Annotated in this window: 53 protein-coding genes (2 of these 53 only partly in view); 26 read left to right on the forward strand and 27 right to left on the reverse strand. The window is 73.7% G+C overall.

Annotated elements, in window-relative coordinates:
• On the reverse strand, nt 1-25 hold the 5' portion of the coding sequence (locus tag ACZ3HQ_RS07490) for a DUF4235 domain-containing protein (RefSeq protein ID WP_161203795.1). 293 nt of this gene lie to the left of the window's left edge; only the first 25 of its 318 coding nucleotides appear in the window; the start codon lies at nt 23-25; its stop codon lies off the left edge, out of view.
• A 69-nt stretch (nt 26-94) separates the two neighbouring features.
• Between ACZ3HQ_RS07490 and ACZ3HQ_RS07495 the strand changes: the two genes are divergently transcribed.
• Complete coding sequence (locus ACZ3HQ_RS07495; protein WP_467509058.1) at nt 95-1,162, forward strand: cation diffusion facilitator family transporter; 1,068 nt, start codon at nt 95-97, stop codon at nt 1,160-1,162.
• Between the two features lie 75 nt (nt 1,163-1,237).
• Here ACZ3HQ_RS07495 and ACZ3HQ_RS07500 read toward each other — a convergent pair whose 3' ends face one another.
• A complete protein-coding gene (locus ACZ3HQ_RS07500) occupies nt 1,238-1,687 on the reverse strand; it encodes a nitroreductase family deazaflavin-dependent oxidoreductase (RefSeq protein ID WP_467508760.1) in 450 nt (149 codons plus the stop codon).
• Between the two features lie 370 nt (nt 1,688-2,057).
• Between ACZ3HQ_RS07500 and ACZ3HQ_RS07505 the strand changes: the two genes are divergently transcribed.
• The 3 genes from ACZ3HQ_RS07505 to ACZ3HQ_RS07515 are packed head-to-tail and all read left to right on the forward strand — an operon-like array spanning nt 2,058 to nt 4,050.
• Nucleotides 2,058-3,287 carry a cytochrome P450 gene (locus ACZ3HQ_RS07505; protein ID WP_467508761.1) on the forward strand — a complete coding sequence of 410 codons (1,230 nt, stop codon included), beginning with the start codon at nt 2,058-2,060 and terminating at the stop codon, nt 3,285-3,287.
• A gap of 13 nt (nt 3,288-3,300) precedes the next feature.
• Complete coding sequence (locus tag ACZ3HQ_RS07510) at nt 3,301-3,501, forward strand: ferredoxin (RefSeq protein ID WP_135784678.1); 201 nt, start codon at nt 3,301-3,303, stop codon at nt 3,499-3,501.
• 39 nt (nt 3,502-3,540) lie between these two features.
• The gene (locus ACZ3HQ_RS07515; RefSeq protein WP_467508762.1) at nt 3,541-4,050 is read left to right on the forward strand and encodes a flavoprotein; all 510 of its coding nucleotides are present in this window, start codon (nt 3,541-3,543) and stop codon (nt 4,048-4,050) included.
• 5 nt (nt 4,051-4,055) lie between these two features.
• Here ACZ3HQ_RS07515 and ACZ3HQ_RS07520 read toward each other — a convergent pair whose 3' ends face one another.
• Complete coding sequence (locus ACZ3HQ_RS07520) at nt 4,056-4,868, reverse strand: endo alpha-1,4 polygalactosaminidase (RefSeq protein WP_467508763.1); 813 nt, start codon at nt 4,866-4,868, stop codon at nt 4,056-4,058.
• Between the two features lie 222 nt (nt 4,869-5,090).
• Here ACZ3HQ_RS07520 and ACZ3HQ_RS07525 point away from each other — a divergent pair, with 222 nt between their 5' ends.
• Entirely contained in the window at nt 5,091-6,905 is a 1,815-nt protein-coding gene (locus ACZ3HQ_RS07525; RefSeq protein WP_467508764.1) for a ricin-type beta-trefoil lectin domain protein, read from the forward strand.
• An 8-nt stretch (nt 6,906-6,913) separates the two neighbouring features.
• On the opposite strand, the gene ACZ3HQ_RS07530 is transcribed toward ACZ3HQ_RS07525, so the two are convergent.
• The 4 genes from ACZ3HQ_RS07530 to ACZ3HQ_RS07545 all read right to left on the reverse strand — a co-directional run bounded on the left by ACZ3HQ_RS07530 (nt 6,914) and on the right by ACZ3HQ_RS07545 (nt 11,053).
• Nucleotides 6,914-7,408, reverse strand: a complete 495-nt coding sequence (locus ACZ3HQ_RS07530) for a universal stress protein (protein ID WP_467508765.1) — start codon at nt 7,406-7,408, stop codon at nt 6,914-6,916.
• 31 nt (nt 7,409-7,439) lie between these two features.
• Complete coding sequence (locus tag ACZ3HQ_RS07535; RefSeq protein ID WP_467509059.1) at nt 7,440-8,693, reverse strand: arsenic transporter; 1,254 nt, start codon at nt 8,691-8,693, stop codon at nt 7,440-7,442.
• Between the two features lie 91 nt (nt 8,694-8,784).
• Nucleotides 8,785-9,489, reverse strand: coding sequence for a DUF4232 domain-containing protein (locus tag ACZ3HQ_RS07540; RefSeq protein ID WP_467508766.1), 705 nt, complete (start codon nt 9,487-9,489; stop codon nt 8,785-8,787).
• Between the two features lie 187 nt (nt 9,490-9,676).
• On the reverse strand, nt 9,677-11,053 hold the full coding sequence (locus tag ACZ3HQ_RS07545; RefSeq protein ID WP_467508767.1) for a serine/threonine-protein kinase: 1,377 nt from the start codon (nt 11,051-11,053) through the stop codon (nt 9,677-9,679).
• Nucleotides 11,054-11,114: 61 nt separating this feature from the next.
• Here ACZ3HQ_RS07545 and ACZ3HQ_RS07550 point away from each other — a divergent pair, with 61 nt between their 5' ends.
• Nucleotides 11,115-11,648, forward strand: coding sequence for an RNA polymerase sigma factor (locus ACZ3HQ_RS07550; protein ID WP_467509060.1), 534 nt, complete (start codon nt 11,115-11,117; stop codon nt 11,646-11,648).
• 28 nt (nt 11,649-11,676) lie between these two features.
• Here ACZ3HQ_RS07550 and ACZ3HQ_RS07555 read toward each other — a convergent pair whose 3' ends face one another.
• Nucleotides 11,677-13,302, reverse strand: a complete 1,626-nt coding sequence (locus ACZ3HQ_RS07555; protein WP_467508768.1) for a multicopper oxidase family protein — start codon at nt 13,300-13,302, stop codon at nt 11,677-11,679.
• A 161-nt stretch (nt 13,303-13,463) separates the two neighbouring features.
• Here ACZ3HQ_RS07555 and ACZ3HQ_RS07560 point away from each other — a divergent pair, with 161 nt between their 5' ends.
• The 3 genes from ACZ3HQ_RS07560 (at nt 13,464) to ACZ3HQ_RS07570 (ending at nt 16,055) form a co-directional block, all read left to right on the forward strand.
• The gene (locus tag ACZ3HQ_RS07560) at nt 13,464-13,706 is read left to right on the forward strand and encodes a hypothetical protein (protein ID WP_078858354.1); all 243 of its coding nucleotides are present in this window, start codon (nt 13,464-13,466) and stop codon (nt 13,704-13,706) included.
• A 6-nt stretch (nt 13,707-13,712) separates the two neighbouring features.
• Complete coding sequence (locus ACZ3HQ_RS07565; RefSeq protein ID WP_467508769.1) at nt 13,713-14,090, forward strand: toxin Doc; 378 nt, start codon at nt 13,713-13,715, stop codon at nt 14,088-14,090.
• Between the two features lie 384 nt (nt 14,091-14,474).
• Entirely contained in the window at nt 14,475-16,055 is a 1,581-nt protein-coding gene (locus tag ACZ3HQ_RS07570) for an RICIN domain-containing protein (protein WP_467508770.1), read from the forward strand.
• 58 nt (nt 16,056-16,113) lie between these two features.
• On the opposite strand, the gene ACZ3HQ_RS07575 is transcribed toward ACZ3HQ_RS07570, so the two are convergent.
• From ACZ3HQ_RS07575 to ACZ3HQ_RS07585, 3 genes are all read right to left on the reverse strand, one after another.
• Nucleotides 16,114-17,283, reverse strand: coding sequence for a lactate 2-monooxygenase (locus ACZ3HQ_RS07575; protein WP_467508771.1), 1,170 nt, complete (start codon nt 17,281-17,283; stop codon nt 16,114-16,116).
• A 128-nt stretch (nt 17,284-17,411) separates the two neighbouring features.
• Nucleotides 17,412-18,557, reverse strand: coding sequence for a tetratricopeptide repeat protein (locus ACZ3HQ_RS07580; RefSeq protein ID WP_467508772.1), 1,146 nt, complete (start codon nt 18,555-18,557; stop codon nt 17,412-17,414).
• Between the two features lie 39 nt (nt 18,558-18,596).
• The gene (locus ACZ3HQ_RS07585; RefSeq protein ID WP_467508773.1) at nt 18,597-21,893 is read right to left on the reverse strand and encodes a CHAT domain-containing protein; all 3,297 of its coding nucleotides are present in this window, start codon (nt 21,891-21,893) and stop codon (nt 18,597-18,599) included.
• A 122-nt stretch (nt 21,894-22,015) separates the two neighbouring features.
• Between ACZ3HQ_RS07585 and ACZ3HQ_RS07590 the strand changes: the two genes are divergently transcribed.
• The 3 genes from ACZ3HQ_RS07590 (at nt 22,016) to ACZ3HQ_RS07600 (ending at nt 24,182) form a co-directional block, all read left to right on the forward strand.
• Nucleotides 22,016-22,423, forward strand: a complete 408-nt coding sequence (locus ACZ3HQ_RS07590; RefSeq protein WP_467508774.1) for a hypothetical protein — start codon at nt 22,016-22,018, stop codon at nt 22,421-22,423.
• A complete protein-coding gene (locus ACZ3HQ_RS07595) occupies nt 22,420-23,328 on the forward strand; it encodes a hypothetical protein (RefSeq protein ID WP_467508775.1) in 909 nt (302 codons plus the stop codon). Before ACZ3HQ_RS07590 ends, ACZ3HQ_RS07595 begins: the two co-directional genes overlap by 4 nt.
• Before the next feature lie 431 nt (nt 23,329-23,759).
• On the forward strand, nt 23,760-24,182 hold the full coding sequence (locus tag ACZ3HQ_RS07600) for a subtilase-type protease inhibitor (RefSeq protein WP_467508776.1): 423 nt from the start codon (nt 23,760-23,762) through the stop codon (nt 24,180-24,182).
• A 188-nt stretch (nt 24,183-24,370) separates the two neighbouring features.
• On the opposite strand, the gene ACZ3HQ_RS07605 is transcribed toward ACZ3HQ_RS07600, so the two are convergent.
• From ACZ3HQ_RS07605 to ACZ3HQ_RS07620, 4 genes are all read right to left on the reverse strand, one after another.
• Complete coding sequence (locus ACZ3HQ_RS07605; protein WP_467508777.1) at nt 24,371-27,187, reverse strand: NHLP bacteriocin export ABC transporter permease/ATPase subunit; 2,817 nt, start codon at nt 27,185-27,187, stop codon at nt 24,371-24,373.
• Between the two features lies 1 nt (nt 27,188).
• Nucleotides 27,189-29,423, reverse strand: coding sequence for an NHLP family bacteriocin export ABC transporter peptidase/permease/ATPase subunit (locus tag ACZ3HQ_RS07610; RefSeq protein WP_467508778.1), 2,235 nt, complete (start codon nt 29,421-29,423; stop codon nt 27,189-27,191).
• Nucleotides 29,420-30,226 (reverse strand): hypothetical protein, encoded by an 807-nt coding sequence (locus ACZ3HQ_RS07615; protein WP_467508779.1) that lies wholly within the window; start codon nt 30,224-30,226, stop codon nt 29,420-29,422. Before ACZ3HQ_RS07615 ends, ACZ3HQ_RS07610 begins: the two co-directional genes overlap by 4 nt.
• 108 nt (nt 30,227-30,334) lie before the next feature.
• Complete coding sequence (locus ACZ3HQ_RS07620; protein ID WP_030805100.1) at nt 30,335-30,550, reverse strand: hypothetical protein; 216 nt, start codon at nt 30,548-30,550, stop codon at nt 30,335-30,337.
• Between the two features lie 653 nt (nt 30,551-31,203).
• Here ACZ3HQ_RS07620 and ACZ3HQ_RS07625 point away from each other — a divergent pair.
• A complete protein-coding gene (locus tag ACZ3HQ_RS07625; protein WP_467508780.1) occupies nt 31,204-32,586 on the forward strand; it encodes a S1 family peptidase in 1,383 nt (460 codons plus the stop codon).
• A gap of 69 nt (nt 32,587-32,655) precedes the next feature.
• Here ACZ3HQ_RS07625 and ACZ3HQ_RS07630 read toward each other — a convergent pair whose 3' ends face one another.
• Nucleotides 32,656-34,788: a SpoIIE family protein phosphatase gene (locus ACZ3HQ_RS07630; protein WP_467508781.1), complete on the reverse strand. Its 2,133-nt coding sequence runs from the start codon at nt 34,786-34,788 to the stop codon at nt 32,656-32,658.
• Nucleotides 34,789-34,993: 205 nt separating this feature from the next.
• On the opposite strand from ACZ3HQ_RS07630, the gene ACZ3HQ_RS07635 reads away from it, so the two are divergent.
• Together ACZ3HQ_RS07635 and ACZ3HQ_RS07640 are read left to right on the forward strand one after the other, a co-directional pair.
• Nucleotides 34,994-37,447 (forward strand): SpoIIE family protein phosphatase, encoded by a 2,454-nt coding sequence (locus tag ACZ3HQ_RS07635; RefSeq protein WP_467508782.1) that lies wholly within the window; start codon nt 34,994-34,996, stop codon nt 37,445-37,447.
• A 125-nt stretch (nt 37,448-37,572) separates the two neighbouring features.
• Complete coding sequence (locus ACZ3HQ_RS07640; protein WP_161190000.1) at nt 37,573-37,842, forward strand: hypothetical protein; 270 nt, start codon at nt 37,573-37,575, stop codon at nt 37,840-37,842.
• Between the two features lie 60 nt (nt 37,843-37,902).
• Here ACZ3HQ_RS07640 and ACZ3HQ_RS07645 read toward each other — a convergent pair whose 3' ends face one another.
• Nucleotides 37,903-38,487, reverse strand: coding sequence for a hydrolase (locus ACZ3HQ_RS07645; protein WP_467508783.1), 585 nt, complete (start codon nt 38,485-38,487; stop codon nt 37,903-37,905).
• A 43-nt stretch (nt 38,488-38,530) separates the two neighbouring features.
• Nucleotides 38,531-38,968 carry a MarR family winged helix-turn-helix transcriptional regulator gene (locus tag ACZ3HQ_RS07650; protein ID WP_135793273.1) on the reverse strand — a complete coding sequence of 146 codons (438 nt, stop codon included), beginning with the start codon at nt 38,966-38,968 and terminating at the stop codon, nt 38,531-38,533.
• Nucleotides 38,969-39,056: 88 nt separating this feature from the next.
• On the opposite strand from ACZ3HQ_RS07650, the gene ACZ3HQ_RS07655 reads away from it, so the two are divergent.
• The gene (locus tag ACZ3HQ_RS07655; protein WP_467508784.1) at nt 39,057-39,551 is read left to right on the forward strand and encodes a metallophosphoesterase family protein; all 495 of its coding nucleotides are present in this window, start codon (nt 39,057-39,059) and stop codon (nt 39,549-39,551) included.
• A gap of 91 nt (nt 39,552-39,642) precedes the next feature.
• Nucleotides 39,643-40,668: an alcohol dehydrogenase gene (locus tag ACZ3HQ_RS07660; protein WP_467508785.1), complete on the forward strand. Its 1,026-nt coding sequence runs from the start codon at nt 39,643-39,645 to the stop codon at nt 40,666-40,668.
• 5 nt (nt 40,669-40,673) lie between these two features.
• On the opposite strand, the gene ACZ3HQ_RS07665 is transcribed toward ACZ3HQ_RS07660, so the two are convergent.
• Nucleotides 40,674-40,859: a hypothetical protein gene (locus ACZ3HQ_RS07665; RefSeq protein ID WP_467508786.1), complete on the reverse strand. Its 186-nt coding sequence runs from the start codon at nt 40,857-40,859 to the stop codon at nt 40,674-40,676.
• Complete coding sequence (locus ACZ3HQ_RS07670; RefSeq protein ID WP_467508787.1) at nt 40,847-41,212, reverse strand: nuclear transport factor 2 family protein; 366 nt, start codon at nt 41,210-41,212, stop codon at nt 40,847-40,849. Before ACZ3HQ_RS07670 ends, ACZ3HQ_RS07665 begins: the two co-directional genes overlap by 13 nt.
• Nucleotides 41,213-41,383: 171 nt before the next feature.
• On the opposite strand from ACZ3HQ_RS07670, the gene ACZ3HQ_RS07675 reads away from it, so the two are divergent.
• The 6 genes from ACZ3HQ_RS07675 to ACZ3HQ_RS07700 all read left to right on the forward strand — a co-directional run bounded on the left by ACZ3HQ_RS07675 (nt 41,384) and on the right by ACZ3HQ_RS07700 (nt 45,631).
• A complete protein-coding gene (locus ACZ3HQ_RS07675) occupies nt 41,384-41,683 on the forward strand; it encodes a hypothetical protein (protein ID WP_467508788.1) in 300 nt (99 codons plus the stop codon).
• Nucleotides 41,684-41,855: 172 nt separating this feature from the next.
• Entirely contained in the window at nt 41,856-42,944 is a 1,089-nt protein-coding gene (locus tag ACZ3HQ_RS07680) for an S-(hydroxymethyl)mycothiol dehydrogenase (protein ID WP_467508789.1), read from the forward strand.
• On the forward strand, nt 42,944-43,573 hold the full coding sequence (locus ACZ3HQ_RS07685; RefSeq protein WP_467508790.1) for an MBL fold metallo-hydrolase: 630 nt from the start codon (nt 42,944-42,946) through the stop codon (nt 43,571-43,573). The genes ACZ3HQ_RS07680 and ACZ3HQ_RS07685 overlap by 1 nt, the downstream gene beginning before the upstream one ends.
• A 76-nt stretch (nt 43,574-43,649) precedes the next feature.
• Nucleotides 43,650-44,459 carry an SDR family NAD(P)-dependent oxidoreductase gene (locus ACZ3HQ_RS07690; protein ID WP_467508791.1) on the forward strand — a complete coding sequence of 270 codons (810 nt, stop codon included), beginning with the start codon at nt 43,650-43,652 and terminating at the stop codon, nt 44,457-44,459.
• Nucleotides 44,460-44,606: 147 nt separating this feature from the next.
• Nucleotides 44,607-45,302, forward strand: coding sequence for a L,D-transpeptidase family protein (locus tag ACZ3HQ_RS07695; RefSeq protein ID WP_467508792.1), 696 nt, complete (start codon nt 44,607-44,609; stop codon nt 45,300-45,302).
• Nucleotides 45,303-45,445: 143 nt separating this feature from the next.
• Complete coding sequence (locus ACZ3HQ_RS07700; RefSeq protein WP_086696398.1) at nt 45,446-45,631, forward strand: hypothetical protein; 186 nt, start codon at nt 45,446-45,448, stop codon at nt 45,629-45,631.
• A gap of 112 nt (nt 45,632-45,743) precedes the next feature.
• Here the strand turns inward: ACZ3HQ_RS07700 and ACZ3HQ_RS07705 are convergent, their stop codons facing one another.
• A complete protein-coding gene (locus tag ACZ3HQ_RS07705; RefSeq protein ID WP_467508793.1) occupies nt 45,744-47,117 on the reverse strand; it encodes a S1 family peptidase in 1,374 nt (457 codons plus the stop codon).
• Nucleotides 47,118-47,253: 136 nt separating this feature from the next.
• Nucleotides 47,254-48,084, reverse strand: a complete 831-nt coding sequence (locus ACZ3HQ_RS07710) for an SAM-dependent methyltransferase (RefSeq protein WP_467508794.1) — start codon at nt 48,082-48,084, stop codon at nt 47,254-47,256.
• A 141-nt stretch (nt 48,085-48,225) separates the two neighbouring features.
• Between ACZ3HQ_RS07710 and ACZ3HQ_RS07715 the strand changes: the two genes are divergently transcribed.
• Nucleotides 48,226-48,612: a PPOX class F420-dependent oxidoreductase gene (locus ACZ3HQ_RS07715; protein ID WP_467508795.1), complete on the forward strand. Its 387-nt coding sequence runs from the start codon at nt 48,226-48,228 to the stop codon at nt 48,610-48,612.
• Between the two features lie 13 nt (nt 48,613-48,625).
• Here the strand turns inward: ACZ3HQ_RS07715 and ACZ3HQ_RS07720 are convergent, their stop codons facing one another.
• Nucleotides 48,626-49,030: a Zn-ribbon domain-containing OB-fold protein gene (locus ACZ3HQ_RS07720; protein ID WP_467508796.1), complete on the reverse strand. Its 405-nt coding sequence runs from the start codon at nt 49,028-49,030 to the stop codon at nt 48,626-48,628.
• 116 nt (nt 49,031-49,146) lie between these two features.
• A complete protein-coding gene (locus ACZ3HQ_RS07725) occupies nt 49,147-49,878 on the reverse strand; it encodes a TetR family transcriptional regulator (RefSeq protein ID WP_467508797.1) in 732 nt (243 codons plus the stop codon).
• A gap of 165 nt (nt 49,879-50,043) precedes the next feature.
• On the opposite strand from ACZ3HQ_RS07725, the gene ACZ3HQ_RS07730 reads away from it, so the two are divergent.
• Nucleotides 50,044-50,895, forward strand: a complete 852-nt coding sequence (locus ACZ3HQ_RS07730) for an ATP-grasp domain-containing protein (RefSeq protein ID WP_467508798.1) — start codon at nt 50,044-50,046, stop codon at nt 50,893-50,895.
• Between the two features lie 67 nt (nt 50,896-50,962).
• A complete protein-coding gene (locus ACZ3HQ_RS07735; RefSeq protein ID WP_467508799.1) occupies nt 50,963-51,580 on the forward strand; it encodes a peptidoglycan-binding protein in 618 nt (205 codons plus the stop codon).
• Nucleotides 51,581-51,584: 4 nt separating this feature from the next.
• On the opposite strand, the gene ACZ3HQ_RS07740 is transcribed toward ACZ3HQ_RS07735, so the two are convergent.
• From ACZ3HQ_RS07740 to ACZ3HQ_RS07750, 3 genes are all read right to left on the reverse strand, one after another.
• Nucleotides 51,585-53,954, reverse strand: coding sequence for a SpoIIE family protein phosphatase (locus tag ACZ3HQ_RS07740; protein WP_467508800.1), 2,370 nt, complete (start codon nt 53,952-53,954; stop codon nt 51,585-51,587).
• 99 nt (nt 53,955-54,053) lie between these two features.
• Nucleotides 54,054-54,434, reverse strand: a complete 381-nt coding sequence (locus ACZ3HQ_RS07745) for a hypothetical protein (protein WP_031179370.1) — start codon at nt 54,432-54,434, stop codon at nt 54,054-54,056.
• A 108-nt stretch (nt 54,435-54,542) separates the two neighbouring features.
• A protein-coding gene (locus ACZ3HQ_RS07750; protein ID WP_467508801.1) for a MurR/RpiR family transcriptional regulator crosses the window boundary here: on the reverse strand, nt 54,543-55,404 show its 3' portion. 80 nt of this gene lie beyond the right edge of the window; 862 of the gene's 942 nt are visible here — the last part of the coding sequence; its start codon lies off the right edge, out of view; it ends in the stop codon at nt 54,543-54,545.

Raw genomic sequence — 55,404 nt, forward strand, 5'->3', positions numbered from 1 at the left:
TCATGTTCTTGCTCTTCTTCGCCATGTGTCACTCCTTCCTCACCGCGCCCGCATCCTCCCCGGACAGCCCCCGACCTCCCCCGTCCGGGCCCGTATGATCCTCCGGGCCGGGGGCAGTCGCCGACAGGTGAGCGCTACTTCGGAAAAGCAGCCGGACACGACGACCGGCCACAGCGACGGCCAGGAGGCCGACAACTCCGACGGACACACCCGCGTCACCGTCCTCGTGGCACTCGCCGCGAACCTGGTGATCGCGGTGGCCAAGGCCGTCGGCGGGCTCTTCGCGGGCTCGCCCGCCCTGCTGTCGGAGGCCGCGCACTCCGTGGCCGACAGTCTGAACGAGGTGTTCCTGCTGGCCGCGCTGCGCCGCAGCCGCCGCCCGCCGGACGCCCGCCATCCCTTCGGCTACGGCAAGGAACGGTTCTTCTGGTCCCTGCTCGCCGCGGTCGGCATCTTCGTCATGGGCGGCTGCTTCTCCTTCTTCCAGGGCTTCGAGGCGATCAGGAACGGCAGCGAGGAGAAGCTCAGCGGCTACATAGCCGGTCTCGTCGTGCTCGGCGTCGCCTTCGTCGCCGAGGGCATCTCCCTGATCCGGGCCGTGCGCCAGGCGCACCGGCAGGGCGAGGGCGTCGGCGACGTCCAGGACCCCGCGCTGCGCACCGTGCTCGCCGAGGACGGCACCGCGGTGCTCGGCGTGACCTTCGCCGCCATCGGCATGGTGCTGCACTTGCTCACCGGCCAGGCCGTCTGGGAGGGCTGCGCGTCGATCCTGATCGGCGCCCTGCTGGTCTACGTCGCCTACCGGCTCGGCCGCGACGCCCGCGCCCAGCTCATCGGCGAGGCCGCCGACCCCGAGCTGACCGGGCGGATACGGGAACTGCTGAGCGCCCAGCCGGAGATCGACAGCGTGGAGGCGCTGTTCACGATGAAGACCGGCATCGACTCCGCCCTCGTGGCCGCGCGCGTCGACTTGGTGCCGGGGATGGACAGCGAGGAGGTCGAGGAGGTCGCCGTCCGCATCAAGCGGTCCGTGGCCGAGATGTTCCCGGACGCGGGGGAGATCTTCCTCGACGTGACCGACCGCGACCACGCGGACCGCGACCACACCGGGCTCGCCGGACACGAAAGCCCCGCCGCGACGGGGGAGCGCGGCGGGGCCTGACCTTCGCGTGCCCCTTGGGGGACGGTTCACACCCGCCGTACGCGGAAGGCGCGTGAACCGTCCCCCGGCGGCCGTTCAGCCCGCGTCGGCCGGCTCCAGGACGAAGACCGGGATCTCCCGGTCGGTCTTCTCCTGGTACTCGGCATAGGGCGGGAAGGCCGCCACAGCCCGCTCCCACCACTGGGCCTTCTCGTCGCCCTTCACCTCGCGGGCGCGCATCTCCCGCTTCTCCGGGCCGTCCTGGAGCTCGACCGCCGGATCGGCCTTGACGTTGAAGTACCAGACCGGGTGCTTCGGCGCGCCGCCCACGGAGGCGACCACCGCGTACTTCCCGTCGTGCTCCACCCGCATCAGCGGCGTCTTGCGGAGCTTGCCGCTGCGGTTGCCGCGCGTGGTCAGGATGATCACCGGCAGCCCGGTGTCGAGCAGGGTCGTCCCCTCCGTCCCGCCGGAGCTCTCGTACAGCTCGACCTGATCGCGTACCCACTGCTCCGGGCTCGGCTCGTACTCGCCCTCAAGAGGCATGGCTTCGTCCCCTTCATCGCGTTCGTCGTGTTTCGTGCTGCCGACGGCTTCACGCCTGCGGTCCACCGCAACACCGGGGGCCGCCGGAATCATCCGTACCGCGCATCCTCTGGGCCACGCGGGTGAATAGCCGGATCTCTCGGTCCCCTCCCGGCCGGGGGTGGCCGAAAAAGGGCGTACGCGACGACACTGGGAGAACCGATGTGCGTCGGACGACCGGATTCCGGTGCCCGGACACCTCCGGCGGACGCGCTTCTTCGGCCAGATCCGACGGGTCGCCGATCTGGCCGAACTTGCCGTCGCCCCATAGGTGCCCCGGGCATCTAATGAAGATCGGTTCGAGGTACTTCTTCGTCTGCGAGGTCCATCCATGACGGAACTGACGGACACCACCGGCCCGGCGAAGGCGGCCGATCCCGTCGCCTTCCCGCAGGACCGCACCTGTCCCTACCACCCGCCCACCGGGTACGGCCCGCTGCGCGACGGCCGGCCCGTCTCCCGCGTCACCCTGTACGACGGCCGCCAGGTCTGGGCCGTCAGCGGTCACTCCGCGGCCCGCGCCCTGCTCGCCGACCCCAGGCTCTCCAGCGACCGGCGCCGCCCCGAGTTCCCCATCCCCACCGCCCGGTTCGCGGGCGTCCGGGACCGCCGCGTCGCCCTGCTGGGCCTGGACGACCCCGAGCACCAGATCCAGCGGCGGATGATGATCCCGTCCTTCACGGTCAAACGCGCCGCCGCGCTCAGGCCCGCCATCCAGGCGATCGTCGACGACCTGCTGGACGCGATGATCGAGCGGGGGCCCGGTGCCGAGCTGGTGTCGGCCTTCGCGCTGCCCGTGCCGTCCATGGTCATCTGCGACCTGCTCGGGGTGCCGTACGCCGACCACGAGTTCTTCGAGGAGCAGTCCCGCAGGCTGCTGCGCGGGCCGACCGCCGACGACAGCCAGAACGCCCGCAAGGAGCTGGAGACCTACCTCGGCGGCCTGATCGACGCCAAGGCCGGCCACCCCGAGCCGGGTAAGGGGGTCCTGGACGACCTGGTCCACAAGCAGCTCAGCGAGGGCGCCCTGGACCGGGACGAGGTCGTCTCGCTCGCCGTCATCCTGCTGGTCGCCGGGCACGAGACCACCGCCAACATGATCTCGCTGGGCACCTACACCCTGCTCCAGCACCCCGACCGGCTGGCCGAGCTGCGCGCCGACCCCGCGCTGCTGCCCGCGGCCGTCGAGGAGCTGATGCGGATGCTGTCCATCGCCGACGGCCTGCTCCGGGTGGCCCTCGACGACATCGAGATCGAGGGGGTCACCATCAGGGCCGGGGAGGGCGTGATGTTCTCCACCTCGGTGATCAACCGTGACGACTCCGTGTACGCCGACCCCGACGCCCTCGACTTCGGCCGCTCCGCCCGCCACCACGTCGCCTTCGGCTTCGGCATCCACCAGTGCCTGGGCCAGAACCTGGCGCGCGCGGAGCTGGAGATCGCCCTCGGCACCCTCTTCGCCCGGCTGCCCGGCCTGCGCCTCGCGGTCCCGGCCGAGGAGATCCCGTTCAAGCCCGGCGACACGATCCAGGGGATGCTGGAACTCCCCGTGACCTGGTAAGAGGCTTCTCGCCATGCACACCGACATCGAGATCGACAAGGACCTCTGCATCGGCGCGGGCCAGTGCACCCTGGCCGCCCCGAGCGTGTTCACCCAGGACGACGACGGCTACAGCACCCTGCTGCCCGGCGCCGAGGACGGGGCGGGCAGCCCCATGCTCCGGGAGGCCGCCCGCGCCTGCCCGGTCGGCGCGATCACCGTCACCGAGAGCTGACCGCCGCTCAGTTGTCGTATGTCCTTATAGGGTTTCCCGGTGACCGAACTCGCCGGGAAACCCTTTCTCTACGTCGTCGTCTGCGCGGCCGGGGTCGCCTCCGGCGTGGACACGCTCATCGCGGCGGCCCAGGAACGGGGCTGGGAGGTGGGTGTCATCGCCACCCCGGCCGCGATGAACGGCTTCTTCGACGCGCCCGGCACCGAGTCCCGCACCGGCCGCCCGGTCCGCTCCGCCTGGCGCTCCCCGGCCGACCCGCGCCCCTTCCCGCCGCCGGACGCGGTCGTGGTGGCTCCGGCGACCTTCAACACCGTCAACAAGTGGGCCCAGGGCATCGCCGACACCCTGGCCGTCGGCACCCTGTGCGAGGCGCTCGGGCTCGGCGTGCCCATCGCGGTGCTGCCCAGCGTGGGGGAGGCGCTGGCCGCCCACCCCGCCTACCGGGAGAGCCTGACCCGGCTGCGCGGGCTCGGCGTGCGCTTCGGCGAGGGCCGGGTGCCGGGCGGGTTCGCGTGGACACGCGGGCTGGAACTGCTGGACCGCCCCTGACGGCATCAGCCCGTCCGGCGTACGTACCCCGCCTCGCCCGGTGTGGAGACGTCCAGGTCGCGGCGGACGATGCTGAGCCGCGAGCCCCAGCCGGCCACCGCCTTGCGCATGCCCTCGTCGGTGTACTCGATGTCCAGCACCCGGTCGTCGTAGGCGCGGGCGTAGACCCCGCACTCGTCGTACTGGCCGCACTCCTCGGCCACCGCGAAGTCGAGACCGGCGCTCTCGCGCTCGTCCGCCAGCTCCGGGGTGTTCTTCTGGCCCACGGCCAGGTGGCGGGCGTGCGCGTGCCGGGTGAGCAGGCGCATGAAGGCGGTCGCGTCGGCGGGGGTGAGGAGGCGGTGGGAGCGGGTGTAGCTGTCGTAGTTGTCGGGCTCGATGGCGTCGTAGCCCTTCTCAGCGCAGCCGTCGGTCCAGCGGTTCACCCGGTCGGCGATCCGCTCCCGCCTGGCCGGGGTGCCGATGTCGAGCAGGGGCTCGTCCCAGTCCTCGTCGATGACGACCTTGCCCGTGCGGTCACGCAGCAGCAGGTCGGCCGGCCAGTCGGCCCGCTCCTGCGGCTGGACCTGGAAGGCGTTGACGTAACAGACGTTGTACAGCCCCTTCGCGGGGGAGTCGGCGCGGTCACGGGTGACGATCCGGACCCCTGCGGGCGGTGGGTAGGCGCCGCCGATCTGGTAGTCGAACCCGGCGTGTTCCGGTGGCGGTTCGGGCGCATGCGAAGCCTGGTGGTCCCCGGTGCCGCAGCCGGTGAGGAGCAGGAGGAGGGCGAGGAGAAAGGCTCGGCTCCCGCCACGCGGGCTCGTCTCGGTCGGCACCCGTTGATCCAACCGGGCGGCCCGGAGCGCGTCAACTCGGTGCCGGAGCGTGCCCTGTTTCCGGCGGGAGATCTCTTGTTCCCCCCTGTCGCCCTGTGCGAAAGTGTGCGTCGCCGCGACAGGGGCGATTGCCCTTCGCTGAACGGGAGTTGATGGCCCCGCGTCCACCGTCCTGCCGATTGGTGCGGACCTGATTCCGTGTGGATTCTGGAGGAACAGCGCGTGAAGGGCGAAGGTCCGTCGAATTCCCGTTATTCCGCCGGGCCGTTCGGTATATCCGACGGCGAACTCAGCGCGGAACTCCAGAAGTGGACGGGGTCGGCGTCCGCCCTCCACCCCGTCGGTGAACTCCTCGACCGGCACTGGGCCGCCGCCTTCGCCTACGCCCGGCTGTGCGCGGACGGGCCGCGCGCGGCCGGCATGCTGACCACGGCCGCGTTCACCCGGCTCTTCGGCGAGTCGCTGCGCCAGGCCGGGCCGTCCGCCGCCTGGCGGCCCCAACTGCTGGTCACCGTACGGCGTATCGCCGCCGAGTGGGACACCGACGGCCGCCAGGAACTCCTGCACCCCGCGCTGCGCCCCGACCCGGCGAGCGGGGAGCGCGCCGCCGCCCGGCTGCTCCCGCCGCCCGGCCGACGGCTGCTGGCCCGCGCCTTCCAGCGGCTGTCGCAGCCCTCGCGCGCCGTGCTCTGGCACACCGAGGTCGAGGGCGAACCCCTCGCCGTACCCGCCGCGCTGCTCGGGCTGGACGAGGAGAGCACGGCCGTCGAACTCGGCCGCGCCCGCGAGCGGTTGCGCGAGGAGTGCCTCCAGACGCACCGCGAACTCGCCCCCGACGCGGAGTGCGGACGCTACCTGCGGATGCTGGACGTCACCTTCCGGCGCGGCGCCGGCCTCGCCATGGACCCGGACCTGCGCGGCCACCTCGACGGCTGCGGCCACTGCGCCCGCACCGCCGACCAGCTCGCCCGCTTCCACGACGGGCTCGCCCTCGCGCTCGCCGAGGCCGTGCTCGGCTGGGGCGCCGCCGCCTACCTCGCCGCCCGCGCCGACGACAGCGCCGCACCGCCCGCACCGGTGCCGCCCCTGCCCGCCGGCGGCGAGGAGTTCGTCCCCTCACCGCCCCCCGCCGAGGCGGACCGGGCCCCTGTCGGCCGGACCGCCCACCGCGCGGCCCGGCGGGTCCGGCGCCGCAATGTCTCGCTGGCCGTCGCCACCGTCGGCGCCCTCGTCGCGCTGCCCCTGGTGCTGTGGTCGGTGCTCGGCTCCGACGACAGTCCCACCACCGCCCACGGCGCCACCCCGTCCCCGGCCCCGGACACCTCCACACCCGAGCCGCAGCCGTCCTGGGCAGGCACGGACGGCAACCGGCCCACCGTGCGGGGCAGGCTGCACAACGTGGCCTCCGGGCGCTGCGTCGGCATCGTCGGGAAGAAGCCCGTCGAGGGCGCCGAGACCGAGGTCGTCACCTGCTCCTCGGCCCCCGGCCAGCGCTGGCGGTACGAGGCGGACGGGCGGCTGCGCAGCGACGCGGCGCCCGCGCTCTGCCTGGACTCCCGCCTCGGCTACTCGGTCCGCCTCGCCCCCTGCTCGGCCACCGGCACCGACGGCCGCTTCATCCGCTACGACTTCACCCTCCAGGGCACCCTCGTGCCCCGCTGGAACCAGAACCTCGCCCTCACCCCCGCCGCCACCGACGGCTCCGGCGCGCTGGTGCTGAAGAACCGCGCCGAGACCGCCGTCCAGCGCTGGGTCGTGGACACCGCCCGCAACGACCCGCAGATGGAGGTCGTCAACTGGGACAAGGGCAGCGCGACGGCATCACCCCACCGCACCTCTGCGAGGCCGACCCCCACCGCGCACTCCGCGAGCCCGGCCCCGAGCCCGACCCCCACGCGGACCCCGACCGCCACTTCGACGCCCAGCGCGACGGCCGGCGACAACTGCTCCCCCTACCGGGACCGCTGCGGCTGGGACGGCGGGGGCGGGGGACGCCGGTACGACGGGGGCGGCGGCTACGGAGGATGGCACCGCTGAGCCGTACCTCAGCGGTGGTGCGGCGGGGGCGGCGGGATCGTGCCCAGACCGGGGGCCTGTCCGGGCCAGACCAGGAGGACCGGGCACGGGGCGTGGTCGACGACGAAACGGGCCGCCGGACCCAGACTGTGGGGGCCCAGGCGGGAGCGGTCGCCGTCGCGGGCCAGGACGAGCAGGTCCGCGCCCTCGGCCGCCGCGACCACCTCACGTTCCGGCCGGCCCGAGCGCTCCTCGCGTACACAGGGCCGGCCCAGGCGCTCGGCGGCCGCGTCCAGCAGCTCCGCCGCCGAGCCGTCACCGAGGGCCTGAAGCCGGTCACCCGGATCGGCCTCCCAGGCGCGTCCGCGCCCCATCAGCCCCGCGAACGCCCCGTGCGCCACACCGGGCACCTCCGGCCCCGACACATGCAGCAGCACCACCTCACGGGCGTGCGGGGCGTGCACGCGTACCGCGTCCACACAGGCGGGCCATGTGCCCTCGACGAGCCAGACGACCGCACGCATCCGATGTCCTCCTCGGTCCACGCCACCCCGGTCAGAAGAGCCGCAGTGCCCCCCACAGTGCCACCACCGACACCGCCAGCGCCGAGGGCACGGCGATCAGGCCGAGCCGGGTGAACTCCCCGAGGCCCACGCCCTCGTCGTGCTGGTGCACGATCCGCCGCCACAGCAGGGTGGCCAGCGAACCGGCGTAGGTGAGGTTCGGGCCGATGTTCACGCCCAGCAGCACCGCCAGCACCGCGCCCGCCCCGCCCGGCGCGGCCAGCGGCAGCAGCACCAGCACGGCCGGCAGGTTGTTGATCAGGTTGGCCAGCACGGCCGCCAGGGCGGCGATCCCCAGCAGCGCGGGCAGCCCGCTCCCGGACGGCAGCAGATGCCCGAGCACATCGGAGAGGCCGTTGTCCACGACCGCCCGCACCACCACGCCCAGCGCCAGCACGAACGCCAGGAACGGCGGCGCCGCCGCCCGCACCACGGACAGCGGGGTCGCCTGCCGCCGCGCCACGGCCCGTCCGGCCATGACCAGCGCGCCCGCCGCCGCCGCCCACGCCGGATCGACACCGAACGCCGAGGCCACCACGAACCCGGCCAGCGTGCAGGCCACGGTCACCAGCGCGAACACCGGCAGCGGCGGCTCCTCGCCGGTGTCCCGCGCGGCCGGTGCCGCCGCCGACAGGTCGCGGCGGAAGAAACGCCGGAACACCACGTACTCCACGCCGATCGCCGCCAGCCATGGCAGCGCCATCAGGGCCGCGAACCGGGTGAAGGACAGTCCGCTCGCCGCGAAGGCCAGCAGGTTCGTCAGATTGGACACCGGCAGCAGCAGTGACGCCGTGTTCGACAGATGCGTGCAGGCGTAGACGTGCGGCTTGGGGCGGACGCCGGAGCGGGCGGCCGTGGCGAACACCACCGGGGTGAGCAGCACGATCGTCGCGTCCAGGCTCAGTACGGCGGTGATCGCCGAGGCCAGCGCGAACACCGCCGTCAGCAGCCGTACCGGCCGCCCGCGCGACCAGCGGGCCATCCACGCCCCGCAGGCCCGGAACAGGCCCTCCACGTCGCAGAAGTGGGCCAGGACGAGTACCGCGGCCAGGAATCCGACCACCGGGCCCAGCCGGGCCACCTCGTCGCGGGCGTGGTCGAGGGAGATGGCGCCGGTGAGGACGGCGATCCCGGCGGCGGGCACCGCGAGCACCGCCTCCGTCCGGCCGAAGGGCCGGATCACCGCCCAGGCGAGCACGGCGACGAGCAGGACGGCCGACAGGGCCTCGGCGAGCGGGGTGTTCAGGGCGATCCTCCGGACCGGTGGTGATGTGCCCGCTCATGAAAACAGACCCCGGTGCGCCGGGCCGACGGGGACCCGGCGCCGTCGCACCCGGTCAGGCGCCCGAACCGGGGGCGAAGACGGTCAGGCGGACCGAGGAGGAGTTGCCCGAGACCGGTACCGGACCGCCCGTCCAGGTCACCTTCAGCGGGTCACGCTCGTCGGGCGGGGTGACCACCAGCGAGGCCGGCTTCTGCGACTTGGCGCCGCTGACCTGGGGGTTGGAGAAGGTCAGCCCGGCCCAGGCGCTCTGGCCGGGGCGCAGCGTGACCGTCACCGGGGAGGCCGGGGTGCGCACGGGGTCGGGGCCGAGCTGGGTGCCGGAGGCGTTCACGAAGGCCGCGCCCGGATAGCCGCGCAGGGTGCAGGTGCGGGACGACTTGTTGGTGAGGACGACGGGGAAGTTCTCCTGCCCGGCGCCCGGATCGTTGCGGCCCACGGCGGCCCGCAGCTCCGAGGTGTGGCAGCGGGTGCTCTTAGCGGTGTCGGGCTTGACGGTCTTCGTCGCCGTGTCCGGTGCCGAGCTGGGGGGCGTGGTCCCGCCGCTCTGGGTCACCGGGGAGGGGGTGTCCGCGGGGTCGGGCGAGCCGGTGGACTCGGCCGGGGCGGAGCTCTCGGTCGCGGGCGCGGCCGAGCCGGACACCGTCTTCGCCGGTGCCGCGCCCACGTCACCGTTGCCGCAGGCGGTCAGGAGGCCCAGGACGGCGGCGGAGCCCGCGAGCAGGGTCCCGCGCCGCCTGGCCGGGGATGAGTTCGCCATGTCGCACAAGCCTCCCTGTCAACCACGGCACACGGGGTCCGCGTGCCGCCGGCGCCGGATGCGCCGTCACACCTTCCGATGCGCCGTCCGGCGGAAAAGTTCGGGACGGCCGGAAAAAACTTCCGCGCCCGAAGAAGTCTCCGCTCACCGGGGCCTCCCCGCCACGCCGGACGGGGGTTCCCCCCGATCAGGTGACCCGGAGCGAGCGGAGTATGCCGTCGGTGGCGTCCGGGTCGCCGTGCTGGCGCACCTGCACGTACACCTGCGGGCCGTGCGCGCCGTGCGAGGGGCGCAGCGCGGACTCCGTGACCGAGCCCCCGCCCGCGCACCCGCTCCACACCCGGACCGTGCCCCGCCAGCCGGACCCGGTGAACGCGCGCCGGTCCGCGCCCTCGCAGCCGGGGTGCGCCAGCGCGTCCACCCGGCCGGTGACATCCCCCTCGCCCACGCCGACGAAGACCCCGTTCACCGGCCTGCCCAGGTCGGACCAGCGGGACAGGTCGTCGGCGACCACCAGCCCTGGCTCCCGCCCGCCGGAGAGCCCGAGGGCGCGCGGGTCCCACCCGGAGTCGCGCACCTCCCGGTCCCAGCCCGCGGGCACCTGGACGGCGATACGCCCGGAGGCGTCCCGTACCCGCGCCGACTCGGGGCCCCCGGCGGGCCGGTGCAGCACCAGCGCGACCGTGCCCGCGGCCGCCACCAGGGCCACCGCGACCGCCACGGCGAGGACCGCGCGCCTGCCCCGCACCGCGCCGGCCCACCCCGGCCGGGCGGGGGCCGCTGCCAGCCGCTCCAGCTCGTCGGCGAACGCCCGCGCGGACGGCCAGCGCCGCTCCCGGTCCGGCTCCAGCGCCCGCAGCACCGCCCGCTCGACCTCCGGGTCCAGGTCCGGGCGCAGGCGGCTGGGCGGCACCACCTTGCCCGGCGGGCCCGGCACGGCCTGGGTGAGCAGCTCGTAACCCACCGCGCCCAGGCTGTAGACGTCGGCGCGCTCGTCGATGCCCGCGCCCGGCTCGGCCTGCTCCGGGGGCTGGTAGCCCGCCGAACCTGCCGCGAGGGTCAGCGCCGACGCCTGCGCCAGGCTCTTGGCCAGCCCCAGGTCGGCCAGCAGCAGCCGGCGCCCGCCGTCCGGGGCGGTGCGCAGCAGCAGGTTGGTCGGCTTGATGTCCCGGTGCACGATCCCCGCCTCGTGCAGCGCCGCGGCGCCCCGCGCGGCCAGCGCCGTCAGCTCCAGCGCCTCGGGCACCGGCGGCGGGCCGCCCGTGTGCAGGTCGGCGAGGGTGCCTCCGTCGGCGTACTCCATGACGAAGTACGGCCTGCCGTCGTCCAGTTCACCGATGTCGTAGACCTGCACCACCCGGCTGGACCCGGCCTTCCGGAGCAGCCGGGCCTCGGAGAGGAAGCGCTCGCGCACATCGAGGCGGTGGGACCAGTTGTCGGCGAGCACCTTGACCGCCACCAGGGCGTCCAGTTCCTCGTCGTGGGCGAGCCACACCGTGGCGAACGCCCCGCTGCCCAGGCGCCGTTGCAGGCGGTACCGGCCGATCCGCTCCGGGGAGTGCATACGACTATCATGCCTGCCCTGAGATCGACTTCGAGGGGGAGCCGACGTGCCGGACGCCGCGATGGCCGAAGAGCTGGCCCGACTGGCGGCGGCGGGCGACCGGGCGGCTCTGGACCGGCTGCTGACCGAGCTGCGGCCGGAGGTGGTGCGCCGCTGCGGGCGCTTCCTGCCCTGCCGGGAGGACGCCGAGGAGGCCGCCCAGGACGTACTGCTCCAGGTGGCCCGGCACATCGGCGGCTTCGAGGGCCGCAGCCGCTTCAGCACCTGGCTCTACACCGTCGTCGCCAACTGCTGCCGGCAGAAGTACCGCGAGCTGAAGCGGCGGGCCGCCGAACAGCCCGCCCCCGCCGAGGTGCCGGAGCCCGCCGACCCGCGCACCACCAGCGTCATCGCGGGCTCCCGGATCGACCTGCTGGAGGCGCTGGACCGGCTGGAGCGCGAGCACCCCCACCTGGTCGCCCCGCTGGTCTACCGCGACCTGTGCCAACTGGAGTACGCCGAGGCCGCCGAACGCGCGGGCATCCCGCTGGGCACCCTGAAGTCCCGGCTGCACGAGGCCCGCAGGCTGGTCCGGCCCTGGCTGCGCGACCGGTGACCCGCCACCGGGGCGGGTCCGGGGACGCTCACTTCTTGTAGCCGAGCACCGTCATCATGCCGCTCTCCGAGTGGTACTGGTTGTGGCAGTGCAGCATCCACAGACCGGGGTTGTCGGCGTCGAAGTCGATGACCAGCTTGCGGTGCGGCAGCACCACGGCGGTGTCCTTGCGGGCGCCCACCGCGTCGAGGCCGGTCAGCGCGAAGGTGTGGCCGTGCAGATGCAGCGGGTGCCACATGTCGGTGGCGTTGATCAGCGTCATCCGCACCCGCTCCCCGGCCCGCACCGCGTGCCGTTCGCGCACGTCGTACTGCTTGTGGTCGAAGCCCCAGTCGTACTTGGCCATGGTGCCGGTGACCCTGATGCGCATCTCGCGGTCCGGCTCGCGGTGGTCCAGGGCGACGGAGTCGGCGGGCAGCAGCCGGCGCGCCGGGAGCACCTCCCGGTCCAGCTCCGGCAGCTTCACACCCGCAGGAGGAACGGTTCTGCTGCTGTCGGTACGGAGCACCGCGAGCGCCTGGCCGCTCTTGCCCTCGGCCACCGCGACCAGCGGGAACACCCCGTCCTTGGCCGTGATCAGCACGTCGTACCGCTCCGCCATGCCGACCAGCAGCGCGTCCGTCTCCCGGTGCTGGACCGGGTAGCCGTCGGTGTGGGTCACCGTCAGCTTGTGGCCGCCGAGCGCCACCCGGAAGGCGGTGTCCGAGCCCGCGTTGATGATCCGCAGCCGCACCCGCTCGCCGGGACGGCACTTGAACGAGGTCGGCGCGCCCGGCCGGCGCCCGTTGATCAGGTAGATCGGGTACGAGACGTTGCCCCCGACCCCGTCCAGGATGCGGCTCTTCGCCCCGTGCAGCATGCGGTTCGGGCCGGTGTTCTTCGGCGGGTGGGGCATCGCCGACATCGGGGGCTCGTGCGGGTGGGCGGTCGGGCGGGCCGGGTGTTCGGGGCCCATCATCGCCATGCCGCCGCCCGGCTTGAGCTGCTGCAGCACCTTCTCCGGGGTGGAACCGTCGACGCCGTCCACCCAGTCGTCGAGGACGACCACCCACTCCTTGTCGTACTTCAGCGGCTCGCGGGGGTCGTCCACCACGAGCGGCGCGTACAGGCCCCGGTCCGGCTGCATGCCGACGTGGCTGTGCAGCAGATAGGTGCCGGGGTCGGCCACGGTGAAGCGGTAGTTGAAGTCCATCCCGGACGGGATGGAGTCCTGGGTGAGGCCCGGCGCGCCGTCCATGTCGCAGCGCAGCCGGACGCCGTGCGAGTGGAGCGTGGTGGTCTCCGGCAGCCGGTTGGCGAGCGTGATGCTCAGGACGTCACCGGCCGTCGCCCGCACCAGTGGTCCGGGCAGCGCGTCCTGGTACGCCCAGGTGCGCACCGACCGGCCGCCCAGGTCCAGCGTGGTCTCGCCGGCCGTGAGCGTGAACATGCGCACCCGGCCCGACCCGCGCCGCCGCTCGGCGGCCCGGACCTCCGGACCCGAGGGTTCGACGTAACCCGCGGGCCCCGGCGGGACGAAGTTCCCCGCCGCCATCATCGTGCCGCGCGGTCCGGGCCGGGGCCGGGGGCCCGAGTCGGAGCAGGCGGCCAGGAGTCCCGCGCCCGCGGCAGCGAGCGGGACGCGGAGGAGAGTACGCCGCGAAGGTGTATGCATGAAGGAAATAAGACACTTTTTGTGCTCATATGTGATGGATCTGGAGGCGGCGCGTCTGCTGGTGTCGGCCCGGCGAGGCGTCACAGAGGCCGGGTACCGGGGCAGTGTGCGGCTGATCTGGCTCGATTTACGGGTGAGTACCCTCGCGGTACCGTGAGGGCATGCCAGCTCTCAACGTGGAGTTCAGCGAGCGCGAACTAGCGGACCTGCGGCAGATCGCCAAGGAACGCGGTACGTCGATGAAGGCCCTGGTGCGGGAGGCGGCCGCGGCGGACATCGCCCGGCACCGGGCGCTGAAGGAGGGCGCGGAGACGTTCCGGGCCTTCTTCACCGCGCACGCCGAGGAGTTCGCCGCCGCCTTCCCCGACGACGAGGCCGTACCGGCCAGGGGTGAGGCCGCCTGACCGGCGATGGCCCCCGTCATCCACATCGACGTCCCCTGGCTGCTCCAGCGTCATGAGGACGTCCTGCCCGAACAGCCGTCCGTGGACGACTTCTCCGCCTTGGTCGCCGCCGTGGCCCGGCACCGCGTCGACCCGCCCCGGCTCGGTGTCGACTCCGACCCCGCCTGGCGGGCCGCCGCCCTGCTGCACACCCTCGCCGTGCTCCGCCCGCTGCCCTCGGCCAACGCCCGCTTCGCCTGCGCCACCGCCGTCGCCTATCTGCACATCAGCGGCGCCGGCATCGACCCGCCGTACGGTGCCCTCGTCGACCTCGTCCGCGACCTGACCGACGGCCGCGCCGACGTGTACGGCGCGGCCGAACGGCTGAGGTCCTGGCGGATCTGACACCACTCCGGCGGACGGGGGAAGCCGTACGGCGATCGGCCGGGGGGTCTTCCGGGCGGGACCGCGCCCAGTCCACACCGGTGCCGCGCGGCGGGAGAAGCGTGTGCGGGCGGCCGTCGTGTGCGCGGACTTCACACGGGGCGCGCGAAACCCGCCCGACTCCGACTTCCCGGCAAACCCGGTGATGTGGGACGCGCTCCTTGTTGCGTGTGGAGAATTTGTGCGAGGGTTGACACTCCCGCGCGGGGGGTGAAGTCCGGAACCGATTCGGCAGTTGGGCCACCGGGCCGGGGGACGCCGGGGCGGAGCCGTGGGTCCCGTTCACTCCGTGCGCACCCCGGAGGACCGCTCCCACGCTCCGCACGCGCCAAAGGAAACCGCTCAGTGACCACCCCTCAGCCTCCCCTTCCCCCCTACCTGCCCGGCACGGCGGCGGGGGAGTCCGACGAGTCCACGGCCGCCCCGCTGCGCGCCGGTTCGGACCAGGAGGCGTCCCGGTCGACCGCCCTGCTGATGGCCCGGCACTGGCAGCCCGCCGCCGACTACGCCGTGATCTGCCTCGCCGGTCCCGGACCACTGGCACACATGGTCACCGCCGCCGTCTTCCACCAGGCGCTCGACCGGCTCTCCCTCGGCGAGCCCGCCGAGGCGCTGCGGCCCCGGCTGCTGGTGGCCGTACGGGACACCGTCCTCGACTGGGCGGCCGACGACCGCCTCACCGCCGCCCTGCCCGGCCTCGCCAAGCCCGCCGGGGGACGCGGGATGCGCGCCGCGAACTCCCTCACCCCGGACAGCCGCGTCCTCACCGAACGGGCCTTCCACCTGCTGCCCCGGCTGGAGCAGACTCTGCTCTGGCACACCGAGGTCGAGGCCGAGCCGGTGACCGTCCCCGCCGCGCTGCTCGGCGTGGACCCGGTGAGCGCGGCCGCCGCACTCGAACAGAGCCGGGAGAAGCTGCGCGCGGGTGTGCTGCGCGCACACCGCGAGTTGGCGCCCAGTGGGGAATGCCGCCACTACAACCGGCTGCTCGATGTGCCGCTGCGCCGGGGCGGGGACGTACTGCCCGACGTCCGGCAGCACTTGGACGCCTGCTCCTACTGCCGGTACGCCGCCGAACAGCTCGGCCAGATCGACGGCGGCGCCGGGCTGCTGCTCGCGGAGGCGGTCCTCGGCTGGGGCGCCCGCCGCTACCTCGACTCCCGGCCGGGCCGGGGTCAGGCCGCCGCCGCTCCGGGCGGGGCCCCGCGCTCCGGCGGGCGCCGGCGGGCCGGCAAGCGGGGTGCGGGGCGGCGCGGCAGCGGATGGTCGCTGCGTACCGGGGCGGGTGTCGTCTCGGCCGGGCTGCTGGCGACCGGGCTGGCCTTCGCCGTCTGGCCCGAGGCGGAGGGCGGACGCGCCCCGGTGGCCTCCGCCGGGGCCGCGCCCGCCGCCGACCCCCGTACCGCGCAGCCCTCGTCGGCCGCCTCCCCGACGCCGCCCCTGGCCGGCCGGCCGATCCGGCTGCGCAATGTGGGGGCCGCACTCTGCCTGGGCATCAAGGGCGAGCCGGAGCGCGGCGGGCTGGTGACGCTGGCCCTGTGCTCGGACGCCGTCACCCAGCAGTGGACCTACGACGCGGACGGCCTCCTGCACAGCCAGGCCGACCCCGAACTGTGCCTCGACTCCCACGCGGACGCCGCCGTCGTCATCCTCGGCACCTGCGACGACGCGGGGACCCAGCGCGGGGACGACGTACGGTACGACCTCACCGTGCGGGGCGAGCTGCTGCCCCGCTGGGACGAGACCCTCGCGCTGGCCTCGGCGGACGCGCGTCCCGGCGCCGACATCGTCGTCTCGCTCCGCGACCGCTCACCCGCCCAGCACTGGCTGGCCGACACCCCGTCGGCCACCCCCGGCTCCCTGTCGATAGCGGAGACCCCCAAGACCCCGGCCCGCCAGGCGGAGGCGCCGGACCAGGGGGCCTAGGGGGTGTCCGCAAAGTCCCGCCTGACTCGCCGGGGCCAGGCGGCCCGGGAGGAGCGCCCTAGCTGAGCCCCTCCGTCAGGACGGAGGGGTCCAGGGTGGCGGGGGAGGCGTGGCCGGAGAGGGCCAGGGTGAGGTCGAGTTCCGCGAGGATGCCGCGGATGACGTGCTCGACGCCCGCCTGTCCGTCCAGCCCGAGCCCGTACGCGTAGGGGCGGCCGAGCAGGACCGTGCGGGCGCCCAGGGCGAGGGCCTTGGCGATGTCGTCGCCGGTGCGGATGCCGCTGTCGAAGAGCACGTCGAGCCGGTCGCCGACCGCGCCGGCGATCCCCGGCAGGGCGTCGGCGGCGGCGACGGAACCGGCGACCTGACGGCCGCCGTGGTTGGAGACCACGACCCCGTCCATCCCGGCGTCGGCGGCCGCGCGGGCGTCGTCCGGGTGCAGGATGCCCTTGAGGACGATCGGGCCGTCCCAGTGCTCCCGCAGGAACGCCAGGTCCGGCCAGGTGTGCCCGGCGTCCCCGAAGAGGCCGAGGAAGCGGAGGACGGCCGCGTCCGGGTCCTCCTCCACCGGCTTGGCGAGACCCGCCCGGAAGGCGGGGTCGGTGAAGTAGTTGGCGGTGCCGACGCCGTGCAGGAACGGCAGATACGCCCGGTCCAGATCGCGCGGGCGCCAGGACAGCAGCGGGGTGTCGAGCGTGACGACCAGCACCGAGAAGCCGGCCGCTTCCGCCCGGCCCAGGAAGCTCCGGGTCACCTCGCGGTCGCTGCCCCAGTAGAGCTGGAACCAGCGCTCGGCGTCCCCCATCGACTCCGCGACGGTCTCCAGCGGTGTGCTCGACGCCGACGACAGGATGAACGGCACACCCTGCGCGGCGGCGGCCCGCGCGGCCCCACACTCCGCGTCCGGGTGCATGATCGACAGCACGCCGACCGGCGCCAGAGCCAGTGGCGCGGGCAGCGTACGGCCCAGCACCCGTACGGAGAGGGCCCGTTCCGCCACGTCCCGCAGCATGCGCGGCACGATCCGGCGGCGCTCCAGCGCGGTCCGGTTGGCGCGCTCGGTGCTGCCGTTCCCGGCGCTTCCGGCGACATACCCGACCGGTCCCGGCCCGAGCCGGTGCTCCGCCAGCTCCTCCAGCCGGGTCAGATCGGTGGGCAGCCGGGGGACCGTCCCGTCCATGCCGTTCAGATAGATCTCGTACTGAAAGTCAGCCCACCGAGCACCCACGCCGCCGCTCCCTTTCCTTGAGTGTCATGCTCAGCTCAGTGTGCCTCAGGGGGCGGGCCGGGCCGACCCGGCCCGGCGACAGGGTGGACCGGTCAGGCTGACAGTGCGGGTGGTCAAGAGGGCAACGGTCAGGTCGAGTTGTCGCGCAGCCAGGCCAGTCGTTCCGCTGTCGTGCGGGTCAGGGGGTGGTGGGGGCCGAAGACGCGGGTGTAGTCCGTGTGGCAGCGGGTGAGGAGTGTCGCGGCCTCCTGGTGGTCGCCGTTGTCGATCAGGACGTTGGCGAGGTTGTCGCGGGCGTGGAGGGTGTCGGGGTGCGACTCGCCCTTGTGGTGGAGGGTGAGGGTGAGGACCTCGCGGAGGGTGTGGGCCGCTTCGGCGTAGCGCTCGCGGGCGTGGAGGACGGCGGCGAGGTTGTTGCGGGTGGTGAGGGTGTCGGGGTGGGCCGGGCCCTTGCCGCGCTGCTGGGCGGTGAGGACCGAGCGCATCACCGCCTCCGCCTCGTCCAGACGGTCCAGTCGGCACAGCGCGGCGCCCAGGTTGGCACGGGCGGCGAGGCCGGTGTCGTCGTCCTGGAGGCCGAGGCGCTCCAGCCTGGCGACGAGTGAACGCAGTTCGCGTTCCGCCTCGGCCCAGTGGCCGGCCTTGACCAGGGCCCCGGCGTGGCTGCTCGTGGCGGAAAGGACCGCCGGGTCGTCCGGGCCCAGCAGGCGCCTGCGGCGTTCCAGCACGTCCCGGCGCAGGGCGGCCGCCTCCGGCTCACGGCGCAGGTCCTCCAGGACCAAGGCCAGGGAGGACGCGCTGTCCAGGGTGTCCGGGTGGTCGGGGCCGAGGAGTTCGGCGCGGCTGGTCCACACGCTGCGCCACACCTCCTCCGACTTGGCCAGCTCGCCCGTGACGTGCATCAGTCCGGCCAGGTCCGCGGAGGTCGTGAGGGTGTCCTCGTGGACGTAACCGAGCGTCCGGGACTGGGTGTACACCAGGGCCATCAGCCGCTCGCGCGCCTCTTCCTGGCGGCCCTCCATACGGGTGAGCACCCGGGCGTAGTCACGGAACGCCCGCAAAGTGTCCGGGTGTTCGGGGCCGAGCCGCTGGTGGGCGTTGTTGGCGCGCATGCCGTAGAACTCGTCCGGGGGCAGGCCGACGCGGCTGATCTCCTCCTCGGTGCCGTCGTCGTTGAGCATGGTGACGACCAGGTCGGCGGCCGGGGGGAGTTCCGGTCCCGGGGCCTCCCGTCCGCCGTCGTCCCGGCGTTTCCTGCGCCATCCGAGGGCCATGTCCGGACCCCTTCCTCTCGTCGTCCGGTTCCGGAGGTGCTACGCCCCGGAGTGCACATGGGCGGCCCACAGGCTGGGGCTGCCGGGGAAGGCCGTACGGCACTCCCGTACGGCGTGGTGCAGGGCGAGGGCCGCGTCCAGCTCCGCCGGTGCCGAGAGGGCGTCGCGCAGCTCCCGGTACAGCCTCCGCGTGACGCGTACCGCCACCGCGTCGTGCACCGGCCAGAGGGTGCCGATCGCGTGCGGGTACCCGGCGGTCTGGAAGGCCGAGGTGATGTGGATCGACTCGTCCGCCAGCAGCTCCGAGCCCCGCGCGGTCTCGCAGGCGGACAGTACGGCGAGCCGGGCGTCCGGCAGCTCCAGCCGTGCGATGTGACGCACCGTCAGTGGATGCTCCCGGTGGTCGTGCACGAGCAGCCGCGCCCCCGACGGGTCGTCCGGCTCGCTCACCCCGTGGCAGGCGAAGTGGACGTACGGATGAGCGGGGAGCGCCGCCATCACCCCGGCGAACGTGGCACGCGGGCCCGCGATCACCTCGGTCGGCAGCAGCGCGCTCAGCTCCCGCACCTCCCGGCGCACCCCGCCGAGCCTGCGGGCGCCGGGGGCGTCGGGCACGACCACCGCGAGCAGGCGGCCCGAGCGCGGCGGGGCCGCCGCGCGGGCGCGGGCGTAGGCCAGGGCGCGGACGGTCGGCGTGTAGGAGGAGACCGCGAGGTCCAGCACCGTACGGGAGGGGTCGCCGTGGTGGCCGGCCGCGTGCAGGGGCAGCGCGGCGAGCGGGCCGCCCGGCGACCACCACAGCCTCGGCCAGGCGCCGTCCGCCGGCGGGGCGGACAGCCCCAGCGCGTCGAGGACCGGCCCGGTGACGTGGTCCCACGTCCAGGCGAGCACCTCCGCGACCGTCTGCTGCGCGGCCTGCTCCCCGTCCGGCACGGCCGCCTCCGCGAGCGCGGTGCCGAGCCGCCGCGCCTGCTCCTCCACGGCCTCGATACCGGCGCCCGGCAGGGGGACCGGCAGCACCCGGTCCGGCAGCAGGACCAGCGCGTCGCTCCGGTACGGGCTCGCGTACGCCAGGACCACGGGCCCGCGCCCGGCACCTGCCCGTACCTCGGCGGTCGTCGGACCGCCCAGGAAGCCGCCGAAGCCCGGCAGGGTGCGGATCTGCGCGACCAGGTCCTCCCAGGAGGCCGCGAGGACATGCCGTTCGTCGGTGTCCTCCTCGGCGGGGTCCAGCGCGTCGATGAGGTCCCGCAGTTCCATGAAGCGTGCAGCGGCCACGGGGTACGCGGCACGCAGCCGCTCCAGCTCGGCGCGGGCCGCGATGGTCTGCCCGAGCAGCACCCCGCGCCCCTGCTCCAGCAGCAGTACCGCCTGGTCGAGCCGGCCCAGGTGCACCGCACACGCGGCCGCGTCCGCGGCGAGCCCCTGCACACTGGTGAGCCCGTGCTCCTGGTCGTCGCGGCTCAGCCGTCTGCCGATGCTGAACGGCAGCAGGGCGAGGGCCAGTTCGAACCCGTCGAGCGCCTGCTCCCAGCGGCCCGCGTCCGCCGCCGCGATGCCCCAGGAGTACGCGGCGCGGACGCGTTGGGCGGCGGGCAGCGCCGTGATCCCGGCGACCTGCCGGTAGGCGTCCTCCGCCGCGAGCAGCACCGCCGGGTCCTCGGTCGTCATGTGCAGGGTGCGCAGCGCGGACGCGTACGACTGGAGCCGGTTGGCGTGGGGGGCCGCGCCGGGCGCCGACGCCCACACGGACCGGCCCAGCGTGGTCACCGCCTGGTTCAGCAGCGTCGGGTCCTCGGCCGCTAGCGCTCCCGCGAGCTGGGTCAGGCCCAGGTTGTGCAGGTAGTCGGCGTGCTCCGGGGTGCCGTACGCCGTCCGCTCCACGGCCTCGGTCAGCAGGGCGACCGATTCCGCCAGGTCGGCCGGGTCACCGCCGGACTCGTACCGCTGGAAGAGGGCGTTGCCCAGGTGGTTCAGCCGCATGGCCCGCTCCGCGCCGCCGGGCGGGGTCCGGGCGAGGACCCGGCGGGCGGTCTCGACGGCCTCGGCGGCGGCGCCCGCGTCGCCGGTGCGGTCGTGCCAGGTCTGGAGGACCACGCCGAGGTTGGCGAGCTGGGTGTCGGAGTCCTTCGACGTGCGGGGGACGTCCAGTGCCTGCCGGGCCAGCCGGGCCGCCTCGCGCAGGGTCTCCAGGTCGCCCGTCTGGTGGTAGCGCTCGCGCAGGGCCAGGGCGAGGTTCGCCACCCGGCCCACATGGCCCTCCTCCTGCGGCGACGGCTCCGCGACGGCGGCCCTCAGGACGCGCACGGACTCGTCCAGCAGGGCCGCGTCGCTCGCGCGCTCGGCCAGCCGGTGCAGGGCGTTGCCCAGGCTGTTGAGCCGGTGCGGTCGGGCCGGGCTGTCCTGCGGGGTCTCCCGTACGGCCTCGTCCAGCAGGGCCACGGCTACCCGCAGCGGCTCGATGTCCTCGGTGTGCTCGGCCGCCAGCCGGAGGGCCACGCCCAGGCCGGTGAGGGCGCGCACCCGCAGGGGATGACCGCTCGGGGTCGCGGCGAGGGCCGCGTCATGGGCGGTGACCATGGCCTCGATGTCGGCCGGGGCGCCGGTGAGTTCGGCCCTCGTCCGGCAGGCCGTGGCCAGGTGCAGGAGGGCCTGCGGACGGCGGGGTGCCGGGGTGTCCGCGAGGGCCGCGCCCAGCAGGTCGACGGCCTCGCGGGCCCGGGCGGGGTCGCGGTACAGCTCGGCGGTGTGGCGCAGGCTCGCCGCCAGGTTGTTCCGTACGGTCGGCAGCTCCGGGGAGTCCTCGGGCAGCAGGGTCAGCGCGACCCGGCGCAGATGCTCCGCCTCCGCGAGGTCGGCGGTGTCGCCTGTCGCCTCGCCGCGCTCGGCCAGCAGACCGCCGAGGGTGTCGAGGATGAACGGCCGGTTGTCCCAGCCCCGCGCCGGCAGCTCGGCGGCCCGCCGCAGGGCGACGATGCCCGACTCCAAGTCGGCCGGCTCTCGGGTGAGTTCGTGGCGGTCGGCCAGCATGCGGCCCAGCAGGCGGAAGTCCTGCTCGTCCGGTGCGGGGCCCGCCGTGAGCGCCTGTCCCTCGCTGATGGACTCGTCCAGGTCCCGGCGGTCGCGGAACGCCGACCAGCGCATGACCAGGGTGCTGCGCAGTCCCGCCCGGCACTCGGTGTGTACGGGGCCGTCGGGTGGCGCCGCGCGGAGTGCCTCCCGGCAGATCCCGACCGCGCTGTCCAGCGGGCGGCGGTCACCCGTTCGATGGAACTCGTCGATGAGCGCGGCGACTTGGCGGAGCGCGTGCCCAGCGGCTCCCTGCGCGTCCGACATGACCGGCCCCCGTGTGTGACGCCATGGGCTCTGAAGACCCGGAGCCCGATTTTACCCAAGTGGTCCGCCCGCCGTCCTCGTTATGCTGAGTCGCCGGTCGGCTGGTCCAGGGAGGTACGGCGATGAGCGGGCTCGACGACGAGGGGTACGGCGGTCCGGGCCATGAACGGCTGGCGGCCCTCTGTCATCGGTTGACCGAGCGGACACCCGAACTCGGCCCCGAAGGAAGCCGGTTGATCGACCACATCACCACCGAGGTACGTGGCGGACGCTCGCCGGAGGAACTGGAGGACGCCTTCGACGAGTTGGAGGACCTCCTGCTGGCCGCCGGCCACACGGCGGGCCTCGGCTCGTACCGCACGGACACCCCGCCCGTCTATCAGCGGTTCCCCGGCGCCGGACACCCCCTGCTGCACGTCCTGGCGTGTCCGGGCGGCGGCTGCGCCCGTGTCGAGGCACCGGAGTCCGAGAGCCCGGCGCGGTGCCTGATCCTGGGGCGGCCGCTGCGGGAGATCAGGCTGCGCCCGTGACCGCTTTCCTCAACGCGCTCGGCGGCAAGCTGGCCGAACGCTGGCTCGCCCTGCTGGCCGTTCCCGGCCTGGTGTACCTCGTCGCGCTGGCCACCGCCGTCACCCTCGGCCAGCGGCACTGGCGGGACACCGGGCGGCTGGGCGAGCGCCTCGACGCCCTCGCCGCCGCGCCGGGCGCGCACAGCGCGGGCGTGCTCGTGGTGTGCGCGGTCGCGGTGCTGGCCGGGGCCGCGCTGACGGGCACCGGAGTGCAGGCGGCGGGCGCGCTGGTCGAGCGGGTCTGGCTGACGGGTCCGCGCGGCCCGCTGACGCGGTGGCTGACGGAACGCCGGGCGCGCGGATGGCGGGCCGCCGACGCCGCCTACCGTACGGCCCTGGTCGCGGCCGGCCGGGCCCGGCTGGGCGGCGCGGCCGACGCGGACGCCCTGGCGGCGGCGGCGGAGGCGCTCTACGTCCGGCGCAACGAGATCGGCCTGGTCGCGCCGCGCCATCCCTTTTGGACCGGGGACCGGGTCACCACTCCGGACCGGCGCGTGTGGCGGGCGTACCGCCTGGACCTGACCGCCGCCTGGCCACACCTCTGGCTGCTCGCCCCCGACAGCACCCGCGCCGAACTCGGCACCGCGCGCGATGCGTTGAGCGCCGCCGCCCGGCTCACGGCCTGGGGTTCGGCCTACCTGCTGCTGGCCGTGTGGTGGTGGCCCGCCGCACTGGTCGGCGCGGCCACGGTGGCGACCGGTGCCGTACGCGGCCGTACGGCGGCGGCGTCCTTCGCGGAGCTCGCGGAGGCCCTGGTCGACCTCCAGGGCGCGGAGCTGGCCCGCACCCTCGGCCTGGAGTGCGAGGGGCGCCTCACCCCGGCGACGGGGGAGGAGGTCACCCGCCTGCTGAGCAAGCCCGACTGACACCCTGCCGACGGTGCGGCCGGATCGGCACGGCGGGCCGAAGGATGTCTCGTCCACCTCCGGCCGCCCGATGGAGGGTTCGCCCGCCCGCGTGCCCCGGCGAAACCCGTGCGAACGCGAGGAATCGTGAAGGTGTCAGGGGCGGATCGTGAAAGCGGCCCCGGCGCGGGCGGGCGGAATGTTTCAGGCCGATTGCTCAAGCGGTGAGTTCCGGCCATCGGGCCGATCCGGGTGTTCGGAAAGCCCGGCGTTGAGGGGCCGACGTGTTCGAATTCCGTGACTTCGCGCCACTGATTCAATACGCAATGTTACTGAAAGTCATGGGTGGGATGTGTGTTCCGGCTGCGGACTCGGCAGAGTGGCGCTCGCCGTCGCGGCGCCCCACCGGGCAACGGGCGGCACACCCTCAATCGAGCGGAAGGATGCACACCATGCGGAACACCGCGCGCTGGGCCGCGGCCCTCGGCCTCACCGCCGCCGCCGTCTGCGGACCCCTGACCGGTTCCGCCGTAGCCGCGCCGGCCTCCCTGTACGCGCCCTCGGCACTGGTCCTCACCACCGGGCACGGCGACGGCGCGACCACGGTCACCCCGGAACGCGCCGTCACCCTGAGCTGCGCGCCCACGGCCACCGGCACCCACCCCGCGGCAGCCGCCGCCTGCGCCGAACTGCGCGGAGTGGGGGGCGACTTCACCGCCCTGAAGGTCCGCCCCGAGGTGCGCTGCACCCGGCTCTACGACCCCGTGGTCGTCACCGTCCAGGGTGTCTGGCAGGGTCAGCGGGTCGCCTACGAGCGCACGTTCGGCAACGCTTGCGCGAAGGACGCGCTCGACAGCAGCGTCTTCGCGTTCTAGACCGGGATCGCACGGGCTCCGTGCCGCAGGGTCGGTTTTCGCGACTGGGGAGTGCGGCCCCTGAGGCGGAGCGACCGGCGATCCCGTACCGGGAGGGTGTGGCGGAGTGGGGCCGCCGCCTTCCGGACCCACAGCCGCTTCCCGGCCAGGCCCGTGGGGGGCCTCGCCGGGAAGCGGCACATCCCCGCTTACGCCATCTGCCTGCGCACCAGCTCGTGCAGCCGGCCGCCGGTGTCGGCGAGCAGTTCCGCAGGCGTGCCCTGCTGGATCACCTTGCCGTCCTCCATCACCACCACCCGGTCCGCGTCCATCACGGTGGACAGCCGGTGGGCGATCACGACCCGGGTCGCGTTCAGCTTGCGGGTGGACTCGATGACCGTGCGCTGGGTGTCGTTGTCCAGGGCGCTGGTCGCCTCGTCGAAGAAGAGGATGCGCGGCCGGCGGATCAACGCCTGCGCGATCATCAGCCGTTGACGCTGACCACCGGAGACCGCACCGCTCCCGGCCACGATCGTGTGCAGCCCCATCGGCATCCGCCGCACGTCCTCCGCCAGGCCCGCAAGCTCGATCGCCGCCATGACCTCCTCCGGCGTGTACGGCTCGGTGCCGCAGACCACGTCCATGATGGAACCGTTGAACGGCTGCGCGTGCTGGAGCACCACCCCGCACTGCCGCCGCACCGCCGACTGGTCCAGCGCGCCGAGATCCTGGCCGTCGTACAGCACGCTGCCGGAGACCGGCTTGTCGAAGCCGATCAGCAGGCGCAGCAGGGTCGACTTGCCGCAGCCGCTCGGGCCGACCACCGCGACGAACTCGCCCGGCCGCACCGCGAAGGACACATCGTCCAGCACCAGCGGGCCGTCGTCCGAGTACCGGAACGACAGACGGCGGGCCTCCAGCGCGCCGGTCAGCGGACCGGGCCGGGTGCTGCCCGCCCGCACCTCCGGAGTGGCGTCCAGCACCGGGCGCAGCTCCTCGAACAGCGGCAGCGCCGCCACCGCCGACACGAAGGCGCCGGTCAACTGGGTGACCGAGGTCAGCACCATCGTCACCGCCGTGCTGAAGGTGAGGAACGACGCCGCCGACATCGAGCCCTTCGCCGGCCCCGCCAGCAGCATGAACATCACCAGCGTGCACACCGGCAGATAGACCGCGCCCAGCACCGAGCTGAGGTTCTTGATCCGGCCGACCTTCTGCTGGAGCTCCCGGCTGCGCGCGAACTCACCGGCCCAGGCGGCGTAGGCGTAGTTCTCCGCCGACGCCACCCGCAGCTTGGGCAGGCCGCGCAGGGTCTGGAACGCCTGGTTGTTCAGCTTGTTGCCGAGGGTCACCAGGCGCCGCTGCCAGCGCACCTGCCACAGCCCGAGCCCCGTGAAGACGGCGCCGATCACCAGCAGCATCGCGATCGCGGCCATCGCCATCGGCACGCTGTAGTAGAGGAGGAGGCCGACGTTCATCGCGCCGACCGTCACCGACTGCGCCACCACCGGGCCGACGCCCGCCAGCAGCCGCCGGATCGAGCTGATGCCCATCGCGGCACTCGCCAGCTCACCGGTGGACCGCCCGCTGAAGAACCGGGTCGGCAGCCGCAACAGCCGGTCCCAGACCGCCGGTTGCAGCGATCCCTCGATCCGCCCCTCCAGCCGCAGGATGGTGAGGTTCTCCAGCAGCGTGAACGCCGCCGACACCACCCCGCTGAGCATCACCGCGAGACAGACCTGAGCGATCAGGTTCTCCCGCGCCTGCGGCACGTACTCGCCGAGCACCTTGCCGGTGGCGATCGGCACCAGCGCGCCGATCGCCACCGTGACCAGGCCCGCGAGCAGAAGGTTCAGCAGGTCGTTCCGGGTGCCGCCCAGGCTGAACCGGAGCAGGCCCAGCGGGCCGAGCCGCTTCTCGGGCAGCGGCCGGTAGAACATCACCGCGCGCGGCTCGAACTCCTCCGCGTTCGCCTTCTCCACCGGCGTCTCCCGGCCGTTCGCCGGCTGGACGGCCACGTAGCCGCCGCGCCGCCACAGCAGCGCCACCGGCGCCCCGGACAACGCCCGGTGACCGACCAGCGGGCCCACGTTCTCCCGCCACCAGCGGCCTTCCAGCCGTACCGCCCGGACCCGGACCCGTGAGGCCAGCGCCACCCGCTCCACCGGGTCCAGCCGCTCGCTCTCGCCGATCCCGCGCGCCGGGTCGGCCAGCGTGATCCCGGCCGCCTGCGCGACCAGCTTGCAGGCCGCGTACCCGGCGTCCGCGTCGGCCGCGGTGGTCCGCTGCCGCGAGCGCTTGCCGATGGAGGCGAGCAACGTCTGGTCGGCCTGGGCGCGTACCGCCTCACCGGCCTTGATGCCGGCCGCCGCCCGCGTCTCGTGGGTGCGCTCTAGTTGCTCGATCCAGCGGTCCAGCGCGGTCAGCAGCCGGTACTGCTGGTCGACCAGGCTCTGCCACAGCGCCGGGTCCATCAGCAGGTCGGCCGCCGCCTCCGCCCCGTACACCGAGCCGTACTGCGCGCTGCCCGGCGGCACCTGCATCCAGAACACGTCGTCGTCCGACGGCGCCACCGACCGGTCCTCGGTGAGCGGCGCCTGGAACAGCACCGACAGGCCCCGGCCGACGCCGAGCGCGAGGGCGTACTCCAGCGGGCTGGTGGCGGGCGGGACGTACTGCGGGTTGCCGTACTCGTCGTAGGACCAGGTCTCGGTGTGCGCGCCCTGGTACAGCTCGCGCAGGTTCACCCGGTGCACCACACAGTCCCGCACCGGGCGGGCCACCAGCGTGTGCTGGGGCCCGGCGACCGGGCCGAGCAGCAGCGCGCCCGCCTCCACCCGGCCCAGGTGGTGCCAGTGGCCCTGCTCGGCGGCGTCCACCGCGAACAGGTCGAGCGCGCCGGCCGCCACCAGCCAGAGCACCTGGGGTCCCTCGAGATCCAGCCGGTTCAGCCCGGCGCAGTCGACCCGCGTACCCAGCGAGCCGAGGGCGCCCAGCACCAGATCACTGTCGTGCGTGGACGTCATCTCACCGCTCCCTGACCAGCGCCGCGTACGCGCCACCGCGCGCCACCAGCTCCTCGTGCCTGCCCCGCTCCACGACCGTGCCGTGCTGGAGCACCACGATCTCGTCGCTGTCGCGGACCGTGGACAGCCGGTGGGCGATCACCACACAGGCGCAGCCGCGGCGGCGCAGGTTGTCCATCACCGTCAGCTCCGTCTCCGCGTCCAGCGCGCTGGTCACCTCGTCCAGCACCAGGATGCTGGGGCGGCGCACCAGCGCCCGCGCGATCTCCAGCCGCTGGCGCTGGCCGCCGGAGAAGTTGCGGCCGTCCTGCTCGACCTTGCTGTGCACTCCGCCCGGCCGGCGGGCCACCACGTCGTACAGCGCCGCGTCCCGCAGCGCCTCCTCCACCGCCTCGTCCGGGATCGAGGGGTCCCACAGCGCCACGTTGTCGCGGACCGAGCCCTCGAAGAGGAACACGTCTTGGTCGACGAAGGACACCGAGGCGGCGAGCGCGCCGCGCGGGATGTCCTCCAGCCTGCGGTCGTCGATCCGGATCACGCCCTCCCACGGCGTGTACAGGCCCGAGATCAGCCGGGACACCGTCGACTTGCCGCTGCCCGAACCGCCCACCAGGGCCACCTGCTGACCCGGCCCCACCGTGAGGTCGAAGCCGGTCAGCAGCGGCTTGTCCAGCGGGCTGTAGCCGAAGGTGACGCCCTCCAGCTCGACGTGCCCGCGCAGCCTGCGGGTGGAATCGGCGCCGCCGGGACGCGCGTACAGCGGGTCGGCCTGGAAGTTCTCCACGTCCTTCAGCCGGGCCACGTCGGCCGCGAAGTCCTGGATGCGGCCCGCCACGCCGTTGAGCCGGGTGAGCGGCGCGGTGAAGCGGGCCACCAGCGCCTGGAACGCCACCAGCAGGCCGACCGAGATGTGCCCCTCGACCGCCCTGAGGCCGCCGATCCACAGGATCAGCGCGCTGTTGAAGGTGGCCAGCGTCGGCGCGACCACGCCCAGCCAGGCGCTCGGCACCCCCAGCTTCTGCTGCTCCTCCAGCGTCGCCGCGTGCTGCCCGGCCCACTTGCGGAAGTACCCGTCCTCCCCGCCGGTCGCCTTCATCGTCTCGATGAGCTGGAGCCCGGTGTACGAGGTGTTCGTCAGCCGCGCGGTGTCCGCCCGCAGCTTCGCGGTACGGGTGGCGCGCAGCCGGATCACCAGCCGCATCGCCACGATGTTCAGCAGCGCCACACCGATACCGACGAAGGTGAGCTGCGGGTCGTAGGTGTACAGCAGCACCGCGTACAGCACGACCACGATCGCGTCCACGCCCGCCGCCGCGAGGTCGCGGGCCAGGGTCTCGGCGACCTGGTCGTTGGACTGCAGGCGCTGCACCAGGTCGGCGGGGGAGCGCTGGGAGAAGAAGGTGACCGGCAGCCGCAGCAGATGGCGCAGGAAGCGGGCGCTGGACAGGGTGGAGGAGATGATCCGGCCGTGCAGCAGGTTGGCCTGCTGGAGCCAGGTCAGCACCAGGGTCAGCGCCACACAGGTCGCCATCGACGCGAACAGCACGCCGAGCAGCGAGGTCTGGCCGCCGATCAGGAACATGTCGATATAGGTACGGCTCAGGGCGGGCACCGCCGCGCCCACCGCGACCAGCAGCAGGCTCGCCAGCACCGCCGCGGGCAGGGTGCCCGCCGTGCCGCGCAGCCGGGCGGGCATCGCGCCGAGCACACCGGGCTTGCGGCCCCCCTTGGTGAAGCCGTCGCCGGGCTCCAGGACCAGCACCACACCGGTGAAGCTGCCGTCGAACTCCTCCATGGGCACGAACCGGCGGCCCTTGGCGGGGTCGTTGATGTACACCCCGCGCCGGCCGAAGCGGCGGCCCATGCCGTCGTAGACGACGTAGTGGTTGAACTCCCAGAACAGGATGGCCGGGGCGCGCACCTCGGCGAGCGCCGCGAGGTCCATCTGCATGCCCTTGGCGGTCAGTCCGTAACTCCGGGCCGCTTTCAGCAGGTTGCTCGCGCGCGAGCCGTCGCGGGAGACACCGCAGGCGATGCGGAGCTCCTCCAGCGGGACATGGCGGCCGTAGTGGCCGAGCACCATGGCGAGGGAGGCGGCGCCGCACTCGACGGCCTCCATCTGGAGCACGGTGGGCGTACGGACCGTGCCGCCACGGGGCCTGGGCACCGGGCGGCGGGGCGGAGCGGCCCGTCTGCGGCCGCGGTTCTCCTGCGCGGTCTCGGTCGGGGCGGTCACGGGAGCAGCCAATCGATCGGGCGCTGGTCGCTCAGATGGACCGCGCCGGAGGCCAGGGTCATGGAGTCGAGCGCGAACGGCGGCCCGCCGGCCGACGACCAGCGGTAACCGCTCTTCGCGGAGGACGACTTGTCGAGCGTGACGAGGACGGCGACCGGGCGGCCCTTGCTGGTGAACTGCTTGCCGAGCTGGCTGTCGCCGAGGAACGCCCCGATCGACTGCGGGGTCTGCGCCGTGCGGTCCACCGACTTCACCCTGCCGCGCAGCACGCCGTAGCGCTCGGCCGGTACGGAGGACACGGTCAGGTCGACCGTGGCGTGCGCGGGGATCGAGGCCGCGTTCTCGGCGGGCACGTACACCGTCGCGTACAGCGGGTCGGAGTCGTGCGCGATCTTCTCCACGGCGGCCACATCGGCGCCGGTCTGCACGATCTGCCCGATGGTCGCGGCCAGCGCGGTGATCCGGCCCGCGGCGACGGTACGGATCACCGAATCGCCTTGCGCGGTACGGACCTTGAGCACGGGGGCGTTCGCGGGCAGCCGCTGCCCCTGCCGGGCGAGCACACCGGTGACCTGCCCGGCCACGGGGCTCTGGAGGACGTAACTGCCCTGGCCGTGGTTGAGGATGGCCGGGGCGCTCACGGTGGAGGCGACCGAACCGGTCACCGCCCACACCGAGGCGGCCGCCATCACGACGACGGTGATGCCCAGCACGAGCCATCCCTGCGGGCGTGCCAGCCGCACCGGGAGGTCGAGATCCTCCGGCGACTGGAGCTTGGCGAGGGCCTGTTGGCGGAACTGCACGGAACTTCCCTCACCCGAGGAGAGACGACGGCACGGAAATGTTTCGGGACGCCCGAGAGTCCCGGACCCGCGAGGGGGTCCGGGACTCTCGGTGACACCGAGGTGCGGTCAGAGACCGGCGACCAGGCCGGTGACCGGGGCCGTGTTGAGGCCGGTGACACCCTCGACGGTGCCGACGGCGGTGTCCACCAGGCCGGAAACCGGGGCGATGCCGTTGACGGCGCCGGTCACGGTGGAGAGGGCGTTCACGGACAGGCCGCCGGAAACGTTGTCCAGCTCGGCGTCCGAGATCTCGACGGTCTCGACACGGGGGGTGGAGTTCATGATGGAACTTCCCTTCGTATGGGTCTTCACAAGGGGGGAGCGGCCCCCTCTGGGGACAGATGACGGCCGCGACCGCGAGGAGTTCCAGACCTTCCGGCCGCCGTCTCCGGCAGCCGTGGGGCGGTTCCTGCGATGCGATGGATCAAAGCACGCCCGTCACGCCCGCATCCACTTGCTCAGGGCTCTCACCAGCGAGTTCGGTGCAGGGTGGGGTTCATTCGTGCAGAGGCGCGCACGCTGTGAGTGGTTCTCCTTCACATTCCACGCGCATTCGACGCGCCGTCTCCACTACCGGCGGTAACGCGAATCCGGCACACCTCTCCAAAGGCGTGTCCGGGACATGCGCGCCGGTGCGCGGACCCCGCGGTCCGTGCCCTGCCTGGGTGCGGGATGTGCAGATTCCCTGAAGCGGGGATTCCGCTCCCGGTGTTGGACGCAGGGCGACTCGGCCGTGACGCGCGGTGAGCGAGTTGGCGGCGCGTCAGGAGGGGTGCCGTCGTGGCTGATTCCCCACCCGCGCAACGAAGTTGGCAATCGGGATTGAACGCACCGGGCGGGCCGCCCGTACCTGTGGCCAGCCGGCACCCCCTACGAACTGCCCGACAGCGGCAGACCCCCGCACCCAGGAGGTCGAGAAGTTGAGTCACAAGCGCATGCCCAAGAGGAAGGCCGCGATAGCGGTCGGCGGTGTCGCGGCGCTCGGAGCGGCGGCCCTGCTGCTGCCCAACGCCAACGCGTCCCAGGACAAGGACACGGCGGCGGCGGGCACCGCGAGGACCCTCAAGGCCACCGACGCGACCACGCTCGCCGCCCGGTTGAAGCAGTCCCTCGGCGGCCAGTTCGCCGGCGCCTACTACGACAGCGCCAAGCGGCAGCTCGTCGTCAACGCGGTCGGTGACGGTGCCGCCGTCGCACGTGCGAAGAGTGCGGGCGCCGTCGTACGGCAGGTGGAGAACAGCACCGCCGACCTCCAGTCCGCCGCGAAGACCCTGCGGACCAAGGCCGCCATCCCCGGTACCGCCTGGGCCGTCGACCCGCGCACCAACAAGGTGATCGTCAGCGCCGACTCCACGGTGACCGGCGCCAAGTGGGACCGGCTGGAGTCCACCGTCGACGGTCTCGGCTCCGGCACGGCCACGCTGAAGAAGACCGGCGGCACCTTCAAGACCTTCGTCTCCGGCGGCGACGCGATCTTCTCCCAGGCGCAGGGCGGCGGCGTCCGCTGCTCCCTCGGCTTCAACGTCACCGCCTCCGACGGCAGCCCCGCCTTCCTGACCGCCGGTCACTGCGGGGTCGCGGCCAAGGAGTGGTCCGACTCCCAGACCGGGCAGCCCATCGCCACCGTCGACCAGGCCACCTTCCCCGGTGAGGGCGACTTCTCCCTCGTCAAGTACGACGACCCGGCGACCCAGGCGCCCAGCGAGGTCAACGCGGGCAACGGCCAGATCGTGGCGATCACCCAGGCCGCGGAGGCCACCGTCGGCTCCACCGTGTTCCGTATGGGCTCCACCACCGGGCTGCGCAACGGGCAGGTCACCGGCCTCGACGCCACCGTGAACTTCCAGAGCGAGACCGACCCCAACGGCGTCGACACCGTCACCGGGCTCATCCAGACCGATGTGTGCGCCGAGCCCGGCGACAGCGGCGGCTCGCTGTTCACGCAGGAGGGCGCGGCGATCGGCCTGACCTCCGGCGGCAGCGGCGACTGCACCAGCGGCGGCGAGACCTTCTTCCAGCCGGTCACCGCCGCCCTCGCGGCCACGGGCGCGACCCTCGGCGACGGAGGCGCGGGCGCGGGTGCCGGTGCCGGTGACGACCAGGCGGGCGCGGGCGACCAGGCGGGCGCCGGAGACCAGGCCGGTGCGGGCGACCAGGCCGGTGGCGGTGACCAGGCGGGCGGCGACCAGATCGGCGGCCCCGCCGACGACCAGGCCGGCGCCGGTGCGGGTGCCGACGACCAGGCCGGCGCGGGTGACGACACCGGTGCCGCCCAGGAGACGGGCACCGAGCACCACCGCGGTGGCCGGCGCGGCTGAACCTCCTTCAACCGACCCGGCGGGTCCGGCCCTTCGGCGGAGGGGCCGGACCCGCCGCGCGCCGGGCGCTCACGTTCCGTCCCGCGCCCGCAGCAACAGCACCGCCACGTCGTCCACCCGGTCCCGGCCCGCCGTCCCGTGCCGGACCAGCGCGTCCGCCAGCTCCTCCAGCGGACCGTCACCCACCTCGGAGAACAGCGCGCCCAGGTCGATCAGCGCCTCCTCGATGTCCACACCGGGCGACTCCACCAGGCCGTCCGTATAAAGGGCGAGCACCGAGCCCGGCGCCAGCGTCACCTCCGTCGTCGGGTACGCCGCCTCCGAGTCGATGCCGAGCAGCGGGCCCCCGGCCAGGTCCAGCACCCGTACCCGCCCGTCCGGACGCCGGAGCAGCGGCGGCGGATGACCCGCCCGCGCCATGACGGCCCGGCCGTGCGCGGGGTCGAGGCGGAGGTAGAGGCAACTGGCGAACAACTCGGTGCCCAGGTCGATCAGGAGCCGGTTGATGCTGTCCATCACCTCGCCCGGCGCCTGCCCCACCGCGCTGTACGCGCGCACGCCGGTACGGATCTGACCCATCAGCGCCGCCGCCTTCACGTTGTGCCCCTGGACGTCGCCGATCACGGCGGACGCCTGCGGCCGGGTCGGCACCAGGTCGTAGAAGTCTCCGCCGATGTCCATGCCCCGCGTCGCCGGGAGATAGCGCGCGGCCGCCTCGATGCCGGGCGGCGGGGACAGCGAGTGCGGCAACAGCGCCTCCTGGAGCCCGTGCGCGAGGCGGTGCTTGGCGTCGTACAGCATCGTCCGCTCCAGCGCCTGGGCGATCAGCCCGCCGAGGCTGGTCAGCACCGCCCGCTCCTCGGTGGGGAAGGAGTGCGGCTCCGCGTACGCCAGGACGCACGTCCCCACCGGGCGCCCGGAGGCGACCAGCGGCAGGAAGGCCCAGGCCGCGAAGCCGTCACGGGACTCGCGGCGCACGGGGTACAGCCGTTCCAACTGCTCCAGCGACTCGAAGAACGCGGGTACTCCACTGCTCAACGCCTGGGTTCCCGGGGTCCGTTCGCTCAGCGGTATCCCGTCGAACCAACCTGCCACCCGCTCGTCCCGATAGCCGCGGTGCCCGAGCACCCGCATCCGCCCCTCCTCGGCGGCGAGCAACATCAGCGCATGACTGCCGACCGCCGGACCCACCTCGTCCGCCACCAGTTGGACCAGATCGTCCACCGCCACCGCCTCGGTCAGCGCCCCCGTCAGGCTCAGCAGCCGCGAGATCGTCACCAGCCGGTGCGGCCGCGCCCCGGCCGGTACACCGGTGCGCTCGGTGAGCGCCCGCACCCGGGTGATGCGCGCGCTCACCCCGGTGCTGCCCGGATAGAGCCGGAAGGACAGCCAGTGGCCGGGCGGCCGCAGCGCCACGAACGAGGTCGGACGGCGGCTGATCAGCGCGGCCCGGTAACGGTCCTCGTACAGCGGGTCGTTGAGCCACGGCACCGACACCCAGGGCAGCGTGCCCAGCAGTTCGGCGGGGGGACGGCCGAGGAGCTCGGCGGCGGCCGCGTTGACATGGCCGATCCGGCCGTGCAGGTCGAGCGACACCAGCCCGTACGGCAGCCGGGCCACCATCCGGGCCGCCTCCACCGGACCCGGCGTGTCCGCCACGGCCGCGTCCGGCGTCGTCACCAGATCGTGCTCGGGGCCCAGCGGCTGGTTCTCGGCCGACGCCCGCGCCAGCAGCCGGGTCAGCCGCTCGCACCCCGCCGCGAGCAGCGTCCGCTCCCGCTCGGTCAGCTCCGGACCGTGCCCCGCCGGCCAGGTCACGAACACCGAGCCGAGCACCGCGTCGTCCGTCGCCAGCGGCAGCGCCGCCAGCGCGAAGGGGTACGGCAGCACCACCGCGATGCGCGGGAAGCGGCGCGCCATCTCCTCGCCGCCGCCGACCCACACCGGGCGCCGCTGCCGCACGGCCTGCGCGACCGGGATCGGGGCGCTCACCCCGACCCGTTCCCAGGGCGCGGCGAACGCCCTGGGCAGGCCCGCCATCACCGCCATCTCCAGCACCGGCACGTCCGGCCGCAGCAGGTAGACCGCGCCCGAGTGCGCGCCCACGTCCTCCATCATCGTCGCCAGGGCGACCGAGAGCAGCGGCCGCCCGGGCCCCGGGGGTTCCCGCGCGGAGTCCGGCGTGTCGGACACGCCGACCACCTCCTCGTACGGCCCTCGCGCCCCGGCCTGCGGACGAGTCCCACTTCTGGGGATACGCCGAGTACCCCGCCCCGACACCGCTCATGCCGGGCGACGGAAAAGGCCGATACGCGCACCCGGGAGGCTTTCGGGCCGATCGCGCGGTAGGGAAAAACCGCGCGCGGTCGGTGCACAGGGGCTGCGCCGCGCGCCCGCACGCGCTGTAATGGCCAACGTGGCGAGCGAGGGTGCTGCGGTGCGCAGGACGGGAGCCGGGCGTGCCGAGCACGTCCTCGCCACACTCATGGCCGCGCCCGCCTCCTCCGACCGGCTCCGCCGCGTCCTGGAACAGGCCCTCGTCCTCGCCGGCGCCTCCTTCGCCGCCGTGTACGCCCCCGGTGACGACCCCGCCGTGCTGTGCCTGGCCGAGTCCGTCGGACTGCCCGGCTCGCTGTACGGCCTGCGCGAGGGCTACCCCGCCGACGGCGGCACCCCGGTCGCCGAGGTGCACCGCTCCGGGCGCCCCCTCTGGCTCGGCCCCGACGAAGTCGCCGGCCGCGCCGAGGGCCGCCGTACCCCCGCACCCGACTTCTCCCTCGCCGTCCTGCCGCTCGCCGGGCCGGGCGGCGGCTCGCTGCTGGCGGTCGCGGAGCGGCCCGAGGGGTTCGACGCCGGGGAGCGGGCCGCGCTGGAGCTGATCGCCCGCGCCGTCACCGTCCCCGAGCCCGGCCCGGCCGACCCCCACGAACCGGCCGCCGACGCCTTCAGCCTCGCCATGGACACCGGCCGGGTGGAGGTCGGCGACGAGATCCTGCGGCTCTTCGGCATAGGGCGCGACGACTTCGACGGCAAGGTGGAGACGCTGCTCGGTCTCACGGTCCCCGAGGACCTGCCCGCGCTGATGTCGGTGGTGGAGCCCGACCACATGTCCCTGGACGAGCGCGAACTGGAGTTCCGCGTCCGCCAGCCCTCCGGGGTGCCCCGCTGGCTCCGGCTGCGCGGGCGGCCGCTGCCCGGCGGGGAGGGCAGGCCCGCCCGGCTCGTCGGCACCGTGGCGGACGCCACCAAACTCCGCTCCGACGTCACCGACGTGGCCCGCGTCCAGCGCCTCGCCGCCGACCTCGCCACCGCGGGCACCGTCAAGGACGTGGGGCACGCCGTCGTCGACGCCCTGCGCAAGCCGCTGCGCGCCGACCGTATCGCCCTGGCCGAACTGGAGAACGACCGCCTCGTCGTCACCGTCCTCGACCCGCCCGAACCCGAGGCGTGGCCCGAACTCTGGCGGGCCGAGTGGCGCGGGGAGTGGCCCGACGCGCCCGTACGCGCCATGCCCGCGCTCGCCGCCGCGCTGCGCGACGGCCGCGCCCACATCTGGCCCGCCGGCTCCGCCCTGGAACCCGGCCTCGCCGGAGTCGGCCCCGGCGGCCTCGCGGTACTGCCGCTGCCCGCGGGCGGGCGGATGGCCGGGGCCTGCCTGATCGGCTGGGACCGCCCGCACGAGTTCGCCCCCGACGAACGCGCCCTGCTCACCGCCTGCGCCGCCCTCGCCGGCCAGGCCCTCCGGCGTGCCCACGCCTTCGACGCCGAGCACGAACTCGTCGGCATGCTCCAGCGCACCCTGCTGCCCCACCGGCTGCCCCTGCTGCCCGGCGCCGAGGCCGTCGCCCGCTACCTCCCCGCCACCGAGGGCCTGGAGGTCGGCGGCGACTGGTACGACGTGATCCCGCTCGCCGACAACCACGTGGCCTTCGTCATCGGCGACGTCCAGGGCCACAACGCGGGCGCCGCCACCCTGATGGGCCAGATGCGCACCGCCCTGCGCGCCTACGCCGCCGAGGGCCACCCGCCCGACGTGGTCGTCGCCCACGCCAACCGGCTGCTCCTCGACATGGAGACCGACCTCTTCGCCACCTGCGTCTACGTCGACATCGACATGGAACAGGGCACCGCCCTCTGCGCACGCGCCGGGCACCCGCAACCGGTGCTGCGCCACCCGGACGGCAGCACCGAGACCGTCGAGGTCGAGGGCGGACCGCCGCTCGGGGTGCTCACCCGGGCGGAGTACCCGATGACCCCGCTGAAACTCAAGCCCGGCACGGTCCTCGCGCTCACCACCGACGGCCTGGTCGAGTCGTCCGGCACCGATCTCGACGCCGGCATGGAGCGGCTCGCCCGCGACCTCGCCGCCGCCGACCCCGCCCACCTCGGCCAGACCGCCGACGCCCTGCTCGCGGGCGCCCACCGGGGCGACGACGTGGCGCTGCTGCTGGTCCGCTACGACGGCATGGCCGTACGCCCGCGCCGCGAGAGCTGGAGCGTGTGGCGGGTCCCGGAGGCGGTACGGCACGCCCGGCGCTTCGTCCGCCGCACCCTGCGCGCCTGGGAGCTGCCGAGGGACACCGCCGACACCGCGCTGCTCGTCGTGTCCGAGCTGGTCACCAACGCCCTCGTGCACACCGAGGGGCAGGTGCGGCTCGACCTGAGCCTGGTGGGCCACCGGCTGCGCATCGCGGTCACCGACTCCTCGCCGCGCGGACCCCTCAAGCCGACCAGTGTCGGCTGGGAGGCCACCGGCGGCCGGGGCATCCTGCTGGTCGAGGCGGTCTCGCACGCCTGGGGCACCGTCCCGGTCAGCGGCGGCAAGCAGGTGTGGGCGGAGCTGGTGACGGACGAGGTGTGAGGGACGGGTGGGGGATGAGAGACCTTGACGAGCCGGGCGACGACGCCCGAAGAAGGGCCCCGGCGGACGGCGCGGACGGCGGCCCCGAGTGGCGGGTTCGCCCGGCGTGCCTAGGGTCGGTTGGTGTGGCACACACCTTCGAAGAACTGGTCCAGAAGCAGCGCGCGGCGGCCGCGGCACACGCCATGGTCGACGAGCTGCGGGACACCTACGGGCCCCCGGCCGAGCGGGCGATGACCGGCGCGCAGTCCGGCACGTACGAGACGGCCCTGCGCGCCTGGCGCGACCTGGCCCGCGATGTGCAGACCGCGCTCAGCGAGTACGCCCGCGACACCGGACGGGCCCGCGCCGAGGTCGAGGCCGAGGTGGAACGGGCGGCGGCCGCCGGGGACTGACCGGACGGCGGCAACGCAAGGGCCCGGCACCCGCGCGGGTGCCGGGCCGTCCCGGCGTGCTCAGGCGTGGGTCTTGGCCAGCAGTTCGAGGATCTCCGCCGTCGTACCGCTCTCCCCGAGGCGGGGGAAGATCCGCTCGACGCTGTTGGTGTGCGCCTCGGCGTCGGCGTCCGCCATGGCGTCGGTGGCCAGGGTGACGTTGTACCCGGCCGCGTACGCGTCACGGGCGGTGGACTCCACGCCGATGCTGGTGGCGATGCCGGTGAGCACGATCTGCGTGACGCCCCGGCGGCGGAGCTGCACCTCCAGGTCGGTGCCGAACAGGGCGCTCCAGTTGTGCTTGGTGACCAGGACGTCCCCGGCGTGCCCGGTCAGCTCCTCCACGATGACGTCCCAGCCCTCGGGGAAGGACAGGCCGCGCGCCTGGCGCTCGGTGCGGCCGGGCACCGCGTCCGCGCCGTCGGCGGCGAAGGAGACCCGGACCAGCACCACGGGCAGCTCACGGGCGCGGAAGGCGTCGGCCAGCTCGGCGCTGCGGGCCACCACGTCCGCGGCGCTGTGCGGCTGGACGGGCATCGCCGTGATCCCGGCCTGGAGGTCGATCACGACGAGGGCGGTACGGGGGTCGAGCGTGGTGACGGACATGCGTCGGCCTTTCGAAAAGGTGTGGGGGCAGGGGGCCCGGTGTTCAGGGGCGGGACAGCCGCTCCAGCAGCTCCAGCGCGGTCAGCACCGTCTCCCGCTCCTCCTCGGTGAACCGGTCCTGGAAGGCGCGGGCCAGCCACTCCTCGCGCAGTTGCCGGTTGCCCTCCACACGGGCGCGGCCCGCCTCGGTGAGGGTGACGAGCTGACGGCGGCCGTCGTCCGGGTCGGGCGCGCGGCGGATCAGTCCCTGCTGGTCCAGCGCGGCGAGCGTGGCCGCCATGGACTGCGGACGGACGCCCTCCGCCGCCGCGAGCGCGCTCGCCGTGGCCGCGCCGTGCTTGCCGACCAGGGAGAGCGCGGACTCCTGCGGGGGCGTGAGATCGGCGTCCCGCGCCACCTCACGGATACGGCGCCGCAGCCGGCTGAACACCACCCGCAGCTCGCGTGCCGCGCGGGCGGCCGAACCGGAGATGTGGACCATGCACGCCACCGTAAGGAGTCTCAGCCCAGCCTGTCCAGTTCGGACTGTTCAGTTTTACCTGTCTATTGCGCTTGCCTACGCTGGAGAGGTGCGTCTTCTCCTGATGTCCGACACCCACCTGCCGAAGCGGGCCAAGCGGCTCCCGGACCGCCTGCTCGCCGAACTCCCGCACGCGGACGTGGTGTTCCACGCCGGCGACTGGGTCGACACCGCCACCCTCGACCTGCTGGAGTCCGGAAGCCGCCGCCTGATCGGGGTGTACGGCAACAACGACGGCCCCGACCTGCGCGCCCGGCTCCCCGAGATCGCCTACGCCGAGCTGGGCGGCCTGCGCTTCGGCGTGGTCCACGAGACCGGGCCCACCCGAGGCCGCGAGGCCCGCTGCGCCGCCCGTTTCTCCGATCTCGACGTGCTGGTCTTCGGACACAGCCACATCCCCTGGGACACCACCGCCCCCGGCGGCCCGCGTCTGCTCAACCCCGGCTCCCCGACCGACCGCCGGCGCCAGCCGCACGCCACGTACATGACCGCCACCGTGGCGGACGGCACCCTCACCGACGTCATCACGCACACGCTTCCGTAGCCCGCCGCGTCGACGCGCGCGATCGGGGTACTGCTGGTCTGCTGGAGCGAGGGCCCGCCCGGGCCCTTCGTGACGTTCTCCGGAGAGGCGTATGAGTACCTATCGAGTGGCGCAGGTGACAGAGCCCGGCGGCAGCTTCGAGCTGGTCGAACGGGAGGTACGGCAGCCGGGCCCCCGCCATGTGCGGATCGCCGTGGAGGCGTGCGGGATCTGCCACAGCGACGCCATGTTCGTCGCGGGCGGCCTGCCCGGCATCTCCTTCCCCGAGGTCGCCGGGCACGAGATCGCCGGGCGGATCGCGGAGCTGGGGGAGGGCACGGCGGAGCGGGACTGGAAGGTCGGGGACCGGGTCGCGGTCGGCTGGTTCGGCGGGAGCTGCGGCTGGTGCAAGCCGTGCCGCGAGGGCGACTTCATCACCTGCGTCCGCCTCCAGGTGCCCGGCTGGGCCTACGACGGCGGCTTCGCCGAGCAGGTGATCGTGCCCGTCGACGCGCTCGCCCGCATCCCCGAGGGACTGGACGCCGCCGACGCCGGGCCCATGGCCTGCGCGGGCGTCACCACCTTCAACGCCCTGCGGCGCACCGACGCCCGGCCCGGCGGGGATCTGGTCGCCGTCCTCGGGGTCGGCGGGCTCGGGCACCTCGGGGTGCAGTACGCGGCCGCGATGGGCTTCGAGACCGTCGCCATCGCGCGCGGCGCCGAGAAGGAGGACTTCGCGCGCGAACTGGGCGCGCACCACTACATCGACAGCACCTCCGGCACCCCGGTCGCCGAGGCGCTCCAGGCGCTCGGCGGGGCCAAGGTGGTGCTGGCCACCGCCGGGAACTCCGACGCCATGTCCGCCACCGTGGACGGCCTCGCCCCGCGCGGCCAGCTCGTCGTCATCGGCGCCACCATGGAGCCGCTCGACATCAGCCCGGTCCAGCTCCTCATGGGCGGCCGCGAGGTCAAGGGGCACCCCTCCGGCACCTCCCAGGACGTGCAGGACACCATGGAGTTCAGCGTGCTGCACGGCATCCGCCCGATGAGCGAGTCCGTACCGCTGGACGACGTCGACTCCGCCTTCCAGAAGATGCTCTCGGGCAAGGCCCGCTTCCGGATGGTCCTGACCACCTGACCCGCTCAGCGGTGCCGACGCGGCAGCCGGGGCCGCACCACCCGGAGCAGCGCCAGCGCCAGCCGGGCCGGCCGGGGCAGTACGGAGTGCCGGGAGCCCGGCGGCGGGCCCGATCCCAGCCGCGCCGAGAAGGTCCAGGTCAGCCGGGAGCTGACCTGGACCCGCGCGAGCCTCGCGCCTACTCGTCCCATGCCTGGATGAGGATCTGGTCCGAGATCCGGCCGTCGCGCAGCGTGACCATCGACTCGGCGTAGACCTTGTTGCCGTCCGGGTACTGGCACGACTCGGTGAACGCCGCGTGGTCGCCGTCGATGACGCACTGGTCGAGCCGGTGGATCATGTCGCGGCTGTAGATGTCCGCGAGCATCTCCTGGATCTCGCCCCGGCCGCGCAGCACCTTGGGGTGGCTCGGCTGGTCGGCCTGGTCGATGACGCGGATCTGCGCGTCGTCCTCGTACAGCGCCAGCAGGCCCTCTCCGGAGTCCGCCTCGATGGCCTCGCGCAGCGCCTCCGTGGTGAAGGCGGAGTCTTTTCTGCTGCCCATGGTGACCTCCTTCGTACGCCCGCGGCCCGGCGGGCGGCGGACCGCGGGGGCCCACATCCGAGACTCCTCCGCCCCGGCGGCGACGGCAAACGCAAGGGGCCGGGTCCGCCTCACGAGTGAGCGACGGCCACCGCCCGTGTCCGGCGCGGGGGGACGGGCGTTGCTCAAGGCATGATCTCAACACGACGCATCGTCGCCGCCGTCGGTCTGGCCGTCGGTGTCACGGGCCTTGCCGCACCCATGGCGAACGCGGCCGACGCGAGCGCACCGGCGGGCGGGCAGCTCAACCCGATGACCGTGCTGGACGACGTCGCCCTCAGCGAACTCCCGCCCCAGGCCCAGAGCCAGGTCCCGCGCGTCGGCGAGCAGTTGCGCGGCCTGAACCAGGTGAGCGAGCTGAACCGGCTGAACGAACTGCACCAGCTCACCGACCTCGCCGCCCCCGTCACCGGACTGCTCCCCGGCCTCTAGGGCCGGCGGGCACCGGAAACTGAACAGCCGTACCCCTGAGGGCCGTCCGCGACCGGGCGGCCCTCGCTCGTGCCGGGAAACCCGCTGGTCCACGCCCTCGCGGAACCCTCCCGGCGGCCCTGGGTGGCGTAGGGTCGAGGCGATGGGAACACCGACGGGAAGGGGCCTGACCATGGCGCAGGAAGTACGCGGCGTCGTCGCACCGGGGAAGGACGAGCCGGTACGGATCGAGACGATCGTGATCCCCGATCCGGGCCCCGGCGAGGCCGTCGTGGACATCCAGGCGTGCGGGGTCTGCCACACCGATCTGCACTACAAGCAGGGCGCCATCTCCGACGACTACCCCTTCCTGCTCGGCCACGAGGCCGCCGGTGTCGTGGAGTCGGTGGGGGAGGGCGTCACCGACGTGGCGCCCGGTGACTTCGTGATCCTCAACTGGCGTGCGGTGTGCGGGAATTGCCGGGCCTGTCTGCGCGGTCGCCCCTGGTACTGCTTCAACACCCACAACGCGAAGCAGAAGATGACCCTCGCCTCCACCGGGCAGGAACTCACCCCCGCGCTCGGCATCGGCGCCTTCGCCGAGAAGACCCTCGTCGCGGCCGGCCAGTGCACCAAGGTCGACCCCGAGGTCTCCCCGGCCGTCGCCGGACTGCTCGGCTGCGGTGTGATGGCGGGCATCGGCGCGGCCATCAACACCGGCAACGTGGGCCGGGGCGACTCCGTCGCCGTCATCGGCTGCGGCGGCGTCGGGGACGCGGCCATCGCCGGGTCCGCTCTGGCCGGGGCCGCGAAGATCATCGCCGTCGACATCGACGACCGCAAGCTTCGGACGGCGCGCACGCTGGGCGCCACCCACACGGTCAACTCCAAGGAGACCGACCCGGTCGAGGCGATCCGCGAACTCACCGGCGGCTTCGGCGCCGACGTGGTGATCGACGCGGTCGGCCGTCCGGAGACCTACCGGCAGGCGTTCTACGCCCGCGACCTGGCGGGCACCGTCGTCCTGGTCGGCGTACCCACCCCGGAGATGAAGCTCGAACTGCCCCTGCTGGACGTGTTCGGCCGCGGCGGCTCCCTCAAGTCCTCATGGTACGGCGACTGTCTGCCCTCGCGGGACTTCCCGATGCTGATCGACCTGCACCTCCAGGGACGCCTGCCGCTGGACGCGTTCGTCACCGAGACCATCCAACTGGACCAGGTGGAGCAGGCGTTCGAGCGGATGCACCGCGGCGACGTACTGCGATCGGTGGTGGAGTTCTGATGACCGCCCGCATCGAACGCCTCGTCACCTCCGGCCAGTTCACCCTCGACGGGGGAAGCTGGGACGTCGACAACAACGTGTGGATCGTCGGCGACGACCACGAGGCCGTCGTCATCGACCCCGCGCATGACGCCGAGGCCATCCTCGCGGCCGTGGGCGACCGCCGGCTCACCGCGATCGTGTGCACCCACGCGCACAACGACCATGTGAACGCGGCCCCCGCCCTCGCCGACCTCACCGGCGCCACCATCTGGCTCCACCCGGACGACCTGCCGCTCTGGCGGCTCACCCACCCCGACCGCGAGCCCGACGAGCACCTGGTCGACGGCCAGGTGCTGGAGGCCGCCGGAGCCGACCTGACCGTGCTGCACACGCCCGGCCACGCCCCCGGCGCCGTCTGCCTCTACGACCCCGGCCTCTGCGCGCTGTTCAGCGGCGACACCCTCTTCCAGGGCGGCCCCGGCGCCACCGGGCGGTCGTACTCGCACTTCCCGACGATCATCGACTCGATCCGCGACCGGCTGCTCACCCTCCCCGCGGAGACCAAGGTGCTCACCGGACACGGCGACCCCACGACGATCGGGGAGGAGTCGGGCCACCTCCAGGAGTGGATCGACCGGGGCCACTGAGCCCCACGGCCTGACCGGGGCCACCGCGGCCGGACAGCCTCTGTCGCGGTGGCCCCCGCTGCCCTACCGTCGGCCCATGACCGATCTCACCCATCGCTTCACGGGCCACGGAGCCCTCGTCACGGGCGCGGGCCGGGGCATCGGCGCGGCCGTCGCCCGGCGCCTCGCCCAGGAGGGTGCCCAGGTCCTGGTCACCGACCAGGACGCGCCCGAGGCCGAGCGCGTCGCCGCCGCTCTGCGCCAAGAGGGGCTGACCGCCGAGGCGTTGGTGTGCGACGTGGCCGACCGGGCCTCGGTGGACGCGGCCGTCGCCCGCGCGGTCGACGCCTTCGGCTCGCTCGACGTACTGGTCAACTGCGCCGCCCACTGCTCACCGGACGCGGGACCGAAGTTCGAGGACGACCCGGACGAGTCCTGGGCCCGTGACCTCGACATCACTCTCGGCGGGGTCCGCCGCTGCTGCCAGGCCGCGCTGCCCCACCTCGCCGCCTCCGGCCGGGGCGCCATCGTGAGCATCGGCTCGGTCAACGGTCTGATGGACTTCGGCAACCATGCCTACAGCGCCGCCAAGGCCGGCCTCGGCTCCCTCACCCGTACCCTCGCCGGGCGCTCGGCCGCCCGCGGGGTCCGGGTCAACCTGGTTGCGCCGGGCACCGTGCGCACCTCCGCCTGGGAGGGCCGCGACGACGACCTGGACGCCGTGCGTGACTGCTACCCGCTCGGCCGGATCGGCGAGCCCGAGGACATCGCGGCGGCCGTCGCCTTCCTCGCCTCCCGCGACGCCGCCTGGATCACCGGCACCACCCTCGTCGTCGACGGCGGCCTGACCTCGGTGCACACCGGGTTCCGGACCGCGATGGACGGCAGCCGCGGCGGGCCGGGGTAAAGTTCACCGTTTCGTCACAGCATGCCGGAAACACAACCATCCGGCCGATGAGCCGGTCTAGTAGGCCGAAAGCCCCTGGAACCACCGGGGCCGTGAACCCCGGGAGACGCACCCGGGACCCGCAGGGGAGAAGGGATGGGGCCGACCATGGGCGACATACGCAGACGGGGAGCCGTCGCACTCGGGGTCGGCGCGCTGGTCGCGCCGCTCACCCTCGCCGCCACCGCCACTCCGGCCCAGGCCGCGAGCTGCACCACCAAGGCGGGCCCGTACCAGAAGCAGGTCGAGCGGTTCCTGGGCCGCAAGGCCGACGGCAAGCAGTCCTCGGGGGACTGCTCGGCCATCCGCAGCTTCCAGACCAAGCACGGCATCACCCCGAACATCGGCTACGCCGGCCCGGTCACCTGGGGCGTGATGGACCTCATGAACCGGCAGAAGGCCGTGGGGAAGAACCCCAACAAGGACGGCAAGTGCCCGGTGAACAAGGGCCGCATCGCCTGCGTGAACCTCACGCTCCAGCTCAGTTGGGTCCAGGACGGCAAGAAGCTGGTCTACGGCCCGGTCCCGGTGCGCACCGGCCGCGACAAGTACGAGACCCGCACCGGCCTGAAGAAGATCTACTGGCGTGACATCGACCACGTCTCCAGCCTCTACGACGTGCCGATGCCCTACAGCCAGTTCTTCGACGGCGGGCAGGCGTTCCACTCCGTCGGTCTCAGCATGTGGAACCCGCCGGGCTCCCACGGCTGTGTGAACATGACCACGAAGGACGCGAAGAAGTACTGGTCGCTGCTGAAGAACGGCGACGACGTCTTCGTCTACGGCCGCAAGCCCGGCACCTGAGCACGCCCCGCGTGCGGACGGGCGGGCCGACCCGGCCGGGCCGAACTCGCCCTTCCGCACGGCTTCTTGACGTGATGAGCAACACGGTCCGAAATGCCCGAATAGCGCGTACTTATTCACGGTGCCTTCACGGGGACCGGCATATGCTTCACACCATGTCCACCACTGCTGAAGCCTCCTGCGGGCGCTCGGCCGCGGAGGTCAACGAGGAGATCCGGGCCCTGTGGCGCCGGTCGGGCGGCATCCTGACCAGCGAGCAGCGCGCGGAGTACCAGCGCCTCGTGATGGAGTGGGCCGCCGCGGCCCCGACGCCGCGCCGCCCGGTCTGACCGGACCCCGCAGAGCCACCGTCGAACCGCCCGGAGGGCACCCGTGACAGGGTGCCCTCCTTTGTCGCGCCCGCATCCGTGCCGTGCCGTGCCTTGCCGTGCCGGGCCTGGATCAGCCCCAGGTCGCCGAGTAGTACCGCTGATACGCCTTGCGGTCCTGCTCGGCGCGGATGTACCGGGTGGCGACCAGCGCGATCACACTGCCCGCGATCACCAGCAGTCCGGGGCCGATGTTGCGGGTGTCGGTGAGCCGGGCCAGCAGCGTCTGCCCCTCCGCTCCGGTCACCGGGGCCGAGGAGCCGGGGCGGGCCGCGCTCGGGGTCATCCCGCCCCGGCCTGCCTCCGTCGCGGGAGTGGGGGCGGCGCCCTGGGCGCCGGGGGGCGGGGTGGCGGTGATGAGCTTGACGTTCAGCGCGCCGAGCGCCTTGGTCACCGGCTGGAAGAAGGTCGTACCGCCGGTGGTGCAGTCGCCGTTGCCGCCCGAGGTGACGCCGAGGGCGACCCCGTCGGAGAACATCGGGCCGCCGCTGTCGCCGGGTTCGGCGCACACATCGGTCTGGATCAGGCCGGTGACGGTGCCCTCGGGGTAGTTCACGGTCGCGTTGAGCGCGGTCACCTGGCCGTCGTGCAGGCCGCTGGTGCTGCCGCTGCGGAACACCCGCTGGCCCACGGCCGCGTCGCCCGCGCCGGTGATGCGCACGCCCTTGCCGCCGCCGACCGCGACCACGTCGGCGCCCTGGCCGGCCTTGTTCGTGTCGTACTGGACGAGGGAGAAGTCGCCACCGGGGAAGCTGCTGTTGACCGTGGCGCCGAGCTGCCGGGTGCCCTGGCCGTCCGCGAACCAGATGGAGCCGGTCGGCCCGCAGTGCCCGGCCGTGAGGATGAAGTCCCGCTGCCCGTCGGTCACGTTGAACCCGGCCGAGCAGCGGCCGGCGGTCGAGAGGATCGGCTGGGCGCCGTTGAGCCGGGTGGTGAACCTGCCCTGCGTCCGCTCCATGGTCACGAAGTCGCCGATGCGCGCGGCTGCTCGGGTCATCCTCGTCCAGTCGCCGGACGACACCGTACGGTCCCCGCTCACCACGATCCGGTTGGTGCGGTAGTCCACCGCCCACGCGGTGCCCGGCACGCGGGGCGCCGAACGCAGCGCGGCGGTGGCCGACTTCAGCTCGTTCATGCTGTGGCCGACGACCTTCGCCCGCGCCCCGGCCGCGCGCACCTCGGCGGCCGCCCGCTCGTCGGTGACGGCGACGACCGGACGGCCCTCGGCGTCCACCCAGTTGCCCGCCGAGCGGGCCGTGCCGAGCTTGGCGGCGAGCGCCGCGCCCTTGGTCCCGGCCGTACCGGCCGCGCTGAACGTGCCGGCCGGCGCGGCCGGGGTCTCGCTCGCCATGGCCGCCTGCGCGACCATCCCTCCTCCCAGGAGGAGTCCGCCGACCGCCGCCAGCCGTGTCACTCGCCGGACGACCCGCCGTCGTGCGTGCCTCATGCCAGACTCCCGAACCCCGAGCGCGCACCGCCCGTACCGGCGGCACGGGGCCCTCCGGTCGTGAGCGCCCCCCGTCAGTACGGGGCCGGGGCCGGGAGTGTTCACCGGACGGAACGATTCCGCCCGGCTTCCGGGGTCACTTCTTGCGGGCCACCCCGCCGAACATGGCGACCTCCTCCGGCTCGGTGTCCCCGGCGCCCTCGGGACGCCAGCGCGAGCAGGACACCACGCCCGGCTCCAGCAGCTCCAGGCCGTCGAAGAAGCGGGTCACGTCCTCGGGAGTGCGCTGGGTGAGCTTGGGGGTGCCGTTCTCGTTCCAGAACTTCACCGCCTCGTCCACGTCCGGCATCGAGGGGCTGGTGACGGTGTGCGACAGCACCAGGTAGCTCCCCGACGGCAGCCGGTCCACCAACTGCCGCACCAGGCCGTAGGGGTCCTCGTCGTCGCCGATGAAGATGACCACGCCGAGCAGCATCAGGGCCACCGGCTGGCTGAAGTCCAGGGTCTTCGCCGCGTGTTCGAAGATCGCGTCGATGTTGCGCAGATCCTCGTCGAGGTAGTCGGTACGGCCCTCGGGGGTGCTGGTCAGCAGGGCGCGGGCGTGGGTGAGGACCAGGGGGTCGTTGTCGACGTAGACGACCCGCGCCTCCGGTGCGACGCCCTGCGCGACCTCGTGCGTGTTGTCGGCAGTGGGCAGCCCGGTGCCGATGTCCAGGAACTGCCGTATGCCCAGGTCGCCGACCAGATGACGCACGGCACGGCCCAGGAAGAGGCGGTCGTGGCGGGCGTACTCCCCGATGCCGGGGTGCAGTCGGCGGATCTGGTCGCCGGCCGCGCGGTCGACCTCGTAGTTGTCCTTGCCGCCGAGCCAGTAGTTCCAGATCCGGGCGGTGTGCGGCTGGCCGGTGTTGATACGGGCGCGCAGGGACACGGCCACGTCGTTGGTGGCGGCCGGGTTGTCGGTCACGGGGGTCAGCTCCTGGGGTGCCTGGGGCGGGAGGTACCGGTCAAGACGCAATCTAGACGCCGGAGTTGCTCCGCGCCGCAGGTCCGCGGCATTGGGGGTGTCCGCGCGGCCCCGGAGAGGGCCCCTCGTAGACTCGGAGCCATGGACGACGCGCTAGTGTCCCGGCTCGGCTCGGGCAAGTATCTGCTGGTCACCAGCTACCGCAAGGACGGCAGCCCGGTGGCGACCCCGGTCTGGGTCGTCCCCGACGGCGACGCCCTCGGTGTCTGGACGGCCGCGGACAGCTACAAGGTCAAGCGCATCCGCCGCCGTGCCGACGTCCTGGTGGGCCCCTGCGACATGCGCGGCCGCCCGACCGGTGCCCCGCACCCCGCGCACGCCGAGATCGCCGACCCCGCCACCACGGCCCGCTACCGCACCCTGATCGCCCGCAAGTACGGCCTCGTGGGCCGCCTCACCCTCCTGGGCAGCAAGCTGCGGCGCGGCACCGAGGGCACGGTGGGGATTCGGGTGACGTTCCCGGCCTAGGGGGCCGACCGACTCAGGTCCACGCCCGGCAGGACTCGTCCAGCAGTTGGAACACCGGCTCGCCGCGCACCGGGTCCTTGGCCGTGGACAGGCGGACGCGGTCGCCGCTGTGGATGCCGATCGGGGGGCCCATGACCCGGCCGCGTACGACGAAGCCCTCGGCGAGTTCGACGAGGGAGACGTTGCGGGCGGCGGGGGTGTTGCGGTGGACGGTGGTGGAGTGGCGGACCGTGCCGACGCCCTCGCTGCGCTCGGTGCGGAGGTCGCTGCCCTGGCACACCGGACACAGGAGCCGGTGGTACATCGCGGTGCCGCACCAGCCGCAGCGCTGGTACTCGAGGGAGTCGGCGGGGCGCTCGGTCAGGAGGCCCGCCGAGCCCGCCACAGGCTGGGCCGTTCCTGCTGAGTGGTGGTACACGCTCGTCAACTCCCTGCACTGGGCCGGAATCCGCTCGTGCCCGATGCCGTGCCACCGTGCACGAGCGACAGCGTATGGCACTCAGTGTCACTCGTAAAGGCACTGCGTACCCTGATTTACCGGCTCTCGCCCTGGGCCGCCTCGAACTGCCGCACCACCTGCCAGAGGGGAGCGTCCCGCCGGGCCACCAGGACCACCACGTCGTCGGGGCGCGGCGACTCGGGTGGGAAGGGGGAGGGCGCGGGCCGGGCCTGCGGGTCGGCGAAGGCCGTCCGCACACAGTCCAGCGCGTGGTCCACGGCCGCCTCCGCGTCCCCCTTGCCGTCCGAACGCAGCCACGAGCGCAGGGCGTTGTTGTGCGCGGCGACCACCGCGGCCGCGATCACGTCCGCGCGCAGCGTGCCGTCGGGCCGCCCCGCGAACCGGCCGCGCAGATACGCGGCGAGCGCCCGCTCGTAGCGCCAGACCACCGACAGCTCGTACGCCCGCAGCCCCGGCACCCGGCGCGTCAGCCGGTAGCGCTGGACCGAGAACGCCGGGTTCTCCGCGTACATGCGCAGCACCAGCCGGGCCGCGTCGCACACCCGCCGCACCGGCTCCTCGTCGCTTTCGCCCGCCGCGAGGAACGCGGTCATGTCGGCCAGGCAGCTCTCGTGGTCGGGGAAGACCACATCCTCCTTGGAGGGGAAGTAGCGGAAGAACGACCGCCGTCCGACCTCCGCCAGCGCCACGATGTCGTCCACCGTGGTCTGCTCGTACCCGCGCTCCAGGAAGAGCTGGAAGGCGGCCGCCACCAGGGCGTCGCGCATCGGCGGCTTCGCGGGCGGCGCCGCACTGCTGGTGCTCATGGACGGGAACGTAGCACTCGGAACCCCCGTCTGGCACTGAGTGCACCAGACAGGGCCTGGTGAGGGAACCGAGTGCTCCGCGCGGGCCCGGCGATCATCGTCCACCTGCTGCGACGTAACCTTTCTCCACCCTGTCGGCACCCGGCCCGTACGAGGAGATCCCGTATGCCCTCCGCCCGCCCCCGCCTGCTCTACGTCACCGACCTGGCGTACCCGGCCCGCGGGCGTCGCTACGGCGACGAGGACGTCTTCCTCACCTCCCGGCTCCGCGACCACTTCGACCTCGCCCTGTGCCACCCGATGGACGCGGCCGCGCTGATGGACGGCTTCGACGCCGTCGTGGTCCGCAACAGCGGCCCCGTGCTGGGCTACCTCACCGAGTACGAGGCGTTCCGCGCCCGCGCGCTGGAGACCGGCACCCTGGTCTACAACCCGCTGACCGGCAAGGCCGACATGGCCGGCAAGGGGTATCTGCTCGACCTCACCGAGGCCGGCCTCCCGGTCATCCCGACCGTCGACCGCGCCGAGGACCTGCACCGGCTGCCGGCCGCCGACCGGTACGTGGTCAAGCCGACCCAGGGCGCGGACTCCCTCGGACTGCGCACCGTCCCGGCGAGCCGTGTGGCCGAGGCCCCGGTGGCGGACGGCTCGGTCCTGGTCCAGCCGCACATCGACTTCGTCCACGAGGTGTCCTTCTACTTCGTGGACGACGACTTCCAGTACGCCCTCTACGCCCCCGACCCCCGCGACCGCTGGGACCTCAAGCCGTACCGGGCGACCGCCGCCGACCTGGAGTTCGCGCGCGGCTTCATCGACTGGAACGCGCTCGGCCACGGCATCCAGCGTGTCGACGCCTGCCGCACCCTGGAGGGCGAGCTGCTCCTGGTCGAGCTGGAGGACCTGAACCCCTATCTCTCCCTGGACGTGCTCCCCGAGGAGGAGCAGGAGGCGTTCGTGGGCACGCTCACCGCGTCCCTGAGCCGTTTCGTGCTGGCGGGCGCCCTGGCCCCGGCGTGACGGGAGCCCGCTGAACGGCGCGGCCCCGCGCTCCGTATCCCCCGGCGAGGGACGGAAGGAGAGCAGCGTGCCGACACCCCCCGATCCCGAACGTCCGCGCCCCGCACGGGTCGTGGAACCCGTACGGGTCCTGCGCGGCCGCCCCACGGACGCCCTCGCCGAGCTGATGCGCGAGCTGATGCCGGAACCGGGGGAGGGGGCGCGGAACACGCCCGAAGCCGAGGCCGACGCCGACACCGAGGAACTGCCGCCGGTCCCGGCCCAGGAGCCGGCGGCTCCGAGGCGGCGCCGGGTCGCCGGACTCGCCGGACTGGCCCTGGCCGCCGCCGCCCTCGTCGGCTTCGGCTGCGCCCTCCTGCTTCCCGACCGTCAGGAAGCCACGGCGCGCCCCGCACCCCCGCCCGTCACCCCCACGACGAGCACCCCCACGACGAGCGCCACCGACCCCGACGGCCCCGGCACCCTCCGCCAGGGCGACTTTGGCCCCGAGGTCACCGAACTGCGCCGCCGCCTGCTCCGCATCCCCGACGTCTTCCGCGACGGCTCCGCCACCGGCCCGTACGACGCCCGGCTCACCGCGGCCGTGGCCCGGTTCCAGCTCTGGTACGGCATCCGGGGCGACGAGACCGGCGTCTACGGCGACGACACCCGCCGCGACCTGGAATCCCGCACCGGCATCGGGTGAGCCCTCACTCCTCCGGCAACCGGATGTCCACCACACACACGTCGTCGCGGTGCTCGTCCACCAGCATCGAGGCGAGCAGCGAGTCCAGGCTGTCGCCGCCGTTGGTGCGGACCGTGTGGGCGAGCCGGGCGAAGCCCGCGTGGATGTCCTCGCCGGGGCGCTCCACCAGTCCGTCGGTGAACAGCAGCAGCCGGTCGCCGGGCTCCAGCCGAGCCTCGGCGGAGTCGTACACCGGGGTCGCGCTCGCGCCGAGCAGCATGCCGACCGGGCGGTCGAGGAAGCGTGCCGTACCGCCGCGCACCAGCAGCGGCGGCGGGTGTCCGGCCTGGGCCCAGGTCAGTACGCGGGTCGTGGGGTCGTAGCGGGCGAGGACCATGGTCGCCGTGGAGCGTCCGTCGCGTGAGTGCAGCAGCAGGGTGTTCAGCCGGGTCAGCGCGCCCGTCAGCGAGGAGCCCGTACCCACCATGCCCTTGGCGGTGAACCGGAGTTGGGCCATCGTGGCCACCGCGCCGATGCCGTGCCCAGCCACGTCACCGACCACGAACAGGGCGGCGTCGTCGGAGAGTTCGATGGCGCTGAACCAGTCACCGCCGACCTGGATGCCCGACTGGGCGGGCAGATAGGCGACTTCGACCCGCAGCCCGGCCAGCCGGACCGGCCCGGCGGGCAGCGGCAGCAGGGCGTGCTGCAACCGGTCGGCCAGCGCCCGCTCGGCCTGGAGCACCCCGCGCTGGAGCAGCATCGCCCGCTCGCTCTCGACCAGCGCGAGTTCGGCGCTGCGCTGGGCGGTGAGGTCCTGCACGAATCCGTGCACCTCGGCGGGCGTGCCGTCCGGCTCGGTCACCGCCTCGGCGACCATCCGCAGGTGCCGCACCCCGCCCGGCGCGTCGACGCGGAACGGCACGTCGAAGGAGCGGGCGTGATGCACCAGTTCGGTGATCGCGGCCCGCAGCGGCCCCGCGTCCTGGGGCGCCACCAGCGCGGGCAGCTCCGCCAGCGGCACCGGTCCGCGCGCCGCGTTGAGACCGAGCACCGCGTACGTCTGCGCCGACCACGAGGTCTCGCCGGTCACCAGGTTCCAGTTGGCCCAGCCCAGGTTGCCCAGCCGCTGCACGTCCCACAGCCGCTGCTCCTGCCGCTCCACCGGGTCCAGCCGCAGCCAGGTCACCAGCAGCCCGTCGCCCAGCGGCGCGGCCCGCACGGAGTACGTCGCGGTCACCGGTACGCCGTCCACCACGTCCTGGTAGGCGAAGGGGGCGCTCTCGAAGGGCACGCCCGTGGTGAGCGCCGTCAGATAGCCGTGCCACAACTGCTCGCCCGCGACGGTGGGATAGCTCTCGAGAATCCGCCGGCCCAGCATCCCGCGCCCGGTGTTGCCGAACACGTCGACCGCCTCCGGGCTCGCGGCCTCGATCCGGTAGTCCTCGACCGCGCCGGACGCGGCGCGCAGCGGGCGCAACATGATCGCGGCACCCGGCAGCGCGTCGAGCACCGTCTGCACGTACGGGGTGATGCCGTTCGCGTCACCGGCCCGGTCCGCGTCGAAGGCCCGCAGTCGCCCCGCGCACAACCGGGCGGCACCGAGCAGCAGTTGGCGTTCGCGGGGCTCGAACGGCCCTTCCTGGGTACGCAGTACGCCGAGCGCCACCCCAGAGCCGTGGCCGCCCGGCACCGGCAGCCACGCCCGCGACAGCCAGCGCTCGGGCAGGTCCCCGAGCAGATGGCGGCGCCGGTCCTCGGCGGGGTTCTCCAGCCACTGCGGCTCGCCCGTGCGCAGGCACTCCAGCGGGGCGAACCTGTTCACCTCGGGCATGTGGTGCCAGCGCCCGGCGAGGGCGGCGTCGATGCCCGCGTACCCGATGAGTTCGAGGCCGTCCCCGGGTAGGCGCTGGTACAGCAGGACGGCGTCGGCGGCCACGTCCGGGCCCAGATGGCGCAGCAGATACCCGGCCAGCTCCTGCGGCGAGCCGACCCGCACCAGGGCCCGGCCCAGGTCGGCCAGGACGTCCGCGAGATCACCGGACGCGGTCGGCGCGGGCTGCCGGGCGGCCGACGCAGGCGCCGGCACACCGGCCGGGTCCGTGTCCGGCGCCGCCGGCTTCGGGGACTCCAGCGTGCCCAGGGTGAGCCAGCACTCCTCGATCAGGGTGCGGCGCCCGGCCTCGGCGCGGGCGAGCAGCTCCTCGTGGGCGGCGTCGGCGGAGCGGCCGGTGAGGGCCATCAGCACGCCCTTGGCGCGTTCCAGCACCGCCGAGGACGCGGTGAGGTCGCGCAGCCGCTCCAGCTCGGCGCGCTGCCGGGCCACGACTTTGGCCAGCGCCGCCACATCGGCGCCGAAACCGGTCTCCACGGTGGGTGTGGGCTCGCTCGTCACGCGATGAGCATGGCACACCCCGGCCGTTCGCTCACTTGTCCGGCCCAGCCGGTCCCAGCAGGGGCGGCGGACGCGGGATCGAGGGAGCGAAGGGCGAGGTCAGCGGCCGGTGCCACGGGTGCCCAGCGCCTCGGACACCGCGCGGACACTGCGCGCGATGTGCTGGAGCTGGAGCAGCTCGGCCGCGTACAGCTTGATGGTGTGCTCGATGACCGACTCCGGCAGCCCGAGCATGGGCAGTTCGGCGCGGGCGGTCTGGAGCGCGGTGCGCGCCACCCGGATCTCCTGCTGCACCTGGAGCCCGGCGTGCCGGGCCAGCAGGACGGGGTGCCGGATCAGCGCCGGATAGCTGGCGTAGCGCGCCGGGATCAGTTCGCGCAGCCACTTGGCCGCCGAGCGTTCCCAGTCGTAGCTCCCCGGCTGCTTGACCTGGCAGGGCCAGTCGGGGCTGATGCGCGTGGTGGTGATCGGCATGCTCATCGCCTCCGGAGTGCCTCGTCGTCGGGGAGCAGTATTTATATATGCCAACCGCTTTTCAAGACGGATGAAAACATTCATCCGTGCCGGTGCGGGAAGACCCGCCGCTGATCAGTCCCGCAGGAAGAACTGCTGCTGGTCGGCGACCTGCTCGTACTTCTCCAGGCGGGCCTGGGTGCGCTCGGGGTCGGCGTCGGTCATCGCCTGGAGCAGCGCGGCGGCCAGCAGGCCCGGAGCCGCGTAGGAGTCGAAGACCAGCCGGGACCCGGTGCCGGTGGCGAAGGTGACGTCGGCCTCCTCCGCCAGCGGGCCCAGCGCGAGATCGGTGACCAGCGCGACCTTCAGCCCCGCCTCCCGCGCCACCCGCAGCGCGGCGAGCGTCTCCTGCGCGTGCCGGGGCATCGCGAACGCCAGCACCCAGGTGCCGCCCGCCTCACGGGACTGCAGCAGCGCGTCGCTCGCCACGCTGCCGCCCCGCGTCACCAGCCGCACATCGGGGTGGATGCGCCGGGCCGCATACCCGAAGTACTCCGCCAGCGACCCCGAGATGCGCAGCCCCAGCACGGTGAGCGGGGTGGAGCGGGACAGCTCGCGGCCCACCCGGACCACCCGGTCGGGGTCGGCCAGGTCGCGGCGCAGATGCTCCAGGTTCTGGATCTCCGCGTCCACCGCCGCCTGGAGCTCGTTCGCCCGTTCCTCCTCGCCGGGACCGCCGGCCAGCGCGCCCAGCGCGATCGACTGGAGCCGCTCCCGCAGCGCCGGATAGCCGCTGAAGCCCACGGCGGACGCGAACCGGGTCACCGAGGGCTGGCTGACCCCGGCCCGGTCGGCCAGCTCGGTGATGGACAGGAACGCGGCCTCGGTGAGGTGCTCGATCAGGTACCGGGCGACCCGGCGCTGCCCCGGAGAGAGCCGGGGCCCGTCGAAGAGCGCCCGGAGCTGGGAGGTCGGCGCGGCCTCGGCGCCCGTGGCG

Source organism: Streptomyces sp. NPDC018263 (genome assembly GCF_055562575.1).

What these genes read in the sequence shown, in the direction of transcription:
- ACZ3HQ_RS07635 (WP_467508782.1), top strand. Translation starts at nt 34,994, where the DNA reads ATGGCCAACGTGGCGAGCGAGGGTGCTGCGGTGCGCAGGACGGGAGCC.
- ACZ3HQ_RS07660 (WP_467508785.1), top strand. Translation starts at nt 39,643, where the DNA reads ATGAGTACCTATCGAGTGGCGCAGGTGACAGAGCCCGGCGGCAGCTTC.
- ACZ3HQ_RS07670 (WP_467508787.1), bottom strand. Translation starts at nt 41,212, where the DNA reads ATGGGCAGCAGAAAAGACTCCGCCTTCACCACGGAGGCGCTGCGCGAG.
- ACZ3HQ_RS07555 (WP_467508768.1), bottom strand. Translation starts at nt 13,302, where the DNA reads ATGCATACACCTTCGCGGCGTACTCTCCTCCGCGTCCCGCTCGCTGCC.
- ACZ3HQ_RS07700 (WP_086696398.1), top strand. Translation starts at nt 45,446, where the DNA reads ATGCTTCACACCATGTCCACCACTGCTGAAGCCTCCTGCGGGCGCTCG.
- ACZ3HQ_RS07585 (WP_467508773.1), bottom strand. Translation starts at nt 21,893, where the DNA reads ATGTCGGACGCGCAGGGAGCCGCTGGGCACGCGCTCCGCCAAGTCGCC.
- ACZ3HQ_RS07590 (WP_467508774.1), top strand. Translation starts at nt 22,016, where the DNA reads ATGAGCGGGCTCGACGACGAGGGGTACGGCGGTCCGGGCCATGAACGG.
- ACZ3HQ_RS07715 (WP_467508795.1), top strand. Translation starts at nt 48,226, where the DNA reads ATGGACGACGCGCTAGTGTCCCGGCTCGGCTCGGGCAAGTATCTGCTG.
- ACZ3HQ_RS07685 (WP_467508790.1), top strand. Translation starts at nt 42,944, where the DNA reads ATGACCGCCCGCATCGAACGCCTCGTCACCTCCGGCCAGTTCACCCTC.
- ACZ3HQ_RS07545 (WP_467508767.1), bottom strand. Translation starts at nt 11,053, where the DNA reads ATGCACTCCCCGGAGCGGATCGGCCGGTACCGCCTGCAACGGCGCCTG.
- ACZ3HQ_RS07625 (WP_467508780.1), top strand. Translation starts at nt 31,204, where the DNA reads ATGCCCAAGAGGAAGGCCGCGATAGCGGTCGGCGGTGTCGCGGCGCTC.
- ACZ3HQ_RS07745 (WP_031179370.1), bottom strand. Translation starts at nt 54,434, where the DNA reads ATGAGCATGCCGATCACCACCACGCGCATCAGCCCCGACTGGCCCTGC.
- ACZ3HQ_RS07580 (WP_467508772.1), bottom strand. Translation starts at nt 18,557, where the DNA reads ATGGCCCTCGGATGGCGCAGGAAACGCCGGGACGACGGCGGACGGGAG.
- ACZ3HQ_RS07680 (WP_467508789.1), top strand. Translation starts at nt 41,856, where the DNA reads ATGGCGCAGGAAGTACGCGGCGTCGTCGCACCGGGGAAGGACGAGCCG.
- ACZ3HQ_RS07695 (WP_467508792.1), top strand. Translation starts at nt 44,607, where the DNA reads ATGGGCGACATACGCAGACGGGGAGCCGTCGCACTCGGGGTCGGCGCG.
- ACZ3HQ_RS07690 (WP_467508791.1), top strand. Translation starts at nt 43,650, where the DNA reads ATGACCGATCTCACCCATCGCTTCACGGGCCACGGAGCCCTCGTCACG.
- ACZ3HQ_RS07565 (WP_467508769.1), top strand. Translation starts at nt 13,713, where the DNA reads ATGGCCCCCGTCATCCACATCGACGTCCCCTGGCTGCTCCAGCGTCAT.
- ACZ3HQ_RS07505 (WP_467508761.1), top strand. Translation starts at nt 2,058, where the DNA reads ATGACGGAACTGACGGACACCACCGGCCCGGCGAAGGCGGCCGATCCC.
- ACZ3HQ_RS07550 (WP_467509060.1), top strand. Translation starts at nt 11,115, where the DNA reads ATGGCCGAAGAGCTGGCCCGACTGGCGGCGGCGGGCGACCGGGCGGCT.
- ACZ3HQ_RS07620 (WP_030805100.1), bottom strand. Translation starts at nt 30,550, where the DNA reads ATGAACTCCACCCCCCGTGTCGAGACCGTCGAGATCTCGGACGCCGAG.
- ACZ3HQ_RS07705 (WP_467508793.1), bottom strand. Translation starts at nt 47,117, where the DNA reads ATGAGGCACGCACGACGGCGGGTCGTCCGGCGAGTGACACGGCTGGCG.
- ACZ3HQ_RS07500 (WP_467508760.1), bottom strand. Translation starts at nt 1,687, where the DNA reads ATGCCTCTTGAGGGCGAGTACGAGCCGAGCCCGGAGCAGTGGGTACGC.
- ACZ3HQ_RS07495 (WP_467509058.1), top strand. Translation starts at nt 95, where the DNA reads ATGATCCTCCGGGCCGGGGGCAGTCGCCGACAGGTGAGCGCTACTTCG.
- ACZ3HQ_RS07540 (WP_467508766.1), bottom strand. Translation starts at nt 9,489, where the DNA reads ATGGCGAACTCATCCCCGGCCAGGCGGCGCGGGACCCTGCTCGCGGGC.
- ACZ3HQ_RS07730 (WP_467508798.1), top strand. Translation starts at nt 50,044, where the DNA reads ATGCCCTCCGCCCGCCCCCGCCTGCTCTACGTCACCGACCTGGCGTAC.
- ACZ3HQ_RS07600 (WP_467508776.1), top strand. Translation starts at nt 23,760, where the DNA reads ATGCGGAACACCGCGCGCTGGGCCGCGGCCCTCGGCCTCACCGCCGCC.
- ACZ3HQ_RS07725 (WP_467508797.1), bottom strand. Translation starts at nt 49,878, where the DNA reads ATGAGCACCAGCAGTGCGGCGCCGCCCGCGAAGCCGCCGATGCGCGAC.
- ACZ3HQ_RS07510 (WP_135784678.1), top strand. Translation starts at nt 3,301, where the DNA reads ATGCACACCGACATCGAGATCGACAAGGACCTCTGCATCGGCGCGGGC.
- ACZ3HQ_RS07665 (WP_467508786.1), bottom strand. Translation starts at nt 40,859, where the DNA reads ATGGGACGAGTAGGCGCGAGGCTCGCGCGGGTCCAGGTCAGCTCCCGG.
- ACZ3HQ_RS07530 (WP_467508765.1), bottom strand. Translation starts at nt 7,408, where the DNA reads ATGCGTGCGGTCGTCTGGCTCGTCGAGGGCACATGGCCCGCCTGTGTG.
- ACZ3HQ_RS07650 (WP_135793273.1), bottom strand. Translation starts at nt 38,968, where the DNA reads ATGGTCCACATCTCCGGTTCGGCCGCCCGCGCGGCACGCGAGCTGCGG.
- ACZ3HQ_RS07560 (WP_078858354.1), top strand. Translation starts at nt 13,464, where the DNA reads ATGCCAGCTCTCAACGTGGAGTTCAGCGAGCGCGAACTAGCGGACCTG.
- ACZ3HQ_RS07675 (WP_467508788.1), top strand. Translation starts at nt 41,384, where the DNA reads ATGATCTCAACACGACGCATCGTCGCCGCCGTCGGTCTGGCCGTCGGT.
- ACZ3HQ_RS07645 (WP_467508783.1), bottom strand. Translation starts at nt 38,487, where the DNA reads ATGTCCGTCACCACGCTCGACCCCCGTACCGCCCTCGTCGTGATCGAC.
- ACZ3HQ_RS07605 (WP_467508777.1), bottom strand. Translation starts at nt 27,187, where the DNA reads ATGACGTCCACGCACGACAGTGATCTGGTGCTGGGCGCCCTCGGCTCG.